Here is a 49940-nt window from a genome sequence, read left to right as displayed (position 1 = left end):
TTCCCGGTTCGACGAACAGCCGATCGTGTCAAATGTGGTCTAACAGAGCCTTTCTTTTAGCGCCGGTCCCTGCGCCGGCGTGCGGCCTATTTCTCCCCCATTTTGGCCATTTTGCCCTCCAAACGGCACTACCGCCGGCAACATCCAGCAGATACGCTGAATCTAGCCGTATAGGCCCTATGAGAACGGGAGCAACCATGGCAGCCTTGTTCACGACCCCCAAACGCAATGACACTACCGCCGGAACCCATGTTGCCGAACCCGACGTTCGCCGTCGCATAGGACTCGCGCACGGCAGCTGGCGCCGCGTGACGCGCCGCATCGTCGTAGGCGCCGTGTGCGCGCTCACGGTGAGCTCGCTGCTCATGCCGAGCGTCTCGCTCGCGGCGGAATGGGTCAAGGTCGGCGAAACCAAATACAACGCCGGCACTGCGGCGGGCGACGAGACCGGCACCTGGTCGTGGGACGGCGCCGACGACTTGAAGCTCAACAACTATAACGGCGGCGAGATCCAGGCCGCAGGCAAGCTCAACGTGAATTACTCGGGGACCAACATCGTCACTGCCGAATGGATCGAAGGCATCAACGTTTCTCATGGCACTAACGAGAACGCCGAGCTCAATATCCAAGGCGACGCGGGCAGCACGCTCAGCGTGACATCTACTGAGGACGCTATCCTCTCCACGGGTAATATCAACATCGACGGAGCCGGATCCGTCAACGCCACGAGCACTGGGTTTGACGCCATAAATGCCGGGGGTGATCTCGCTATCAAAGGTTCGGGCAACGTCAACGCCACGGGTGCATCGGATGGCATCAGGGCAAACGGTAATATCACGATTGACGACAGCGGAGCCGTCACCGCCAGGACTACCGAGGACAAGGGTATTGGAACCGACAAGAACCTCACCATCAAGGGTGGCGGGACGGTCGAGGCAAGCTCAGCTGATGGTGAGGCCCTTTGGAGCGGCGGCAATATCAACATCTCGGACGGCAGCCAGGTCAAGGCAAGCTCCGAGAAAGACGCTGCCGTCGAGGCCAAGGGCAGCCTCGCAGCCACAAACGCCTCCCTCAACGTAAACGGTGTTGAATATGGCGTCTATGCCCACAAGGGCATCACCCTCGATCATGCAAACGTGACAGTCCGCGCAAGTAAAGGCAGATACGGTAGCGCCATTGCCCTCTTCACCTACCCAGACGATATCGTCGTCAAGAACGGCTCCACCGTGGACGCGTTTGCGGAAGGCGAGGTTTCGGCTGCATTCTCCACCAGAAGCGATCGACCCAACGAGGAGGGTGGCCACATCTACATCAGCGACTCCGTTGTCAAGGCCATAGCCCGCTATGTCGAGAACGGCGACGGCCCCATCCCCTACAGCGAAAACCAAGATGGCGAGACGAGCCCCGAGCCCCAAGGCGAGAACATCGGCATCATCGCCCAGACCAGCGAGGGCGTCACACCCGCAGTCATCTCGATCATCCGCAGCAAGGTAACGGCCGAAGGAGATACAGCGGCAATCTTTGCCCGTGCCATGAGCGCTGACGGCAAGGCAATCGGCACCATCAAGATTGAGAACGCCGCCATCCAGACGCCCGAAGGCGGCAAGGTCATTGACTATCGCAAGCTCCGTGACGGCATCTACGAGGCAGGCCAAGCCATCGGCACGGGCGACGCTGTGATCGACTCCCCCTATAACGAAGCTGTCGCCAAGAGCATGGTCATCGCATCTCCCGAGGCAGCCAAGCCGGAAGACCCCAAGCCCGACGAGACCAAGCCCGCAGAAAGCAAGCCCGCGGAGTCCAAGCAGAACCCCAAGCCTGAGGGCTCAAAGCCGACCAAGGCCGTTGCGGCTTCAATCACGAAAGCCAAGACTACCGGCGTGCTCGCGGCAACCGGCGACACCTCGGGTGCGGCCATCGTGGCAACCGTCCTTGCGGGAACAGCCGCTATCGCCGCAGGCACCATGGCGAGCCGCAAGCGCTCTTAGACGCCTCTGCGCACATGGCAGCTCCCGCGAAGGCTCCGAGTCCCAGCACCGTTTAACAACGCCACCGCCGAGCTCCCCTCCGGCGGTGGCGTTTTCCATATGCGTCCGCAGGGTATGCACGAGATTGTCTTTGGTCTAGCCCAACCTGCATGAGCCGGCGTGCGACAATGGGGGCCGTCGATATCACAACGCCGAGAGAAGCCCGTCATGGAAGCGCATCAAAAGCAGATAACCGTTCATGCACAGCATGCCGAAAGCGCACCAGTCATCTATCTTCCCGTGGTCATGGGCGACGGCACGGAGGTTTATGAACGCTGCCGAGAGCTCGGCTGTCCACCGTTCACCCTTGTCGCCATTGGCGGGCTCGATTGGAATCGCGAGCTGAGTCCCTGGGAATGCGACGGGACCGTGCGCGATGCCGAGCCTTTCGGCGGCCAAGCTGCCGGTTTTCTTGATGAGTTACTGAACCGGATAATCCCAAAGGTCGAATTATCGCTCCCACAGCCACCTGCTTGGCGTGGCATTGCCGGTTATTCGCTGGCGGGTCTCTTTTCGCTTTGGGCCCTCTGGCAAACCGATGCCTTTGACCGCGCCGCAAGCGCATCGGGGTCCCTGTGGTTTCCTGGCTTTATCGACTATGCTCACGAGCACGCGATGGCAGTTACGCCCGACGCCGTCTACCTGTCGCTCGGCAAAAAGGAAACCAAGACGCCCAACCGCATGATGCGGCACGTACTTGACGACACGCGCGCAATGGAAACGTTGCTCGTTGAGCGCGGCATCCTCACAACACTGGAACTCAACCCCGGCAACCACTTTGCCCAAACCGACCTGCGCATGGCGCGTGGCATCCACTGGGTTCTTGCGCACTAAAAAGCCGGCCATGCGCATCGGACGCTTGGCCGGCTTTTTTAACTGAGTTGGACACAGCTGCTATTCGGCAGACCCTTCGAGTTCCGAGACATCAAACTCAAAGTCATTACCCGGCAGAATCGCATTGAGCACGATACCCACCAGCGAGCCCACTGCAAGGCCGGAAAGCGAAATCGTCACGCCGCCCAACTCCAGCGCGATGGCGCCGGCGGTGCTGTACGCGATGCCGAGCGAAAGCACGAGTACCAGTGCAGCCACCAGCACGTTGCGGTTGTTCTGGAAATCGACCTGGTTCTCGATGAGGTTGCGAACGCCCACGGCGCTGATCATGCCATAGAGCACGAGCGACACACCGCCGATTACACACGCCGGCATGGCCGCAATGACAGCCGCGAACTTGGGGCAGAACGAAAGCACGATGGCGCAGCACGCGGCAATGCGAATCACGCGCGGGTCAAACACACGCGTCAGGGCAAGCACGCCGGTGTTCTCACCATACGTGGTGTTGGCCGGAGCGCCAAAGAGCGAAGCCAGGATCGTGGCAAGGCCGTCGCCGAGCAGCGTGCGATGCAGGCCGGGATCGGCGATGTAGTTACGCTCGCAAGTGGAGCCGATAGCCGAGATATCACCGATATGCTCGATCATGGTCGCAAAGGCCAGCGGCATAATGGTGATGATGGCGGTCGTGGCAAGGCCGCTGTCGAACTGCGGCCCAAAGAGTGCAAACACGGTGTTGTCCCACACGATGGGAAGACCGACCCACGGCGCGGCGGCAACGCCCGAAAAATCGACCTCACCCAACGCGGCGGCAACGGTATAGCTCACCACGACGCCCAGCAGGATCGGCACGATCTTAACCATGCCGCGACCCCAAATGTTGCAGATCACGATAACGGCAACGGCAATAACAGCCACAAGCCAGTTGGTCTGGCAGTTGGCAATAGCGGAGCTCGCCAGAATCAAGCCGATGGAAATGACGATGGGGCCCGTCACTACCGGCGGAAAGAAGCGCATGACGCGCTTGGCGCCAAACGCGCGGAAGAGTGCCGCAAGTACCGGATAGAGTAGACCGGCGCAGGCAACGCCCAGGCAGGCGTAGGGCAAAAGCTCGGCCTCGCCGTTGGGCGCAATCGCGGCATAACCGGCAATAAAGGCAAACGATGAGCCCAAAAATGCCGGCACCTTACCACGCGACAGGAAGTGGAACAGCAGCGTGCCCAAGCCGGCAAACAAAAGCGTTGCCGACACCGAGAGGCCGGTGAGCACGGGCACCAGCACCGTGGCGCCAAACATGGCAAACAGATGCTGCAGGCCGAGCAAAAACATGCGCGGACGGCCGAGCGATGACGCATCGTAGATGGCATCGGCGACGGCGGGCGTCGAAGACTGGGACATGGATGTCCTTTCGAATGGAAGGGCGATCGGGCATATTGGATAACCTGCCCGAACGATACGATCCGAACCATTGTACGCGATACGCAGTGCCTCGCACGCGCCGCCACCTGCAAACGCTAGCGCTATTTCCAAACGCGTTCGACGATGCGCCTGACCAGCGCGATCTTCGCCCACTGCTCGTCCTCGGTCAGCTTGTTGCCAATCTCGCAGCTGGCAAAGCCACACTGCGGAGACAGATACAGGTTCTCGAGCGGAACATACTTTGCAGCCTCGTGAATACGCTCAACGATGGCATCCTCATCCTCAAGCTCAGCGGCTTTGGTGGTCACTAGGCCCAACACGACCTTCTTGCCGGGGGCAACGTACTTGAGCGGCTCAAAGCCACCGGCGCGCGGTGTATCGAACTCAAGGTAGAACGCATCGACGTTCTCGTGTGCGAACAGATACGGCGCGATGGGGTCGTAGCCGCCCTCGAAGGCATAGGTGGAGTGGTAATTACCACGGCACACATGCGTGTTGATGACCAGGTCGTCGGGCTTGCCCTCGATGGCGGCGTTGTTGAGCGCCACGCCCAGCTCGGACACCTTTTGCAGGTCGACCGGGCTCATACCAGTCTTTGCCACAAAGTCGGTATCGCAATAGATGCCCCAGGTGCAGTCATCAAATTGAATGTTGCGGCAGCCTGCGGCATACAGGTCGGCAATCACGGTGCGGTATGCCGCCGCGATGGCGTCGGCGAGCTCTTCGTCGGTCTTGTAGACGGCGCGCAGACTCTCCTGCTGGCCATCGCAACGGTCGAGCGTGACTTCGGAGAACGTCTGGATCGGTGCCGGAATGGTTTGCCGTGCGACCTGGCCCTCCCCCTCAAGCGCCTTGACGAACTTAAAATGCTCGACGAACGGATGATTCTTGCCGCCAATGGGACCGGTTACCACGGCGGTGTCGGCGGTAGTCTCCTCATCGTGGAACATATAGCCTGTACGCGAGGTGCGGCGCTCAATGCCGTTGAGGCCCCACATAAAATCGAGGTGCCAGTAGCTGCGGCGGAACTCGCCATCGGTGATAACTTGCAGGCCGGCGGCCTTCTGCTTTGCCACCAAATCGCGAATGGCCTCGTCCTCGACGGCCTTAAGCCCCTCGGCATCAAGCGTGCCTGCCGCATAGGCAGCGCGGGCATCCTTTACGGCCTGCGGACGAAGAAAGCTGCCGACGATATCAGCGCGAAACGGCGCGTTCGGTTGAATTGAAGTGCTCATAGATATCTCCCTTTGCATTGGTTGCTTTACTGGGACAGAGTATGAGCGCTCATATGGCCATCGTAAAATATACGTTTACAACAGTTTGATATAGATAGTTCCTATATCAGTCTGGACTGCCGTAAAGAAATTTGACCCGCGCGGAGCACAGCAGCCTAGATATGCTGACGGATCGCGTCGATATAGGCTTGGCCGTAGCGCGTGAGCGTCGTATTTTTGCGCGTGATGATGCCGATCTCCATGTACTCGTCTACATCGAGCGGAATCGAAATGATGCCGGGACCGTTAAGTTCGTGGCTGATCACGCCCGAACACACCGTGTAGCCGTTGAGTCCCATGGCCAGGTTGAACAGCGTCGCACGGTCGCGCACGCGGATATTCTTGCGGCGCTCAAAGGTCGAGGTCAGCTCCTCGGAATAGTAAAACGAGTTATAGCTGCCCTGCTCATAGGACAAGAATGGGTAGTCCTCGAGGTCTTCGAGCGTCACACTGGAGCGGTCAGCCAACGGGTGGTCGGCACACACAAAAACGTGCGGCGTGGCGCAGAAGAGCCCTTCGAACACGAGCTCGTTGGCCGCCAGCATGCGCTCGATAACCTCGCGGTTATGCTCCGACAGATACAGGATGCCCAGTTCGCTTTTCATATGCGCGACGTCCTCGATAATCTCGTGAGTCTGTTCCTCGCGCAGGGTAAAGTCATAGCGCGCGGCATCGAATTCACGGATCACGTCGACAAACGCATTAACGGCAAAGGAATAATGCTGGCAGCTCACACTAAAGTGCGGCACCTGCTCGGACGCGCCCTTGTACTTGCCCTCGAGCAGGTCGGCCTGGTCGAGCACCTGGCGCGCGTAGCCCAAGAAGGTCTCGCCTTCCTCGGACACAATGACGCCCTTGTTGGTGCGCTCAAAGATGTGCACACCCATCTCGTTTTCGAGATCGCGGATCGATGCGGTAATCGAAGGCTGCGACACAAAGAGCCGGCGCGAGGCCTCGGTGATGCTGCCGCATTCGGCAACTTTGACGACATATCTGAGCTGCTGGAGCTTCATGGCTGTCTCCTTAGCTGTTCGTGAGATTCGCGTCGGCAGTACCCGGCAGGCGCATAAACGACGGCATCTCCCCCGTCGCGGCGCAGGCGGCAATCTGATGCAGAGCCCCGGCAACCGCATCGTCTGCCGCAGCGCCGATATGCCAGCGCGCAGCAACCGTGACGGCCTCGTTGGCATTGGCGACCGCAACGGAGTTGGGGACGGCACCGATCATGGGCAGGTCGTTATCGGAATCGCCAAATACGGCCACCTCGTCGGACGTCAGGTCCAAAGCGCGCGCCAGCTCCAGCGCGGCGCAACCCTTGTCCCAACCTGCTGGAAGAATGTCGAACAGGCGCACACGATTGTTGGGAAACACGAGCGAGAGTTCCGGCACCTCGGCGGCAACGCACTCGCGTAGCTCCGCGAGCTCCTCACGCGAACGAGCACTCCAGATATTCGCCTTGAACACCGGTGCGTCATCGACGACAGGACGGCACGGGGCCTCTTCGCCCTTGAGCCATGCGTTGCCGCCCGACTCCATGGCGCGGCGCACGCGCTCGGGGTCGCTCGTCACACAATAGGCATCGTTGCCCCAAAAGTCATCACCCAGGCCGTAGACCTTCAGATACGTATCGTCGGTCTCTTGCTCCAAGTAGTCAGTCAAGCGCATAAGGGCGGCGTTGTCAGTCGCATGCGAGGCTACCACCTCGCCGTCCACAAACATGACCTGGCCGTTGCAGAACGCGCCGGTCGAGAAGCACTCGGCGCGATTGCGGAACATCCAGCCCATCGCGGACGGTTGACGGCCCGAAACCGGGCCAAAGTGCAGGCCCGCCGCCTGCATGGCATGAATGCCCTCGATGGCATAATCGCTGGCGCCGTCGCGCCCGGCCGGAATCAGCGTATCGTCCATATCGGTCAGCACAAGTTTAATCATAAGGCCCCCTCGGTCATTCTTAATCCCGTCTATTGTACCGACCTGCCAAAAAGAGACAGGTTTATATTGGCAGGTTTTATCTGGGAAAACGCAAAGCCCCAGTTGTTACCTGCCAAAATAAACCTGTCCCTTTTTGGCAGGTGCGCTAGTATAGGAAACAACAGATTCGATGCGGGAGTGCCGGCGGTGCAAACCACAAGGCTGAGAGGGCATGGGGCCCAATCCTTTGAACCTGTCAGTTAATGCTGGCGTAGGGAGCATGCCGCCTTTTTAGGGGCGCTGTCTATGCACAGCGCCCCTTTTCTATGCCAAGGAGGCATGTGCAGTGATCGATTCGAAACAGCTCAAGCAAAACGTGGTCAAGGCAGTGGAGAAGATTCGCGCCACCAATCCGATGGCGGGCTCCATCACCAACACGGTGACGATTGACTTTGTCGCCAACGCGCAGCTCGCCGTGGGCGGATCGGCCGCCATGGTCTATCTGCCCGACGAGGGCGAGGCGCTCGTTGCCGGCGGCGGCGCCATCTATCTGAACATGGGCACACTCTTCCCCATCTACGAGCAGACGATTCCCCGCGCGGCCAAGGCGGCACACGACGCCGGCAAGCCCTGGGTGCTCGATCCGGTGGGCCTGGGCATCGGCAGCCTGCGCACCCAACTGGTAGGCGAACTCAAGCAGTACAAACCCGCCATCGTGCGCGGCAATGCCTCCGAGATTATCGCGCTCGCCGGCCTGTGGGGCCTTGAGGGCGAAGCGGCCGATCTGAGTCGCGTGCGCGGTGTCGATACCACCGACACGGTAGACGCCGCCCGCGGCGCCGCCGTGGCGCTCGCCCGCTACACCGGCGGCGCCGTTGTGGTCTCGGGCGAAGTCGACCTGATTACCGACGGCACGACCGTGGCCAAGTCCCACGGCGGCAGCCCGCTCATGTCCAAAATCACCGGCTGCGGTTGCTCGCAGGGCGGCGTGCTGGCCGTGTATGCCTGCGCCGCCGACCCGTTTACGGCGGCCATCTGCGGCACGGGCGTCTACAACGTTGCCGGCACGCGTGCCGCCGCCGTCGCCGATGCCCCGGCAAGCTTTAAGGTCGCCTTTATCGACGAGCTCTACCGCGCGACCGCCCAGAACATTGCCGATAACCAACTCGAGCTCGAGGAGGCATAAGCCATGTCCGAGCCCGCAACCATTGCCGGCATGAACACACTCGTCGCCGTGGCCATCGCCCCGTGCGGCACCGGCGACGAGCTATCTGCCGAGGTCGCCGAGGTCGTGCGCGTCATTCGCGAGAGCGGCCTTCCCAACCGCACCACCTCGATGTTCACCGAGATCGAGGGCGACTGGGACGAGGTCATGCAGGTCGTACGCGACGCAACCTTTGTGTTGGCGAGCAAGGGCATCCGCACCGAAGTCGTGCTCAAAGCCGATATTCGACCCGGATTTACCGACACCATGACCGGCAAACTCGAACGCATGGAAGCGCAAATCAAAAAGCAGGAGGAAGCACGATGAGCATCCGCGACAACCTTGATATCTCTGCCTATCTGGTACTCGGCCCCGAAAACACCCTCGGGCGACCCGTGGGCGATGTGGTGGCTCAGGCGCTCGACGCCGGCTTTACCTGCATCCAGGTGCGCTCCAAGGTGGCAAGCGCCCGCGAGATCATCGCACTGACGGGCGATGCCGCGCAGGCCATCGCCCAGGCCGGCAAAACCGGGCAGGTCGCACTGCTGATCGACGACCGCCTTGACTGCGTACTTGCCGCACGCGAGCAGGGTATTGCCGTCGACGGCGTGCACGTGGGCCAGAGCGACATCCCCGTCGAGGTCTGCCGCAAACTTTTGGGCCCCGATGCCATCGTGGGTCTTTCGGCCCGCTGCGAGGAGATGCTCGAGTACGTCAAGACCGCCGACATGAGCCTGGTCGATTACCTGGGCGTAGGCCCGCTCCACGAGACCGAAACCAAGCGCGACTGCGGACGTGCGGCAGATGGCTCCATCATCACCAAGAGCTTTGAGGACCTGGCTGCCCTCCATGCAGCAAGCCCCGTGCCCATCGTGGTGGGCGGCGGCGTCAAGAAAGCCGACCTGCCGCAGCTCAAGGCAGCCGGCGTCGACGGCTTTTTCGTGGTGAGCGCCGTCTGCAGTGCCGACGACCCCCACGCCGCAGCTAAGGAGCTCGTCGACACCTGGCAGCAGGCATAAGCCTAGACCGAGCAGTTGCTCCGCAGTCCCATATCTTCAATAGCGGAAAGCGCATCCCAGTTTGGACGTCCATTCTGGGATGCGCTTTCCGCATAGAGGACCAGCGGGAAACTGCGTCCCAGTCTGAACGCTGATTACGGGATGCAGTTTCCGGCGTAGTCCCTACCCCGCCAGATACGCTTCCAGCGCGGGCAACGTCGCCTCCGCATCGCGACGGCCGATCTGGTAGATGCGCTCGAGTTCATCGGGCTCGCGGCACAGCGACGGCACCTTCACCGATTCGCTCGGCCGCACCACAAAGATCTCGCCAGCGGCTTCGCGACGCGCCAGGTCATCGAGCGTGGCATTGTAGACCTCGTGCCGACGCTCAAGCGCCGCAACAAACTCCGGATAGTGACGATACACGCGACGCAGCATAGGCATCACGCTATTGGGCTGCTTTACAAAGCCCGCCGGCTGCGTCAGCACCACCACGTTGCGGTCATAACCCTGCGCAAACAGCCAAGCGCTGGGAATGGAATCGGCAACACCGCCATCCAAGTACTTACGACCCTCGATGGCAACAGGACGCGTCGCCACGGGAATCGCCGACGACGCACGGATCCACTCGATATCGCGCTCGTCGCCATAGGGCAGGTCATGGTAGACGGCCTGCCCCGTCTTAAGATCGGTACATACGCACGTAAACCGCATGGGGCAGGCGCGATATGCCTCCAGATCGATGGGATCGCGCTCGATGGGTACCTCATGATAGGCAAACTCGGCATTGAACATATCGCCGGTTCGCAACCAACTCGTCACGCTCGCATAGCGCTTGTCGGCGCAATAGGCCTTGTTGTAGCGAATGGCGCGGCCAATCTGGCGCGATTTAAAGTTGTAGCCAAACGCCGCGCCCGCCGAGACACCCACCATATGGTCGCAGGTTAAGCCGTGCTCCATCCATACGTCGAGCACGCCCGCCGTATACATACCGCGGTAGCCGCCTCCCTCGAGCGCAAGCCCCACCGTGCGCGTCGTGTCTGGCTGTGCCATGCGACCATCTCCGTTCCCGTGTTTTAAAGCGGAACAAGTATACCCGCCAACATATATCGACTCAGTCGCATTTATATCGAGCATCGCATCGTCACGCTACCGATTGGCGAATAATAGCCGCCCGCGGCAGGGGCACCCATATACAATCCTCTATTGTTGTTTATACTACTCAATAGTTATCAGCAGCGAACACGGACCGACATATTAAACCAGCGACGCAGCAAGGCGGGGGCCTGGATACACGCAAAGCGTTGAGCAGCAACGCGTGTGTACAACGAGCTCGCCCGACGCAATACACCCCGACCTCAGGAAGCCGCTTACAGCATGGATATCGCCAGCAATTACACCGAGACGCTCGAAAAGACCATCCGTGACCTTCTCGAGCGTCAGGACGATCTGATCAGGACTGCCTTTACCGACGAGCTCACCGGTCTTGGCAACCGCGGCGGCTTTACCCGTTCCCTCGAGGAAATCTGGGAGCAGGAATTGCCCGTAACCATGGCGTTTATCGACATCGATAACCTTAAGCACTGCAACGACATCTTTGGACACGACGAGGGCAACCGCTATATCTTGCAGGTGAGCCTCTATCTCAAGCTGTATATGAAGGTGGACGAGGCGGCATTTCGCCTGGGAGGCGACGAGTTTGCCATCCTGTCCACAATCGCGACCGAGGATGACCTTGCCGAACGTCTGGAGCACTGTCGAGAGGTCCTGCTCAAAAATAACGATTCCGAGATGCCTCACTCGTTTAGCTACGGAGTGTCACACGCCGACCCCGCCCTGGGCGAAGCCTCCAATCGCATGACGCTCGATGCCGACCATCGCATGTACGACTACAAGCTGCGCCATGCCGTGCACCTTGATCGACGCAATATCACGCAAGTCCACGCCGACGATTTCGAAGTAAGCGATCGCATTTTCGACGCCCTTTCGATGCTCAACGAAGGCCGCTATTTCTTTATCGAGAACCTGGACAAACATCGCACCCTTTGGTCACAAGGCGCTATGCGCGACCTTGGCCTTCCTTCGGAGCATATAGACAACTGCCACGATTACTGGAAAACGCGCGTCCATCCCGATGACCTCGAGGCCTATAGCGACGATATCGACCAGATCTATAACGGCTCCAAGCACCGTCGCGTCATGCAATACCGCGTACGCAATGCCGCGGGCGACTACGTCCTTTGCCGCGCTCGCGGGTTTCGTATCGACGGCGACGGAAATACCCCCTCGCTCTATGTCGGCGAGCTCGTCAACCACTCGCTTGCCGAAACCGTCGACGCCGCTACGGGCCTCGGAACGCAGCGTATGCTGATCAACGCTATCGATGCCTGCCGTCGCGACCGTTGCGAGACGGGGCTTATAGCGGTCCGCGTTCGCGGCACGGCAAAGCTCAACGAGCTCTATGGGGCCGAGGCTGTCGACAACATGCTCGCCGAATACGCAGGCCGCATGTTGTCGATCACCCGCGGCAGGAGTCGCGTCTTCCGCTCACGAAACGCCCAGTTCGTCGTGCTTAGCAACGAGTTGGGCCACGAGGCATTCGAGCAACTGACCCATCATCTTAAAGAAGCCGTTTTCGCTCCTGTTCAAATCGCGGGCGATACCATTACCCCCGTCTGCCTCGTCGTTCCGGCCTTTTACGAGCGCTTAATCAATCAAGCGACCGCCGTTTTAGGCGAGCTCGACCGTCGTCTTCGTGCGGCCGGTGGGCTTGTTCCCAACGACAGCCTCCCCATACCTGAGATTGAGCGCAAAAGCGCCGTCGCCGAACGCATCGATACGCTCACGGGCCTCTATCGACCCAGCGAGTTTATGCGGCGTGCCAACGCATTTCTGAGGACAGGGCGCGACGGCGCTTGGTGTATCACTACCGTCGACATGGGACACATGCGGCTGTTCAACGAATGGCACGGACAGGCCGAGGGCGACCGCATGCTCGCCGATGTGGGCACGGTCCTCAAGGACATCGAGAATGCCGACATGGGCGTCGCAGGGTACTGGGGCCAAGATGACTTTTGCGTACTCATCCCCTTTGAGCACGACACCGTCCATAAAATCTATAACCGCGTTCGCGAGGCCGTGGCCAAGCATGATAACGGCGTAGGTTTCTGGCCGTCCATGGGTGTCTACCCCATCGACTCCAACGAGGAAATCACCATCGATGCACAGGCCAAGGCCATGTTTACCAATCGGCGCGCGAAAAACGACTTTAAGGATCGCATTGCCGTCTTTCGCCCCGAGGAATACAAGCGCGAGGTTGCGTTTCACCGCACCCTCACCGAGTTCCAGTATGCGCTCTCAAACGACCGCATCACCTACTACCTGCAGCCACTGGTTGATATGGAAACCGGCGAGATCATTGGCGCCGAGGCGCTCACACGCTGGATCGACAAAGATGGATCGTTAATTCCGCCCGCGTCCTTTATCCCGGCGCTCGAGGAAAGCGGCTTTGTGGTGACTCTCGACAAGTACATTTGGCAGGGTGTCGCCTCGTGGCTGCGCAAGCGCATCGATCGAGGACTTCGCGTGGTTCCGGTCTCGCTTAATGTGTCGCGCGTGGATATCCTTGCCTGCGACGTTGCCGAACATATGGGGGCGCTCGCCGCCCAATACAACCTACCGCCCGAGCTCATGCGTATCGAGATCACCGAGACGGCTTATACGGGGGAGTCCGAAGCCGTGGACAAACTGACAGCCGACCTGCACACCCGCGGCTTCTCGACCTATATGGACGATTTTGGCACCGGCCAGTCCACGCTCGCGATGCTCAAGAACGTCAACGTCGATGTTATCAAGCTCGACCGCACCTTTTTGCCTGATGGGAAAACCGACAACCGGAGCTCCCAGATCGTGTCGTCTATGCTCGAGATGGCGCAGTCGCTCCATCTGCCCGTCGTGGTCGAAGGCGTCGAGACAAATGAGCAGGCGAACATGCTACGACAGATGGGCGCCCGCTACGCTCAGGGCTTCCTCTACTACCGCCCCATGCCGGCGAAGGATTTTGAGGCATTGTTCGATGGTGGCAATAACAACTGATACGCTCGCGCGCAAAACACCACCGTCTAGGGGAGCATTTGTCCCCATTGGCTAACTCATATCCCCAATTCAAACCGAATTGGGGATATGATACGGAGCATCCTGTCACCCAAGGAGGTTATCCATCATGAACGAGTCGTATCGCATGGGCGAGCAGTCAATCATTGCCCATCTTCAGCGGCTTGCGAACGGGGCCTCAACCGCCGAGCTCGACGTTGACGCGCTGCCCACGGAGTTGCGCGCCGTCGGCGAGCAACTGCAGAAAACGCTCGCCGTCTTGCAACAAGAACGCCAGCTGCTCGAACGTAGCGCCTATATCGATTCGCTCACCAATCTTGGCAACCGCGGTGGACTCGACCGCCATGTCAATCAGCTCTGGCGCAAAGGCGCCCCCTTCACCTGCGCCTATATTGACATCGATCACCTCAAGCACTGCAACGATAAGTTTGGCCACGCCGAGGGCAACCGCTATATTCTGGGCATCTGTCGTGCGCTCACCGAGACCATGGAGCACGATGAAATGCTGTTCCGTATCGGTGGAGATGAATTTGTACTCGTGTCCCCCACGACAGGCGAAGCCGAGCTCGAGCAGCGCTTGGAGCGGACACGCACCGATCTTGTCGAGGCAACATCGGACGGCAAGGCGCCCATGATCGCCAGTTTTAGTTTTGGCTGCTCGCACGTCGACCCGCTTGCAGGCGATACGCGTCGCCAGATGACGATGGATGCCGATCGCAAAATGTATCGCTACAAGCTCATGCACCGCGTGCAGCAACCGAAAGAAGACAACGCGCCGATGCGGCCGATTGCCGATCAACTTCCTTGCAACGACCGCGTGTTCCAGGCGATCTCCATGAGCTCCGAGACACGCTATCCGTTTATCCTTAACCTCGATACCGGCGAATCGCAATGGTCGATTAATGCCGTGCGCGATTTCGACCTACCCTCCCAGCATCCCTACAACTCACTCGATATGTGGCTTGCCCGCGTTCACCCCGAAGACCGCGACAACGTGCGCAGCGAGCTCGATATGGTGGTAAACGGCGCGTGGCACTTCCATTACATGCAGTATCGCGTGATGGATGCTACCGGAGCGTACGCGCTTTGCGACTGCACGGGCTACCGCTTGGACGGCACCGATACCGAGCCTAACATGTACGTGGGCATTATCATCAACCGAAGCCTGGCAGATACGACCGATTCCGTGACCGGTCTGGGCGATATTCACGCCCTGGTCAACGCCATTGGCGAGATTCGTCGCGTGGCGCGCAAGGCGAGCATGGTCGCCATTAAAATCGACGATATCGCTCAGGTCAATGCCCGCTTTGGCTTTGATGCGGGCGATCGCGTTTTGGCGGAAAGCGCCGCCTGCCTCATGGATTGTTCGCGCGGCAAGGGTCGTCTGTTCCGTTCGACGGGACCGATGTTCGTGGCGCTTTTCGACGAATTCGATCCCGAAGAGATCGACGCGATCGCAGAGGAAATCGAGCGGTTCCTGGGCTCTCCCGTGCTCCTTGGCTCATTTGAATATCAGCCGCCCCTTCGCGTGGCGACGCTTCATCTGGACGCCGTCGACCGACAGCCCGTTTCCATTTTGAACGAACTCAATGCGCTGATTAAAGAGGCGCCGCAGGTACCGGGCACCAAGCTGGACTAGCGACGTAGGGCGCGATGTGAAACACAAGCCGTTTCGCATCGCGCCCCGCGCCATCTGCCCTCTCGTGCGATAATCCTCCGCAGAAGTCACCGACAGCAGAGGGAGTTTGTGATGAAGGTTCTTTTGGTCAATGGCAGCCCCAAGGCAAACGGCAACACCGCCCGCGCACTCGCCGAGGTCGCCGAGCAACTTAGGGCCGAGGGCATCGATACCGAGACGTTTCAACTGGACGCCAAGCCCATTCGCGATTGCATCGGTTGCGGCCAGTGCGGCAAGCTTGGCGGTCGCTGTACCTTTGACGACGACGTGGTCAACGAGCTGATCGCTGCCGCCGAACAGGCCGACGGCTTTGTCTTTGGCTCGCCCGTCTACTACGCACATCCCAGCGGACGCATCCTCTCGGCACTCGACCGCGCATTCTATGCAGGCAGCAAGGCCTTTGCGCACAAGCCGGGCGCCGCTGTCGCCGTTGCCCGTCGCGGTGGCACGTCGACCACCTTCGATGTGCTCAACAAGTACTTCACCATCAACCAGATGCCCGTGGTGGCATCCACCTACTGGAACAACGTCTTTGGCGCCATGCCGGGCGAGGCCGCCCAGGACGCCGAAGGCCTTGCCACCATGCGAAACATCGGCAAAAACATGGCCTGGCTGCTGCGTTGCATCGAGGCGGGAAAGTCCGCCGGCATCGAAGCGCCCCAGGCCGATCGCGCTAGGACCAACTTCATCAGGTAGAACGGCGGAACCAAACAATGAACGTGCAGATCTTCGGTACCAAAAAGTCCTTCGATACCAAGAAGGCGCAGCGCTATTTTAAGGAGCGCCGCATTAAGGTGCAGTTTATCGACCTTAAAGAAAAGGAGATGAGCAAGGGCGAGCTCACGAGCGTGATGCAGGCGGTCGGCGGTATCGACAAGTTGCTCAACCCCAAGGCTAAGGACGAGGAGACGCTCGCGCTCATCCAGCACCTCACCCCTAGCCAGCGCTTCGACAAGCTGCTCGAAAACCAGCAGGTCTTGGCCGAACCCATCGTGCGCAACGGCAAAAAGGCCACCGTCGGTTATTGCCCCGATGTATGGGGAGCCTGGGAGTAGCCTGTGTTATTTGCCGGCGCGTGGGTATAAGAGCAGGCGTTTGGCATATGATTCAACTGTAAGCCATGTCTAACAAAGGAGGGCACATGCCCAACAAACCCGTGAAGATCATCATGCTTACCGGATACCTCGGTGCCGGCAAGACCACGCTGCTCAACCACATCCTCGCCAACGACGGCGGCATCCGCGCCGCCGTGATCGTCAACGATATCGGCGAGATCAACGTCGACGCCAGCCTCATCGCCGACGGCGGCCTTTCCGAGACCGACGACCTTATCCCGCTCACCAACGGCTGCATCTGCTGCACGCTTTCGGACGACCTGGCCAACCAGCTGCAGGGCATCGCCGATTCGGGCAAGTTCGACTACATCATCATCGAGGCCTCGGGTATTTGCGAGCCTATCCCCATCGCCTACACCATCTCGAGCTTCTGCGACGAGGCCAAGGTGGGCGGCGAGCCCAAGCTCGCGCTCGACAACATCGTGGCCGTGGTCGACTGCGCCCGCATGTACGACGAGTTCAACGGCGGTCGCGACCTGCTGGCCGAGGACATTGACGAGGATGACATCGAGAGCCTGCTCATCCAGCAGATCGAATTTTGCTCCACGCTGATCCTCAACAAGACCGATACCGTCACGCCTGAGCAGATTGCCGAGCTCAAGGCCATTGTGCGCAGCCTACAGAAGGACGCCGTGATTGTCGAAGCCCAAAACGGCGAGGTCCCCATGGAGGAGCTGCTCGACACCGACCGCTTCGACTTTATGCGCGCCTACAACTCCGCCGCTTGGATCGAGGCCATGGAGCATCCCGAGGAGCACGACGACCCCGAGGTGCTCGAGTACGACATCGAGACCTTTGTGTACTCGCGCCGCAAGCCGTTTGACCTGCAGAAGTTCACCGATTTTGTTGAGCAGGAGTGGCCCGACGAGGTCATCCGCGTCAAGGGCCCGCTGTGGCAGACCGGCAATCCGGACATGTGCTACATGTTTGAGCAGGCCGGCCACCAGATGCGCCTGATGGAGAACGGTCTGTTTGTCGATTCTGCGCCCGAGGGCGAGAAGCAGAAGATTATCGACGAGAACCCCGAGATCATGCAGATTTGGGACGACGAGACGGGCGACCGCATGACGAGCCTGTGCATCATCGGCCGTCACATGGACAAGGATGCGCTCATCGCCTCCCTCGATGCCTGCCTGACCGACTGGCACCGCGCCTAGGTTATCGAAGCGGGCATTTTCCGCCCACGTAACCGCCAAACCACCACGAAGGTGCCTGTCCCCTTCGTGGTGGTTTTTCGTTCTATGCCAAGGAGATTCATGTTCAATATCGTGCTGTATGCACCCGAGATTCCGGCCAATACGGGTAATATCGGCCGCACCTGCGTGGTCACCGGTGCCCATTTGCACCTGGTAGAGCCGCTGGGCTTTTCGCTCGACGACAAGACGGTGCGTCGCGCCGGCCTGGGCTACTGGCAAAACTTGGACGTGACCACCTATGCCGGCTGGGAGGATTTCCTTGCGCGCAACGACCTCTCCCCCGCCGACGAGCGCCTGCACCTGCTGACCAAAAAGGCGCGCCGCACCTATGCGCAAAGCACCTACCGCGACGGTGACTATCTGGTCTTTGGCAGCGAGAGCTCGGGGATTCCCGAGCCGCTGCTTGCCGCGGCGCCCGCATGCTGCGAGCGCATTCCCATGCTGCGCGACTGTGATTCGCTCGATAACGCCGAAGTCTGGGAGGCCCACGAGGAGGCGCTCGGGCATACCAAGGACAGCCACGAAGCCATCCTTCGGCAGGATATCTGCGGCAACTTTATCGACCCGGCCGACTACCGCATTAGTGCACTCAACCTCTCCAACAGCGCCGCCATCGTCCTCTACGAAGCCCTGCGCCAGACAGGCTTTCCTGGCATGTGACAAAGGGACTGTCCCTTTGTCACATTGATGCACCAAATAACGAGCCGTCGCTTTTAACCAGAATTAACTAGAATAAAATGGAGTTAAACGGCGATGTGAAAGGAGAGCCTTGTGGAATATCTCGAGAACCCGTTTACCCCCAGTTTTGGTGAGGTTCCTGCCCATCTCGCCGGCAGACAACAGATTATTCGGGATTTGGACCGTGCCTTCTTGAGCCAGCGTAGACGCCCGGAATTGACCTCGATCTTCTCAGGTGCGCGTGGAACCGGTAAAACCGCTCTCATGTCGTCGCTCGCGACAAGGGCAGAATCCCACGGCTGGATAGCCGTAAAGACGACCGCGCTCTCGGGAATGCTTGAGGAAATCGAGTTCGGGGCGAAACGTGCTGCAGGCCATCTCATCGACCCGTCTAACAACTTCGAAGTCACCGGTCTCGGAATTGCACCATTCGGCAGTATCGAGGTCAATCGCGTTCACGATGCCTCGACTTGGCGTTATCGCATGAGCGACATCATCGACCAGCTCAACGAAACGGGCACCGGTCTGCTCGTCACGGTTGATGAGGTCGACCCGACGCTCGACGAGATGATCCAGCTCGCAGCCACGTATCAGCACTTTGTGACCGATGGGAAACGCGTCGCCCTACTCATGGCGGGACTTCCTAACAACGTCTCGACGTTGCTGAACCACAAGACGGTCTCGTTCCTTCGTCGCGCCCAGCAATATCATCTGGGGCGTATCGCCGACTACGATGTACGCGAGGCCTTGATCCGAACGATCCAGGAAAACGACCGTTTGGCGGATGCCGAGGGAATCGATAAGGCCGTTCGCTCGATTTCGGGCTTTCCCTTCCTTTTGCAGCTTGTGGGTTACCGCGCCTGGGATCTCACGAGCAACTCGAGAGAAATATCGTCTCGCGACTTTGACCAGGGAATCAAAATCGCACGCGACGAAATGGACGACCGGATCCTCGCGGCGACCTATCGGGAACTCACTGCAGAGGACAAGCGATTCCTCATCGCCATGCTCGATGACGAGGAAGAGTCCACCACCGCCGACCTTGTCGGGCGCCTTAAGCGTTCGCCGCAACAGGTCTCCCGCTACCGACGCCGCATGATAGACGCAGGCATTATTGGGGAACGCGGGCGCGGTATCGTCGCTTTTGAATTACCGTTCTTCCGCGACTATCTCGCCGCTCAATGCGTGAAATAGGCATCAATGTGACAAAGGGACAGTCCCTTTGTCACATTCGGTTAGAGGTAGCGGCCGGTGATGCTTGCGGAGCAGGCAGCGATGTCGCCCGGCGTGCCGACACAGACGATTTGTCCGCCTGCGTCGCCGCCGCCCGGGCCCATGTCGATCACGTAATCGGCGTTACGGATAAGGTCGAGGTCGTGCTCGATCACGATAACCGTGGCGCCCTTGGCAACAAGGCCATCAAACACACTCAGCAACACCTGAACATCGAGCGGATGCAGGCCAATCGTGGGCTCGTCGAATACGAATACGGCATCGTCCTGCACGCGGCCCATCTCGCTCGCAAGCTTAAGGCGCTGCGCCTCGCCGCCCGAAAGCGCCGGCGTGGGCTCACCAAGCGTGAGATAACCCAAGCCCAGGTCGTGCAAGGTCTGTAAACGCACCTGAACCTTCTTGAGTCCGACGGTCGCGTCGAGGGCCTCATCCACGCTCATATCCATGAGCTGCGGCAACGTAAGCAGGCTGCCGTCCTTGCCCTCGCGATGAATATGCGAGGCCGCGTCTGCATAACGCGAGCCGTGGCATGCAGGGCAGACGATCTCGACATCGGGCAAAAACTGCACGTCGAGCGATATCGAGCCCGTGCCATCGCACGTAGGGCAGCGCAAAGCGCCAGTGTTGTAGCTAAAGGCACCCGCTTTATATCCTGCCGCCTTGGCCTCGGGCGTACGGGCGAAGGCGCGGCGCAGCTCATCATGGATGTCGGCATAGGTCGCTACCGTCGAGCGTACGTTGGCGCCGATGGGCGTGGCGTCAATCAGGTTGGCGCGCGCGATGCCCTCGGCATCGACCCAACGCACGTGCCTTGGCAGGCGCTCACCGGCTGCCTGTGCCTTGAGCGCCGGGATGAGCGTCTCGAGCACCAACGTCGTCTTGCCCGAACCCGAAACGCCCGTCACCGCGACAAGGCGGCCGCGCGGGATATCGACTTCGAGCGGTTTGACGGTATGGATGGCATCGGTCGCCATGTGGATATGGCCTAGGTCGAACATTTCGTCGTCAGCCACCTGCGGGCGCAGACGCTTGGGGTCCGAGCGCAAGAACGGCGCGATGCGGCTGCCCTGCGATTGCTCGACCTCACATACCGTACCGGCGGCGATTACATGGCCGCCGCCTGCTCCCGCAACGGGGCCCATCTCGACCAGATAGTCGGCTTCTGCCAGCACGCGCGTGTCGTGGTCGACAACAACCACGGTATTGCCGTCGACCACCAGATCGCGCATCACGCCCACCAAGCCGTCGACATTGGCAGGATGCAAGCCGATCGAAGGCTCGTCCAGCACATACAGCACGCCCGTCGATCGGTTACGCACCACGCGGGCGAGCTGCACGCGCTGACGCTCGCCCGTGGAGAGCGTGGCACCGGCGCGGTCGAGTGAAAGGTAATCGAGGCCCAGATCGACCAGTCGACGGGCCGTGCTCAAAAACGAATCGCAGATATCCGTCGCCATGGGCTGCATCTCGGCCGGCAAGGATGCGGGCACCCCGCGCACCCACTCAATCGCCTCACCCAGCGTCATAGCCGCGGCCTGCGCCAGATTGATACCGCGCACCTGGGGATGGCGTGCGGCCTCGGAGAGACGCGTGCCGCCACAGTCACGGCATGGCCCCTCGCGCAAAAAGCGCGCCACGCGCTTGAGGCCCTTGTCGTCCTTAACCTTGGCGAGCGCATTCTCGACGGTATAGACAGCGTTGTAATAGGTAAAATCGAGCGGCGTGGCGCCCTCGCCGTTTTTGGGAACGTAGAGAATGTGCTTTTTAACCGCCGGACCGTGGAACACGATGTCGCGCTCTTGAGGCGTGAGCTGGTTAAACGGCACGTCGGTGCGCACGCCCATCTCGCCGGCTACCTGCTTCATCAGATCCCACATGAGCGTACCCCAGGGAAGCACCGCGCCTTCGTTGATGGTCTTTGACTCGTCGGGCACCAGGCTCGCTTCGTCCACCTCGCGCATGACACCAGTGCCGCCGCAGGTAGGGCACGCACCGCCGCTGTTAAAGGCAAGGTCCTCGGCACTCGGCGCGTAGAACTCGCGGCCGCATGCGGGGCACGTGAGCGACAGGCCCGCAGCCACGTTAAGGCTCGGCTCCACACGCGCCCCGCAATGTGGGCACACGTGATGGGCACAGCGGCTAAAGAGCAAACGCAGACTGTTGTTGAGCTCGGTCATGGTACCAAAGGTCGAGCGCACGCCTGGCACACTGGGACGCTGATGCAACGCGAGTGCCGCCGGTACGTGCAATACCTCGTCCACCTGGGCGTGCTCGGCCTGCGTCAGGCGACGTCGAGTATAGGTGCTGAGCGCCTCCAGGTAACGGCGCGAGCCCTCGGCATAAAGAACTCCCAGCGCCAGCGAGCTCTTGCCCGAGCCCGACACGCCGGCAATGCCCACGAGCCTCCCCAGCGGAATATCGATATCGATGTCCTTGAGATTGTGGACACGTGCACCGCGCACCTCGATAGCCTGCGGGCTCATCTTCTGTTCCGTCACCTTTATCACCCTACTCATGCCATAAAACGCGGTCGCGGATATACTCGCCCAGCATGGGCACGGTAAACCGCACAAGGCCGTATCCGGCGGCCTCGATGACGCGCTCGCGAATCAGGCTTGCGCGATATTTACTCGCCCAGCTCTGGGTACGGTCGCAGCGCTCAATGATATCCGCCGTGCGCGTCGGCTTGTCCTCGTCAACCGCCATAGCCTCGATAAAGAGGCGCTGAGGGCTGCGCAGACCGTAATACAGAGGTGCGTCAACCGCTTCGTAGAACTCGGAGACGGCATCCGCATGGCCATTCTCGACATCGCGCCTTTCGATGACTTGCGAGCCACGCCGGACAGCAGACCGCCACATGTAATAGCCCACCAGCTGAACCATATAGGGATGCCCCATGCTCTTGCGCGCCGCAAGGTCCGCCGTCTCCGCGTCAACGTAAAGACCAGCGTCTTTGACCGTCTGGATATACGAATCGCGCACTTTGGGCAAAGATATTGCCCCCAACGTACGCTGCTGGGCACGCCGCAAAAACGTCACGCTCGGCTCTTCGAGCAGATCGTCAACCATACTGGGCAAGCCGGCGAACGCCAGCGCAAGACCGCGCTGGTCGCTATCGGGCAAGCCCGTGGCATCCTGGTCTCCGAGCACCTGCTGATAGAGGACGGCAAGAGCCGCCAGTTCCTCGATAGACACCGATTGTGCCTCGTCAATCGCAAACAAGACGCCCTTGCCCGGACCGAGCTTCTTGAGACGCTCGTTGACCAGCCCTCGCAATGTCTCGCCTTTTGCCCGCGCCGCCTCGACCGACATCCGGCCAAACGACGGCCCAAACTCCATTGACGTCACAACGGGTTTATTCGAGCGAAGCGCGTCGGCCAAGCGGTCGCACAAACCAAGCGAAGCGGAATCGGAGACAACCGCCCATCCGCGCTCGCTGGCTAGACGTTGCAGCTCCCGCAGGAGAACCGTTTTGCCACAGCCGCGGTTTCCCGTAATGAGCATGAGCCTGCCCGGCGCTCCGGCGCCGTTGTCGAGCCCTTCCTCAAAATCTTCGATGACCGACTCGCGACCGATGAGTATCGGAGGCCGCTTACCAGCTGTGGGCTTAAAGGGGTTTGGATTCATATCGGCCTCCTCGGATTGGCAAACCCTGGTAACAGTTATACCAACTTATACTGAGTTATACCAATAGCATGTGACAAAGGGGCTGTCCCTTTGTCACATGTGGCCGAAAAACTCGGCGTCTGCTGCTCGCCAGGGACGGAAGGTGGCGGGATCGATCTTTACGTGCGCTGCGGCGGGCACGTCATACCATTTGACCGTGTAGCCGGCGCCATGAGAGCAAAAGACCGAGTCGGGCGTGTTGGGCAGATCGGCCTCGGGCTCATAGGCGGCCGTCTCGATTACGCGCTCGGCATCATGGCAAGCCGCATAACCGGCGAACTCCAGGTACAGATGACCGCGCCCGCTCGTGTAGGCAGCCACCTCCAGCGCGTAATCCTGCACCTCGGATGCCGGCACGCGACCCACAAGCTTCGCTCGGTCTCCCGCCATCGTCGGCGGCTCGTACTCGGCACCCATGCGTGTGACATCTGACAACGCCCGGCCCACGCACTCCCCCGGCACCTCGAGCTCAAAGTGGTACCACGGCTCCAGCAACACGTCTGCGCCGACCTCGCGCGCCTGCATCAAACCCTGGCGAATCGCGCGATACGTGGCCTGGCGAAAATCGCCGCCCTCGGTGTGTTTGGCATGCGCGCGGCCGCCCGTGAGCGTAATGCGCACATCGGTGATGGGCGAGCCCGTCAGCACGCCCAGGTGGTCGCGCTCCATAGCGTTGGTGAGTGCCAAACGCTGCCAGTTAGGATCGAGCTCGTCGGTCGAGGTCACGGTGCCAAACTGCACACCCGAACCCGCCGGCAACGGCTCCAGGCGCAGATGCACCTCGGCATAGTGGCGCAGCGGCTCAAAGTGGCCCACGCCCTCGACCGGCCGCGAAATAGTCTCCTTATAGAGAATGCCGCCGGGCTCAAACTCGACCGCAAGGCCAAAACGATCGGCCAACACCCGCTGCACGACCTCGAGTTGCACGGCGCCCATCAGCTGCAAATGAATCTGCTCTAGATGCGTATTCCAGCTTACGCCGAGCATGGGATCTTCATCCGCCAACTCACTCAGCGCTTTGAACACCGCATGGACGTCGTGTTCGCCCGGAAGCACCGTATAGGTAAGGACCGGCGCAATGACGGGCGCATCGCCCGCGGGCTCCGCGCCCAGGGCGTCCCCTGGGCGAACGTGCGCAAGACCCGTCACGGCACAAATACCGCCAGCAGCAACTTCTTGCGCAAGCTCATACTTCTCGCCGTTATAGATGCGTACTTGATCGACCTTCTGCTCCCATGCCCCGGCACCGGAACGTCCGTCAATCATCTGCTTGGCGCGCAGCGTGCCACCGGTCACTTTAACCCAAGCCAAACGCTCGCCGCGATCTCCGCGGCTGACACGATAGACGCGCGCGGCAAACTCCGGGAGCCACGCCTGTTCACGCATCAGCGCGCACATGCCATCCAACAGCTCGTCCACGCCTTGGTCCTTGAGCGCCGAGCCGGCAAAGCAGGGAAAGAGCTTGCGCTCGGCAACCATGCGCGACAGCGTTACGACAGAAAGCTCACCCGCTTCAAAAAACTCCTCGAGCGCCGCCTCGTCCAACGCAGCAGCGTCCTCCTGAACGGCACCGCCCGCCAACAGTTCGTTGGCATCCAGACGGCCTTCGGAAAGACGCTGCCCAAGTTGTGCCAGCAAAACATCGCGGCCGGGATTCTCCAAATCGATCTTGTTGATGAAGATGAACGTCGGGATGTCATAGCGTGCAAGCAGGCACCACAGGGTTTCGGTGTGCCCCTGCACGCCATCGTTGGCGCCCACCACCAGAATCGCGTAGTCCAGGGCACGCAGTGTGCGCTCCGCCTCGGCAGAAAAATCGACATGGCCGGGAGCATCCACGAGCATGACGTGGGTATCGCCGTGGTCGAGCACGGCCTGCGACGAGAAAATCGTGATGCCGCGCTCGCGCTCGATCGTGTTAGTGTCCAGATGCGAATCGCCATCGTCCACGCGGCCACGCTTGCGAATGCGGCCCGCGTTGAACAGCATGGCCTCGGCCAACGTGGTCTTGCCGGCATCGACATGCGCCAAGATTCCAACGACCGCTTGCTTCGACATGGCTCTCCTCTTATTGCAAGCCCATCGCACGCGGCAACGGGCGTTCACGCTCCACACTGGATGATACAATTTACGGGCCGGTGGGCGAAGCGGGCCCTATCCCCCGACCGAGCTCATCGCCCCGCGTTGCCGCGCGGCGATTTTCGTAGGTTCGCGCCTTGCGAAAGCCGGCACCTCCCCTTTTTGTCTGCCCGGGTTCATCTGGGGCGGTAACAATGCGAGTCCCACAACGACGCGTTTTACCAAAAATGGCCCCACTCGGGGCCATTTTTTATTTGAGCTGGGTGATGATACGTGCCTTGGCTCCTACGCCTCGCGCAGCCAATCAAACGCGACACGCGCCGTGCCGTCGGACACATAGACGATACCGACACGCTCGAACCCCGCCTTGGCGATGGCGCCCTGCATGGGCAAGTTGTCCTCGTGCGTGTCAATACGCAGATGGTCGGCGCATTCCTTGGCAAAGGCAAACATCGCCGCCGCGATACCGTGCACGGTGCCGTCGGATGCCACGCGATGCAGCACGGCATACGGAGTGTCGCTGCGCCATTGACCGTCCTCAATCACGTCATAGCACTCGTCCGGACCCGGTAAAAAGGCAAACGTCGCCACCACGCGGCCGTCGACTTCGCACACGTAACTGCCACCAGCGGCGATATCGGCAGCCAGCTGCTCGGCCGAAGGCGTGCCCTCGGGCCACTGCGTGGCGTTGCCATGCGCGCGCATAAAGGCGCGGGCCGCGTCATAGATAGCCATGACGGCGGGAATGTCGGTATCGAGGGTTTTTCTGATCATCACGCGGCGACCTCACGTTTATTGGTATCACTTTGATTGAGCAATGATACCAACGTTTGGAGAGGAGCGCGAAGCAGATGGGGAGCAAAAAGCGAGCCGCCTGGTCAAAAGCCAAAAGCGAGTTTTTGGGCGCTGCCACCGGCGGCGATATGAGCGACCTGTTTGCACGCGAGGACGAGCGCCGCGACGCCCTGGACGCCGAGCGCGACGAGGCTTGGCGCTATAAGTCGTGCGAGCGCAAAAACCGTTACGACACACGCGCCGAAGCCGAGGCCGTTATGGCCGACTGCGAAAACCGCGGACGGCGTGGTTTGGCCTGCTACAAATGCGAATACTGCGGCGGCTGGCACCTGACGTCGCACCCTTGGAAATAGACCCCCGCATCGGCACGGCGCTGGCGAAGCGCCAGCCATCGTGCACAAGCTACGGGCGCGGCGGCACCAAAACATCGTAACGAACGGCCTTGCCCGCAAGCTGATAGCTCGGCTTGACGCCGGCAAGCAGCGGCCCCTTCACCGGTCGCTTGATAACGACCTTGCGCGGGTGCACCGCAAGCGCAGCTTCGACCAGCGTCTCCTCGTCGGCGCACGGCTGCTCCAGATGGTGCAAGAGCTGAAACTTCTTTTTCACCGCCGCGCTCTTGGTGCGCTCGGGAAACATGGGGTCCAGATACACCACGTCGGGAGCGGTGAGCTCGCCCTGCCCGATCAGCTCGGCCGTATGGCGAAGGCCGGCAATGCTGTCCTCGCCCGCATGTAAGCGCATGCGCGCCACAGCAGCCGCAAGCGCCGGATCATCTGCCGCGCGATCCAGGGCATCCTGGAGCAGCGCCGCGATCACGCAATCCTGCTCATACAGATCGACGGTAAAGCCCGCTGCCGCCAGCAGCAGCGAATCCTCGCCAACGCCTGCCGTGGCGTCAATCGCCCATGGTTGTTCGATGCCTTTTGTGCGCGCAGCCTTTACCAACAGCTCTTGCTGCAGGCGGCCCTGCTTGAGTCGTGGCAGCATGCGGCCAAAATCGGCGCGCAGTTCCATCGTGCCGTCGGTGAGCGTGAGGCCCTCGGACTTCCCGGTCAGCTCAAGCCCCGCGGCCCGAGCAACAGAAAAGGGATCGACGACGCCCATGGACACTCCTTAGCAAACAAAACGAATACATGGGCGCCATTCATGTCGGCACCCAACCGTCCGTTATTGTCCCACATGCGACATGGTCCACAGCATCCCAATGCAAAGCACCGCCATCAATCCCGTGCACACGGCAGCGATCACAGAATCACCCATGCGCCTTCCCAACGACCGCGGTTCACGCACTTGCTCTGGTCCGTACATCATGGCTCCTCCTTAGACTCACTTCTTATCACGGCCTCATCATCGCAGCGCCGCACATGAGCTGCCATCGATTTGACTTACAGCTGGCTTTCCTTTTTGAAAGATTGCCCTGCACAGGCGAGAAGCGCTTTCTAACACACACGCCGTCACGTTGAACTACAATGTGCTTCACGATATGTGCAGCATATGGGACGCGCCAGACTGGCAGCGCCCGAATCGAAAGGACTACCTATGAGCGCCGCGCGCAAGACACTCAAAATCCTTGCCCTCATCTATTTTGTTTTGGGCATCGCCAGCCTCGTCATCGGTATCACCGGCATCGCAACCGGCAAATTTGAATCCGTCTACGGATCGAACGCCATGCTCGCCGCGGTCGTGCTTGTCGCCAAGGGCGTTATCGACCTTGGCGCAGGTGTTGCGGGCATCAAGGGCGCCAACAAGCCTTCGCAGGTGGATGGCGCGTTTAAGCTCGGCATCGTTGCCGCAATCGCCACGATTGCGCAGGCTGTGCTCACCCTTCCCGCGCTCGGCGGCAGCGCCGTCAATATTGGAGCCTTTGTCATCGTGGTCTACGACCTGTTCTTTGTTCAGCAGGCACACGCCGTCAAGGCCGAGAACAAGGACCGCCTGTAAGCGCTCACTTCTCATAGCCTCTGCAGCCAAGTAACTAAAAGGGCCGATCGCGCATATCCGCGGTCGGCCCTTTACGTTTGCCCAGATAACACCTGCCAAAATAAACCTGTCCCTTTTTGGCAGGTTGTTAGCTGTGACGGTACTCGGCGATGATGAAGTCGATGTCGGTTTGAAGGGTGTCCAGGTTTGCCAGGCGCTCTTTATCGGCAGGGCGCGTGCGGTAGTAGTACGGCGTCATTTGGAACACCGCCTCGATGTCAGCCTGGGTCTGGAGCGTAATGTTCGCAAACACCCGCTGCGTTCCGACCAACTCGAGTTCGGTGGTCTTCGGCAGCTTCTCGTCATTGAGATATGGCGTGTCGTAGAGCACCTCTTTGAGGCCAAACAGATGCCGAGCACCCGGCACCACGGTATAGAGCGAGCCCTCTGGCGCCAGCACGCGGGCAAATTCGCGCTCGTTAAAGGGGGCAAAGAGCTCGGTCACCATATCGAAGGCGCCATCGGCCACGGGGATAGCCTTCATGTTGGCCACGAAGTAGGTCGCATCGCCGCGCTTGGCGGCCAGGCGCACCATCTCTTTGCCCAGGTCGAAACCGTAAGCATCTACGCCCGGCACCGCACCCATGGCGCTGGTGTAGTAGCCCTCGCCACAGCAAATATCGAGCAACGTCATGGGGCAGTTCGTTGACGCGGCACGACCAGACACCCGCTCGCGCACCAGCTCGACCATCGCATCGCGCAACGGCGCATAGTAACCGCGGTTCAGAAAGTCGCGACGGCTGCGTGCCTGCGACTTGGGATCGCCCATGGAGTCACCGCTCTTGGACGAGCGCAGCAGATAGAGATAGCCCTCGCGCGCACGGTCAAATCGGTGTCCGCCCGCGCATGCAGCACCGCGCTCGTCGTCCACCAACGGTTCATGGCAAACGGGACACAACAACATGGCAACTCCTTAGCGCGAACAACACAACGCCCACCATTGTCGCACGCCTTCCCCACCTAGTCATAGAAGAGACAAGGAGTGTCCCCAGCTGCCGGCAGAAAAGGAACGTCCCTAAGTGCCGACTAGTCGATTAGGAGTATCATCGTCTGCGCAAATAAGCACGAATGAGCATGTTAGAGATTGAGAGCGTATGGCAGACACCGCATCTAAGCACATTGACATGACCACCGGCTCGCTGTGGCGCAATATTCCCCTGTTCGCCTTTCCCGTCGCCGCCACGAGCATCTTGGAGCAGCTGTCGAACCTCATCGCCACGGTCATCATCGGTAACTTCTCGGGCGACCAGGGAACCCTCGCCATGGCGGCGGTCGGCTCCAATGTTCCGCTTACCAGTCTTATGATCAACCTGTTTATTGGGCTGTCGCTTGGCTCCAACGTGGTCATCGCCAACGCCATCGGCCGCAACGATCAGAACATGGTCAAGCGCGCCGTCCATACCTCGATTCTGATGGCACTCGTGGGCTTTGTCGTCATCGCGCTGGGCGAGGTCTTTGCCGAGCCCATGCTCGCCGCGCTCAACGTCCCTGACGAAACCATGCCGCTCGCATCGCTCTACCTGCGCGTCTTTTTGCTCAGCATGCCCTCGATCTTGCTCTACAACTTTGAGGCCGCAATCTTCCGCTCTGTCGGCATCACCCGCATGCCGCTGCAGGCGCTTGCCGTGTCCACCATCCTCAACATTGGTCTGGACCTCATCTTTGTCCCCGTGCTCCACTGGGGCGTCGCGGGTGTCGCCATCGCCACCGCCATCGCCTACACCGTCAGCGCCGCCACACTCTTTGTCCACCTGCTCAAGACCGACTCCGTCGTCCGCGTCACCCCACGCGACTTAGGCTTAGACCCCGTCGCCCTCAAGCGCATCGTTAAGATCGGCCTGCCCGCCGGCATCCAAAGCGCCGTCTTTGCCGTCGCTAACATCATCATCCAGTCCGCCATCAACAGCCTGGGCACCGAGGTCATGGCGGCATCCAGCGCTGCCATGAGCCTGGAGTACGTGTGCTACAACCTGCTCAACAGCTTTAGCCAGGCCTGCACCACCTTTGTGGGACAAAACCACGGTGCCCGCCAGATCGACCGCTGCACCAAGACGCTCAAGGTCTGCCTGATCGAAGGCGGTATCGTTGCACTCACCACGATCATCGTTATTGTCGGCCTAGGGCGCGAGATCTTGTCGCTCTTTAACAGCGATCCCAACATCGTCTCGATCGGCTATATCCGCGTGTGCTCGATCTTCCCGGCATACGCCTTTAGCATGTTCTACGAAAACATGTCCGGTTACCTGCGCGGCTTTGGCATCTCGCTCATGCCTGCCCTCATCACCATGATCTGTGTCTGCGGCATCCGCTTCTATTGGGTATTCTGCGTGTTCCCGCACTTCCGCACCTTTCCGAACATCATGATGGTCTACCCCATCAGCCTGGGCACCACGGCGTTCTTTATGGTCGTGGCGGTATTGCTCTGTCACCCGGCACGCACCTACCGTCTGGCGCAAGCCAAGACCGGGACGCGCTAGGCATGCGCGGCAAGGCGGCATACGGCAACTAGCTGACGATATGCGAGCTCATATAATCGATAAAGCGCCTCGTGGCGATAGGCATGGTGTCCCAGCTGCGCCAAGCCGCCACCACATCGCGCGAGGGAGCGTGCACGATGGGACGCACGCGGATACCGGCCTTCATGCCCTCGACCGTACGACGGTAGAGCATGCTCACGCCTAGGCCCTCCTCCACCATCGCCATGATGGTGTAGTCGTCGGTCACCTCGCTCGTCACGTGCGGCGACAGCCCATGCGCCGCGAATGCATCGAGCACCAGGCTCTGTTCGCCCTCATCCAGCAGCACAAACGGCTCGGACGCCAGGTCGGCGAGCGTCACCTTTTCCTTTGCCGTCAGCGGATGCGCGGTCGGCAGCAGCGCCACCAACTCGTCGTGATAGACCACGCGCTTCTCGAGCCCAGCGGTAAATCCGCGCGCCGTAAAGCAAAAGTCAACCACGCCATCGTGCACCCACTGGGCGTTGCGCGTGTAATCGCCCTGCTTGAGGGTAAAGTGCACGCCCGGGTGCAGGGCCCCAAAGTCGCGAATCACGCGCGGCAACACGGTACGGCTCACGTTGGTAAACGTCGCAATGCGAATATCGGTCGAGGAGAGTCCCAGCAACTCCTGGCGTTTGCCCTCGAGCTCGGCCTCGGCAGTTACAATCTGGCGCAGATACGGCAGATACTGTTTGCCGTCGCGCGTAAGCGATACGCCCTGCTTACCGCGCTCGATAATCGTGGTGCCCAGCTCGCGCTCGAGCGCCTTGACGGCCTGGCTCACCGCGCTTTGCGTATAGCCCAGCTCGTCGGCCGCGCCCTTCAGACTGCCGCAATCGACCACCATACATACAATCTGATATCGCGATGCCATCGTGCCTCCACATCGATGTAGCCGTAAAACGTTTTGCCAGCGCTTTTTCTAGCAACATTAGTATTTCTTAATCATACTGAAGATACATTCGCTTTACTACATCCACATCTGGGAGCAGAATCCTTTTTGCGAAACCGTTCTGTAACAAAAGGAGTCCCATGGATCGCAAAAAAGCAATCGCGCTCTCATTTTCCGTTCCCGTCGCATGGGGCTTTTCGTACCCCCTCATGAAGATCGGCATGGACAGCATGAACGCCACGAGCATCGTTGCGCTGCGCTGCATCATCGCCTTTGTGGCCTGCCTGCTGCTCTTCCACAAGCACGCGCTGCGCATTAACCGCGACCTGATGGTTCGCGCCGCCATCATCGGCGCCATCATGGCAACCGAGCTCACCTGCATGTGCTTGGGCTCCAGCCTTACCTCCGCCTCCACCGCCGGCTTTTTGCAGAGCCTGACGGTCGTGATCGTGCCGTTTGCCAACGCCGCCCTGCTGCGTCGCGCCCCCGAGCGCAAGGTACTCATCGGCACCGCCATCGTCACCTGCGGTATGCTGCTGCTCTCGGGTGCCGACTTTACCAGCCTGAATCCCGGCGCGATCATCATGCTGCTCTCCGCTTTTGTCTATGCCGGCCATATCATTGTGGCGAAGCGCTTTGTCGAAGATGTCGACCCGCTGGCTCTGGGCGTTTGGCAGCTGGGCTTTGGCGGCCTGTTCTCGGGCATCGCCGCATTTGCCTTTGGCGGCTTTACGCTTCCCAGCACGCCGAGCGAGGTCGCGGTCGTCGTCGCACTCGCGCTCATCTGCTCTGCCTATGGCTTTATCACCCAAACGCTCGTGCAGCCCCACGTGCCCGCCGAGACCACCGGCTTCGCCTTCTCGCTCGAGCCGGTCTGCTCCGCTGTCTTCTCGTTCTTCCTGGTCGGCGAGGTCCTGAGCCCCATCGCCTTCTTTGGCGCCGCCCTCATCCTCACCGGCGTGATGGTGGCAACCGTCGAGCTCCCGTGCCTTCGCTCGCAAGGACACGCTCACATGGCAGGAGCGACCGAGCGCGTCTCGTAGACCCCACTCTTCATACAGCCGCGGCATAAAGGCAATCGGTGCGCCTTTACAATAGATACCAACAGAGTATCTGCCATAAAGGAGCCCCATGGACACCGCAACTCGCGACCGCAACATAGCAACCTGGTTGGGCGATGCGCCGCAGCCGGTACGTGACACTACGAACCAGCTGCTCGAGCGCATCGCCCTTTTGCGTGCCGAGCAGACCATCTACCCGGCACAAGACGACATCCTCAATGCCCTCGTCTACACGCCGGCAGACCAAGCCAAAGTTGTCATCTTGGGTCAAGACCCCTATCACGGACCCAACCAGGCCATGGGGCTTTCGTTCTCGGTCCCCGCGACGCAAACCAAGCTGCCGCCGAGCCTGCGCAACATCTATAAGGAACTCAACGCCGATCTGGGTTGCCCCATTCCCGCCACGGGAGACCTAACCCCATGGGCACAACAGGGCGTCCTGCTCCTCAACACCACACTCACCGTGCGCGAGCATGCCGCCAATTCGCACGCCAAGCTGGGCTGGAGCACCCTGACCGACTACGTCATCGAGCGCTGCTGCCAGCTGCCCCAGCCGGTAGTCTTTTTGGCATGGGGTCGCTTTGCCCAGCAGATGGTCGAGGGCAAGCTTGCCGCGACCGGCGCGGGAAAGGCAACCGGCAAGTTCTGTCTGGCCTCTACGCACCCCTCGCCGCTTTCGGCCAACCGTGCCACGGCAGAACTCCCCGCTTTTATGGGGTCGCGCCCCTTCTCGGCAGCCGATCGGCTACTCGAACAGCACGGCTCGACCCCCGTCAACTGGACTTGCCTCGGATAAAAACCGGTACATCAAAAACGCGCCCGACGGCTTTCCATCGGGCGCGTTTCCTATTCGGGCCAAATAAATTGTGTGCGGCCGGCCTCGCCGCCATCGATCAGCAGGCTCTGCCCGGTCATAAAACGGTTGGTCACGCCCACAAAGTAGATCCACTCAGCGATCTCCTGGGCGGTAGCCCAGCGCTTAAGCGGCGTGAGCTCCATAATCTGGTTCCACAGGCGCTCGTCTTCCATCACGCAACGGTTGAGCGGCGTGATAACGCCGCCCGGGTCCACACTGTTGGCGATGGCCTGCGGTGCTAGGCGGTTTGCAAGGTTCTTGGTGTAGGCGATAACGCCGCCCTTGCTGGCGGCATAGGCGGGAAACTCCGATCCCGTATGTCCGCTCGCCGACCCCACATTGACCACGGATTTGATAGCCGCTGTCGGCTTGGCGGCAAGCCCCTCCCCCACAAAGGCGTAGCGTTCGGTCACGTTGATGGTGCCACGCAGGTTGGCGGCAATGTCATCGGCCGAATCCTGTACACCGGCAACGTTCACGATTACCTGAGGCTCAAGGTCGCCTGGAAACGAGTTAGGCTCGCGTACATCAACGATCAGATGGCGGTAGCGCTCGTGCTCGACCGCCGCCGGCAGCAGGTCAAAGCCCACGACCTCGTGGCCCTCGTCCAAAAAGCGCTGCACGCACGCGGCTCCGATACCGCCCGAAGCGCCCGTGATCAAAACCCGCATACTTGCTCCTTAGGCGGTTGCGTGGCGCTCGAGGTACTCGGAGCCCACATTCTCGCGCTCCCAGCCGCGCACGACCTTATAGCCCACGGGGCTCAGAAAGACCTCGCACAGCAGCTCGGCAACAGCGCCGGTCAGCGAGCACATAAGGACCTGCACCCAGGTCCAACCAAAGAACGTGTGGCTCACCACAATGGCAAAGACCAGGTTATCGACAAACTGACCGATGCCCGTAGACACATAGGAGCGGAAGGCAAAGCTCGCAAAGTTATTCTTTTTGAGCATGCGGCCGAGCGACTGGTTGAGCGTGGAGTTAACCACGGCAGAAACGAGCATTGCCAGCGAAGAGCCCAGCACCACGTACCAGGTGCCGCCGATGGTGGCGTTAAGGGCGGTGTTGACCTCGATCATACCCGTGTCGTAGTAGGCGCCCCACATGCCGGGCGTGAGCGAGCATGCCCAAAAGCACAGGCTCACGGCCAGGTTGACCAGCAGCGCGAGGATAGAGATTTTGATGGATGCCTTGGCGCCAAAGCGCTTACAGATCATGTCCTGGCACAAAAACGAAACCCAGCTCACCACAAAGCCGCAATCGAGTGCCAGATACGGCAGGCTGATGAGCTCTTTGTTGGCCAGCAGGTTCATCATGATGACGCTCACGAAAAACAGCGAAACCGTTGCCGCGGGAATGCTCCGCAACAGGACCTTGTAGTCCTCCATGACCTTCTTGATCATTATGTACTCCTTTGGTTTTAGGTTTAACGAGCAGGATATCGGACCCGAACTGCTCGGACGTCACGGTCTTGAGACGACGGTGGGTATAATAGCCGCTCACGCGGCATCAGGCAAGCAAACGACGCGGCAGCCCCACAGGGCCACCGCGCCGGTGCGCTAAAACGTTACGTTGCCAAACTCCGACAGGATAAGATCGGGGTTGTGATCGGTTGCCCAGTCCACGTTCCACGGGCTCGTGAACAGCAGCAGCTTGCCGCCGCGCATGTCCTCGACGCGCAGCGTGTCGCGCGTGAGCGAAAGGCCCGGGATATCAATGGTATCGGGGTCGTTCTGAATCCAGCGGATGTCCGTATAGGGCAGCGGCTGGCGACGGACCTCAACACGATACTCGGCCTTGAGGCGGCGCTCGAGTACCTCAAACTGCAGCACACCGACCACGCCCACGATGACGCTCTCCATGCCGGCACCCAGCTCGCGGAAGATCTGGATGGCACCCTCCTGGGCAAGCTCCTCCATACCCTTGACGAACTGCTTGCGCTTGAGCGTGTCGACCTGCGTAATGCGAGCGAACATCTCGGGGGCAAACGTCGGGATCTGCGGATACTGCACGTGGCGCTTGCCGGAGCACACGGTGTCGCCGATGCTAAAGATACCCGGGTCGAACAGGCCCACGATATCGCCCGCGTACGCCTCGTCCACGATGGCGCGGTCATCGGCCATCATCGACGTGCCCGTGGCAAGCTTGAGCTTGCGGTTGCCCTGCACGTGGAAGGCGTCCATGCCACGCTCGAACTTGCCCGAGCAAATGCGCACAAAGGCGATGCGGTCGCGGTGGTTCTTGTCCATATTGGCCTGGATCTTAAACACAAAGCCGCTAAAGTCATCGCGGCAGGGATCGACCGGTTCGCTGGTGAGCGTATCGGTATAGGCGCGCGGCGTCGGGGCCAGACGCAGGAACTCCTTGAGGAAGGGCTCCACGCCAAAGTTGGTGAGCGCCGAGCCAAAGAACGCCGGGCTCAGCTTGCCGCAGGCCACGGCATCCAAGTCGAGCTCGTCGCCGGCGCCATCGAGCAGCTCGATGTCGTCCATCAGGTTCTTATGGTTCTCTTCGCCAATAAGCTCGTCCATGGAAGGATCGCCCAGCTCGGCCTCGACCTCGGCGACCTTCTTGGTGGCGTTGGCGTGGCCGTCGCCCTCAAAGGCAATGACGCGACGGGTCTGACGGTCGAACACGCCGCGGAAGTTGCGGCCGCTGCCGATCGGCCAGTTCATGGGATACGTATTGATACCCAGGACGTTCTCGATCTCTTCCATGAGCTCAAACGGATCGCGAGCCTCGTGGTCGAGCTTATTCACAAAGGTGAAGATGGGAATATGGCGCAGCGTACAGACCTTAAAGAGCTTTTTGGTCTGGGCCTCGACGCCCTTGGCGCCGTCGATGACCATGACTGCGGCGTCGGCGGCCATAAGGGTACGGTAGGTATCCTCCGAGAAGTCCTGGTGGCCGGGGGTATCGAGGATGTTGACGCAGGCGCCGTTATAGGTGAACTGCAGTACCGAGGAGGTAACGGAAATACCGCGCTCCTTCTCGATGTCCATCCAGTCCGAGACGGCATGCTTGGCCGAGCTCTTGCCCTTGACCGAGCCGGCAGTCTGGATGCTGCCGGTATAGAGCAGCAGCTTCTCGGTAAGCGTGGTCTTACCGGCGTCCGGGTGGCTGATAATCGCGAACGTGCGGCGCGACGAGATTTCATCCGACAGGCTTGCCATGCGGATCCTTTCTTGCATTGAGTGCATTACGTCGTTGTAACCGCACCATTGTAGCCGCGAAATCCCGCCATAGGGCACCTATCAGGACAAATTCATTAGCCAAGCTCGTTGTGCACCTGGCAGTCGCCTCAAGGACTGTCTCGATCTGTAACAGTAAGACGGGTTTTGAGCCTCTACCTGTTACAGATCAAGACAAACCGGCAGGCCCGCCGGCACAATCTCGATTTGTAACATCTGACCGCCCAAATTGGGTCTAGCTGTTACAAATCGAGATAAACGGGAAGGCGAGCCGCCAATGTCTCGTTCTGTAACATCTAGCCGCGCAAATCGACTCTTACTGTTACAGACTGAGACAAATAGGCAAGCGGGCAAATAAGATCTCGATCTGTAACAGCAGGCGACCCAAAACGGACCCAGGTGTTACAGATTGAGATTGTTTTGGAGCAAGCGCGGCGCCGATGGGCTATTCCACATTTAGCTCTTGCATAACTGTGCATAGTGTATATATACTGTGCTTACCGGTTATATACACGTGTAACCCAACAGCTAAGGAGCCGCTGTGGACATCATCCTATCCAATTCGAGCGATAAGCCTATCTACGAACAGATATCCTCACAGGTCAAAGCTCAGATCCTTTCGGGCACACTCACTGCGGGAGCCAAACTCCCCAGCATCCGCGCGCTCGCGAGCGATCTTGGCGTGAGCGTCATCACCACCAAGCGCGCCTACGCCGACCTGGAGCAGCTCGGGTTTATCTGCACCGTGCAGGGCAAGGGCTGTTTTGTCGCCGAGGGCAACCAGGAGCTCTTGCGCGAAAACCAGCTCTGCCATATCGAAGAACTGCTTGCGAAAGCGGCGAGCCAAGCCGAAGCCCTGGGCGTTACGCGCGACAAGCTGCACGAGATGCTCGACCTGATAGCCCCCGAAACCATGCAGTAGCCATCTGCAAGAAAGGCTATACCATGCAAAACCTTCTAGAACTCAAAGGCATCTCACGCCGTGTGAGCGACCGTTTTTCACTGCGAGACGTCACACTTGCCGTGGAGCCCGGCCAGATCGTTGGCTTTGTGGGCGCAAATGGCGCCGGCAAGACGACGACCATTCGCGCCGCGCTCGGGCTTATAAAGCTCGATGCCGGCGAGGCGCATCTGCTTGGACAGCGCTGCGACGCCAACGCGCCCGACGAGGCACAGCGCCACCTGCGCTCCCGCGTCGGCCTTGTCCTGGACACATGCCCCTTCCCCTCCACGCTCAAGGTGGGCCAGGTCGAGAGGCTCGTAGGCCCGGCGTACCCCACGTGGAGCTGCGAAACGTTCGCCGGATTCATCGACCGATTTGGCCTCGATCCCAAGACGAAGGTCAGGGACCTCTCCCGCGGCATGGGCATGAAGTTGCAGCTTGCCTGCGCACTCAGTCACAATGCCAAGCTGCTCGTTTTGGACGAAGCCACCGCAGGCCTTGATCCCATGGCGCGCGAGGAACTGCTCGACGAGCTGCTTGCCTTTGTCGCCGACGGCCAGCGCAGCGTGCTGCTCTCGAGCCACATTACGTCCGACCTCGATCACACCGCCGACCGCGTCATCTGCATCGATAACGGCTCGATTGTGTTTGACCTGCCGCGCGAGGACATTACCGACCGAGCCGGCATCGCTCACTGCACTCAGGCACAGGCCGCCGAGCTTATGGCTTGCGTCGAAGACGCCCGCGCCGCCCACCACGCCTACAGCGTGGACGTGCTCGTGCCCGACCGTCGCGAAACGCTCGAGGCCTTTCCAGAGATTCCCTGCGATCGGGCAACCATTGATGACTATCTTCGCCTCATGCTGAAAGGGGCTTCGAAATGAAACGCGCCTTTATGTCCGAGCTCGCCATCGTTCGCACGCTCGCCCCGAGCATCGCGGGCGTCGGCCTGTTCATCTTCGTCGTACTGACCCTCGCCAACGCATCGGATGGCGATTCCGGTATGAGCGCCGGCGCCTGCGCGGTCAGTGCCATGTCGCCCATCATGGTCATGAGTTCGCTGGCCGGCTTCGACAATCAAAACGGATGGGAGCGTTATCGGGCGACGCTGCCCATCTCGCGCAAAGACATCATCTGTGCACGCTACCTGAGCATCATTGCCTTCTCGGCCGTTATGACCTGCGCCGCCGCGCTTTTGAGCATCATCACCTTTCCGTTCTTCGATCACATGGGCATGCCCTCGACGGGACAGATCGTCTTTGAGACCACGATAGCCTCCGCCGCATCGATGCTCATCTCCCTCATGATGGTGTTTTTGGCACAGCCGCTGTTCTTCCGATTTGGACACATGGAGGCGCTGCGCTTTTCCGTCGGCCTGTTTGCCCTGCTCGGATGCCTTGCCATGGCCACGCTGAGCTCCTCCAACCCCATCAGCAACTGGCTCATGTCGATTACTGGGGCAAACCCCGATCCCGCCGTCCTCGGCTGCCTGTGCGCAGGAATTGCCGTACTGGCCCTCGTGCTCTTTGCACTGAGTTGCGCCATCAGTACCAAGGTCTATCGAGCACGCGACCTGTAGGCAAGCGCGGTATCATCGGGCATGCGCCGCAGATCTGGCGCGGTCTTTTATGAGGAGGCGCTCAACCCGTGTCGTGGGTTACAGCAGCATTTGCATCAGCTTTCTTTGCCGGCATCACATCCATTTTGGCCAAATGCGGCATCAGACACACCGACTCCGACGTTGCAACCGCCATCCGTACTTGCGTGGTGCTCGTATTTGCCTGGGCAATGGCGGGCATTTCTGGATCCATCGGAGCAATCGGCACCATTCCCGCCAAAGCCTGGCTATTCCTCACCCTCTCGGGACTCGCCACCGGCGCCTCGTGGATCTGTTACTTTAAGGCGCTCAGCATCGGAGACGTCAACAAGGTTGTACCCGTCGACAAGATGAGCACCGTGCTCGCCGTGCTGATCGCCATAGTGCTTTTTGGTGAGACAGGCAACCTGGCGGTCAAGCTCGTGGGAACCGCAGTTATCACGCTCGGCACGTTTTTGATGATCGAGAAAAAGCAGTCCGTCGGCGCAGGGCAAAAGCAAGACCGAGCCTGGCTCGCTTACGCCCTCGGCGCCGCCGTGTTCGCGGCACTCACCTCCGTCCTCGCCAAGATCGGCATCGAAGGTGTCGAGTCAAACCTGGCCACGGCAATCCGCACCTGTGTGGTACTTGTTATGGCATGGGCAATCGTGGCTGTCAAGGGAAAGCTGGAGCAGGTCGCGCGCATTGACCCGCGCGAACTCGCATTTCTTGCGGCATCGGGCATTGCGACCGGCGCGTCGTGGCTGCTGTACTACTACGCCATCGCTGCAGGCCAGGTGAGCGTCGTCGTGCAAATCGACAAACTATCGATTGTCGTATCGGTGCTGTTCGCACGACTGGCCTTCAACGAAAAGCTGTCGCATCGAAGCGCCATCGGCCTTTTCCTCATCGTGCTGGGCACCGCCCCGCTCGCGATTTGGAAGTAGCGTCGGTGCCAGGCGAGATTCAGTCCACCCGCAAATCCGTGACACAGCGCCCACACCGGGCTTGAGATGTTTGTATTGCCCGCGCGCTACCGTGCTACTTGCGCAGCGGCTTGGGCAGCGGAATGCCCACCGCGATGACGGCGGCGATGATCATGCAGACGATGCCCTTGAGTGGGAAGCACATGAGCAGCAAGCCCACAACCATGACCGGCTGACGCATAACGGCGCCCATCGTCGAGGCCGTGCAGACGGCGACGCAAAAGACCGGATCGGCGCCGGTGAGGATGGCAAGGCCATAGCCCAGGCTCACACCCGAGAAGATAACCGGGAAGAAGTGGCCGCCACGCCAACCAAGGTTGATGAGGGCGGGCGTCAGCATGGCCTTAACAAGACCGGTCGCGATAAGCACGCCGGCGGGAATGGTCAGATAGGTCTCCATGAGCACGTCGGCTTGGGTCTCGCCGGCAAACATGGTGTAGGGCAGGACCGTGCCACAGATGGCGAGCGCCAGACCGGCCAGCATGGCCTTGACGACAGGGCGCTCCCCTATGGCGTGGGCCAACGCCTCGCTCGCGTGCTCCGAGACAAAGTACAGCCGGCCGCAGGCCGTACCGATGAGTGCCAGGGGAATAAGCCAGGCAAGCTCAAGGTTGCCCACCCGGGCAGCCTCGAACCTCGGCATACCCATACCGCCGCCCATGAGTTGGCCGAGCAGTAGATAGGTGCCCAGGCCGCCGGCAATCGCGATGCCGTAGACCACGGTCTTTTGCGCCTTGGGCAGTTTGATGGTGATCTCGTCGGATTCGGAGTCTCCATCGTCGTCGGCGCCCTGGCCGTCAGCGCTACCGGCGAGCGGCGCCACAAAGCCAAAGACGGGCGCGGTGAAGAGCGCCGTCAGGGCGGCCTGGGTGCCCAGCAGCGTGAGCTGCCTAAACTCGACGCCAAAGCGACGCATGCGGTCGCCGACCCAGCTGCACAGGCCCGTGATAACGCCGGTCAGGCCGGCCTCCGGTCCAATGCTTCCGCCAAACAGCAGCGGCAGCAATGCCGCAAGCGAAAGCTTGCCCAGGTTGTCGTACGGGTAGCAACCGTCCTGTTTAACCTTGGCCATCACCTGGTTAAGGTCGTCGGTCTTGGTGCCCGTCATCTTTTCGTACAGACCGATCAGCAGGCCGCCCAGCAGGCAGACGAAAAACGGATACGGCAAAAACCCGAACGGGCCGCTCGCGAGCTCGGGCGAAGCGACGCCCAGCATGTGCGGGATCTCGGTCCATAGATAGTCGATACCGTGCTCCATCGCAAAGAAGAACAGCCAGACCGCAGCGCCTGCAAACGCACCGGTCACGGCCACGCTCACTAAGAACAGCGCACGGTTTTTGGGTTTTGCAAGGTTATCCATCGGGACCTCCCGTGGTCAGAATCGGCAAAGATACGTTTTATTGTAGGACGGGCACAGCGCGGACGGGCCAACCATCTACGCCGCGAACAGCGCCGTTGGGTGCCGCACACGCGACGGGCCCAAGGCTTAGCTGCCGATAATCGATGCGATTTGGTGCAGGTCGTCGGCAAAGTAGATGCCGGCCTGGCGCTGCGGGCTCGATAGGCCCTTGTCGATCATGTGCCCGAGCAGCGACCTAAGGTCGTTGTAGTAACCGTCCAAGTTGTACAGGATGCACGGCGCGCTCAGATGGCCCAGCGACACGGCCGACATGACCTCGGCAATCTCCTCGAGCGTGCCCGTACCGCCCGGAAAGGCGATGAACGCATCGCCGAGCTCGATCATCTTGGCCTTACGCTCGGCCATATCACTCGTCACGATCAGGTCGTCGATACCATCGTGCTGAAACTCGGCCTCGATAAAAAAGCTCGGCTCCACACCGGTCACGTGTCCGCCGGCATCGAGCACGCTATCGGCGAGCGCGCCCATCAGCCCCGACTTGGACCCGCCGTATACCAGCGCGTGGCCGTTGGAGCCAATCCATGTGCCGAGCTGCTGCACCGCAGGCAGAAACGCCGGGTCGTTACCGACGCTGGCGCCCAGGTATACCGTGATATTCATATTCAGCCCCCTTGTTGTGACGCGCGGCGCCCGCCCTAGCGTTGGCGTCGGCGATATTCGCGCACGCGGCGCGACAGGTCGGCGAGCTCATCGCGATCGAGCTCTTCCAGATGCTCAAGATCGTCCATAAAGCGCGCCATGGTGTCCTTTTGGCGCATCTTGATGAGCGTATTGTAGTAGTTCACCGCCACGCCCGTGAGCATGGCGATGTAGAAGATGCTGATGACGCTCAAAACGACGGTGATAGCGCGGGCAACCGGCGTTTCGGCCGGGATATCGCCAAAGCCGATCGTCGATACGGTCTCAAAGCTAAACCAGAGGCCATCGCCAAACGTAAGGGTCGCAGGGTCGGACAGCCAGACGGCCGTCGAGCACAGCAGGTAGAAGATAAGGAACAGGCCGGTGATGCGCGCAAAGCCAGCCTGGCGCAACACGTCGGCAAGCGTCCTCAACTTGTTCATCGCGACCCCTTTTCCCAAGCGTCCAATCATGTTCGTTCGGTATTGTCCCACACTCGGCACTCGAGGACGCTCCTTTTGTGCTGGCAGAAAGGGACTGTCCCCAACTGCCGGCACATAAGGAACGTCCCTAAGTGCCAACTCCGGCAAAGAGTGTCCCCGGCGACTAGTCGTTTAAGAACGTCCCCAATGACTACTACAACTGCCGGACAGATTGGGAACGTCCCTAAGTGCCGGATGTTAGGCAAGCTGAGCTGGTATCCTTATGCGGTATTATCTCGACTCGATAGGATTGCCTGTGAAACCTTCCGCCGTCCTTCGCTTAGCTCTATATCGCACCCTAGCCGTCGCGCTTGCTGCGCTCACACTACTGAGCGCCGTCATGCCCACCCCAGCCTTTGCCGCCGACTCCGACCAGCAGGTCAAGACGGTCCGCGTTGGCTGGCTCGTCAACAACAAAGGCTTCCAGGAAGGCACGCCGGGCGAGCGCCTCTCGGGATGGGGCTACGAGTACCTCCAGACCCTCTCGTATTACACAAAGGGCTGGCAATACGAATACGTTAGCGGCACCTTCTCCGAGCTTATGGACATGCTCGAGGCAGGCGAAATCGACCTCATGCCCAACATCTCGTATTCGGCAGAACGCGAGCAGAAGCTGCTCTTTTCCTCGAACCCCGAGGGCACCGAGCGCTACTACATCTACGCCAGGCCCGACCGCGACGACCTGGCCAAGGGTGACCCCCAGGCGCTCCAAGGCCTCACCATCGGCTGCAACTCTGGCGTTATGCAAACTATCGTCGGCCAGCAGTGGCTCGCCGACGAAGGCGTTACCTGCACCTATAAAGAAATCGACACCGGCAGTGCCCTCTTTGAGGCGCTTGCAGACGGCGAGGTCGACGCCGTCATCATGAACGACACCATTTCGTCGCCCGATGCGTCACCCATGTTCTACGTAGGCTCGAGCGACTACTATTTTGCCGTTCCCAAAAGCCGCCCTGATCTGATGAACGACATCAACGCCGCCATGACGACCATCGCCCGCGATAACCCGCGCTATAACGAGGAAGTCAAATCGAGTTACTCGACCCAAAACAGTGGCTCGTCATCGCTCACCGGCCCCGAGACCACCTGGCTCAAAGAAAACGGCAATACCATCACGATCGGCTATCTTAAAAACCAACTTCCCTACTGTACGCAAAATGACGACGGCGAGATGGAAGGGTCGCTCGCCTCGCTTGCAACGACGTTGCACGACAAGTTTGGCATTACGGTCAAAACAATCGCACTCTCGAGCAACAAACAAATGATCAAAGCCCTTTCCAACGGGACCATCGATGTCGCCCTGCCGTTGTTTCGCGACTACTGGCTCGCCGAGCAGACAGGGGTCATCCAGTCAAACTCGATGGGAACGGTTTCGCTGACCGCCATTCACAGTGGCAAAAACCTGAACAGCGACCTTAAGAACATCGCTTGTACAAAGAGCACAATCGTTAACCGTTTTGAGCTCGAAAGTCTCTTTCCGAACGCAACGGTAACCGAGTATTCGAATGACGGCGAGGTGCTCAAAGCCCTCGATGAGGGGAAGGCACGTTGCATCATTGTCCCCAGCACGCGCCTGGAAACTCTCCGCGACATCTACGACATCGAGGATTTCGAAACACAGGAACTCACCAACACGGCACAACTATCGTGTTTAATTTCGCGCGGCAAGCCCGAGCTGCTGGGAATCATAAATAAGGGCATCGTCAATGCAGGTGAATCGCTCTCTGCAAACAGCTATTTCCCCACATCGTACTCGGCGCAAGAATCGGATGCGTTCCGACTTCTCTACCGCAACCGCATCGTCATTGCGGCAGTCGTCATTTGCATTTTGCTCACCGGCATCGTCATCCTTGTCTGGTCGCTTTACCGCGCACAGGAGGAACGGCAGAAAGCCGATGCCGCCAACGCCGCCAAAACCGCTTTCCTCACGCGCATGAGCCACGACATCCGCACGCCGCTCAACGGCATCCTGGGCCTTATCGAAATTGAGGAATTGAGAGAAGGCGACATGCAGGTCGCCCGCGAAAGCCGCGCCAAGGCGCGCGTTGCCGCCAATCACCTGCTGTCACTGATTAACGACATCCTCGAGATGGGCAGGATCGAGGAGCGCAAAGTGACGCTCGAGCACGAATCATTCAACCTTAAAGAGCTGTGCGACAATGCGCTCGTACTGTGCAAGCTCCGCGCATCGGACCGCGGCATAACCATGCTCGACACCAGCGAGCCCTACGCTGTCGACCAATATATGATCGGCAGCCCCACCCATATTCGGCAGATCCTTGTCAACCTGCTCGACAACAGCATCAAGTACAACAAGCACGGAGGCACCGTCACGTTCTCATCGACCATCAAACCGGTCGACGACGAGCACGCCGTGTTTTGCTTTAGCGTCTCGGATACCGGCATTGGTATGACATCCGAGTTTTTGGCACACATTTACGAGCCGTTTGCCCAGGAAGGCGACGATGCGCGCAGCAAGTTCCAAGGAACCGGCATTGGCATGTCTATCGTCAAATCGCTCATCGATATGATGGGCGGCACGATTGAGATTTCGAGTGAGGTTGGCGTGGGGAGTACGTTTGACGTCCGGATTCCGCTCGATATCGACAAGAACCCTCAGATAAAAGAATGTGCAGACACGCAGGTAAGCAGCTGCTCACTCGCCGGCATGAACGTCCTTTTGGCAGAAGATAACGAACTCAATGCCGAGATTGCCCAAGCTCTGCTCGAAAGCGAAGGCATCGTCGTGACTCGCGCCGCCGACGGCAACGAAACGGTCGATCTATATGTTGGTCGTCCCGCCGGCAGCTTCGATGCAATCCTGATGGACATCATGATGCCGGGCATGGACGGCTACGAGGCAACCCGGGCGATCCGCCTGAGCGAAAAGGCCGATGCGGCCGACATCCCCATCATCGCGCTCACCGCCAACGCCTTTGCCGAAGACGCCAAGGCGGCACACGACGCCGGCATGAACGCCCATCTGCCCAAACCGCTCGACTTTAGCAAGCTCAAAAACATACTCGCCTGTATCAAGAAAAATGGGGCTGTTTCGCTATAGTTTGTGCTCAACCACCATGCGCAGTAGAAAGGAAGCCAACGATGTTTAGGCCCTTACGTCGAAAGAAACGCGCCATCACCGACGAGAAAGCGCGCGAACTGCTCGCTACCTGCAAGCGCGGCGTCTTTGCCGTCAACGGCGATGATGGCTACCCCTATGCCATTCCCGTCAACTACTTCTTTGACGCCGAGCACGACAAGATTTATTTCCATGGCGCCAAGGCTGGCCACAAGGTCGATTCACTCAGGCATGATGATAAAGTCTGCTTTACCGTTTACGGCAACGTGTGGTACAAGGACGGCGACTGGGCTCCCTACGTTATGAGTACCGTTGTCTTTGGTCGTTGTCGCCTGGTAGATGAAGCGCCCGCGTTTATCGAGGACAAAGTCCGTCAGCTCGCGCTTAAGTACTACCCTTCTGCCGAAGAAGTCGAGGAGGAGATCGCCAAAGACATAAAGGGCGTCCAGCTCTACGAGATTTCGATTGAACATCTTTGCGGCAAGCAGATTCATGAAAAGTAGCGAATGCGGAAAACGCGCTCGCTACCCTCTGCGCCCCATGTGCCCACACATTTTGACGGCGTGGGCACATGGGGCAGCACTCGAATCGAGCGCCCCCTATACCCCAAAAACGTAGCGGTCCAGGCGGGCGCACGCCTCCCTTACGCGCGAAAGCGGCAGCGCCAGATTCACGCGAATGTGGCAGGGCCCGTGGAACGGGCGGCCGTCCTGATACCCCACGCCCACGCGCGCCCCCTCGTCGAGCAGCCACTGAATATCGCGGCCATGCTCGCGGCACCATTCGGTGCAGTCCAGAAACACCATGTACGTGCCTTGCGGACGCGAATAGGACACGCCCGCAAAATGCTCGTCAACGTAATCGCAGAAGCACTCGATATTACCGGCAAGCACCTGGTTGAGCTCGTCCACCCACTCATAGCCCTGAGGCTGATAGGCACCGATAAGCGCATGCATGGAGAGGACGTTCATCTCGTTGTAGTGAGTCTTGTCGGACACGGCGCACACGCGGTCGCGCAGCGTCTCGTTATAGACGATGTGGTAGCTGCCGACCAGGCCCGCCAGGTTAAACGTCTTGCTGGGCGCATAAAGGGCAACCGTGCGCATGCGGGCATCCTCGCTCACCGACTGCGTCGGGATATGCTTGTGACCCGGCAGGATGATATCGGACCAAATCTCATCCGAGATCACCACGCAATCATGCTGGCGATAGATGTCCATGGCGCGCTCGATCTCGTCGCGCTCCCATACGCGCCCGCAGGGATTGTGCGGCGAGCAGAACACCGCGGCATGGATGTGGTTTTGGGCGAGCTTGCGCTCCATGTCCTCATAGTCCATACGCCACACGCCTTGGTCGTCGAGCTTAAGCGGGCTGTGGACAATGCGATAGCCCGCGGCTTCGATAGACTTGGTAAAGCCGATGTAGGTGGGGCTGTGGACCAGCACCGCATCGCCCGGCTGGACATACGCGCGCAGCGTCGACACAACACCGCCCAGCACGCCGTTTTCGTAACCGATATGTTCAGGGCGCAGACCCTCGACGCCATTGCGGCGGCTCTGCCATTCGATGATGCGGTCAGAGTACTCGGCACGCGGATCAAAGTAGCCAAACATGGGGTGCTGGGCACGCTGAATGATGTGTTCCTGGACCGTGGGCACCGTGGCGAAGTTCATGTCCGCCACCCACATGGGAATGCGATCGAAGCCCTCGTCGGGTGCGTTTGGAGCCATGCCGGGGATCTCACCCCAAGAATCAACGGCGATGGAGTCCATGCCGTGGCGGTCGATAAGCGAAGTAAAGTCGTATTTCATCCTGGGCTCCCATGCAAAGCGGATTGTTTTGGTAGGCGTTATTGTCCACCAGCATGGGCGGTTTTGGCATGGGGTTTGGCTCTTAATTTGACGGGTGCGGACGAATGGCTGATTAGTCTTGCGCGTCGTTGACGGCGACTACGGTTAGCCGGGTTTCATCGACCGTAAAAGATATGTCGAGCCCGGCGAAGGCCAAGTGATAAACACGGTTTGGCTCGTGCTTGCTGCCCGCGCGGCGCGGATCCTGGCGAAGAACCTCAACCAAGCCAGGAAGCTTTGTAGGCGGGACCATATCCTGCAGCGCTTGCGGAAACTCGACGTCGAGCTCTTGCCACGGCGCATCCTCAATCCAGCCGCCGGTCGCATCCGGGTGGCAATCCGCAAACGGAATGTAGGGCTTAATGTCGTAGATGGGCGTGCCGTCGCGCAGGTCGGCCCCCAACACATGGATGATGGGACCATCGTCGGTGAGCTCGACACGATCAAGCTTGACGCAGGTGAGACCGATGGGATTAGGGCGAAACGGACTGCGCGTGGCAAAGACGCCCACACGCTCGGCTCCGCCCAGACGCGGCGGACGCACGGTTTTCGACCACTTGGCATTAGTTCCGGACCTGTCCTGCTTTTTGGCATCGGCGGCTATGTCCTTAGCCGTGCCGCCGGGCGTGCCGTTTTCGAAGCGCCAGAGCAACCATAGGTGAGAGAAGGAATCCAGACCCTCAACTGCTGCGTTGGAGGCAAATTCCGGTTCAAAGACGATGCGTCCCTGCAAATGGGGCGCCAAAAAGCTGTTGCGCGGAATGCCGAACTTCTGCGGCAGATCGGTATGTATGTGTGCAATAGGTTCCATGCCGGTCATTGTACGGCATGGAGGCGTGGGACGTTGTACGCAATTCTTCGCCGCAGCCCCCGTCGCGCAACCAACGGTTGCTTGGAAGGGCACCTGCCGCCGCGTATGCTTAAAGCCAACAACCAGCAGAAAGGAGCCGTTATGGCCTTCGCAGAAAAGCTCATTGCTGTCCGTCGCGCCCATCATCTTACCCAAGAGCAACTCGCCGCCAAGCTCTTCGTCACACGTCAAGCCGTCAGCCGTTGGGAACGCGGCGAAGTCACACCGGGCATCGACATGATGAAGCTCATTGCCGCCATAACCGGAGAACCGCTGTCCCACCTGCTCGAAATGCCCGAGCACTATTGTCAGAGCTGCGGCATGATACTCACGCCCAACGACTGCGGCACCGACGCCACGGGCGCCACGACCGACCATTACTGCAAGTGGTGCTACGAGCACGGCAAGTACACCTACGACACCACGATGGAGGCAATGATCGAGGATTGTGCCCCGCGCCTGGCACAAAACACCGGCATGTCGCTCGACGAGGCCGTCTCACTCATGGGTGCCGTCTTGCCGCAGCTGGAGCGCTGGCGCGCCGTGCAGGAAAACGAGGAGCGCTTCGGCGCCGAGGCGCGGGCGCGCTATGGCGACGAGGCTGTCGATGCAGCAAACGAGGCACTGCTGGGCATGGACCCCGAGACATGGAACGACATGAAGGAACTTGAACGCGCTGTTCTGGGCCAGCTCTCGATTGCCATGGGCGATGGCGAACCGGAAGGCAGCGAGGCCCGCAAGCTTGTAGCAATGCACCGTCGATGGATTGGCCTTAACTGGGGACACGAGCCCCAAGACGAAGCATACCTGGGCCTCGCCCACGGCTATCTTGCCGATCAGCGCTTTATCGACTACTACGACAAGCCCTGCGGCACCGGAGCCACGGCGTTTCTGGTCCATGCCATCGAGTCATCAATGGATCGCGCATAGACTGCGGCGGCTTTGGGTATCTCAACCGAAACCTCAACCGATTGGAGACACCATGGCTACTGATCACGAACTCGTGCTCTACGTTATGACCGGCTGCCCGTATTGCATAAAGGTCAAGCGCTTTTTGGCCGATAACGGCGTGACCATCCCCGAGCGCAATATCTCGACCGACCCCGATGCCGAGCAGACACTCATCGCCGTCGGCGGAAAGCGCCAGGTTCCCTGCCTGTTCATCGACGGTAAACCGCTCTACGAGTCGAGCGACATCATCGCGTGGGTGCAGAAGAACCTGCTCTAGCACGCGCACTGCGGCCAGTTCGCGCCAACCGAGCCGAACCCATACGAACCAAACATGTACGCCAGCATCCAAAGTCGACATTTTCCGACATCTTTGGATGCTGACGTACAGCTTTTCAATCTAGTCATTGGGGACGTTCTTGAATGACTAGTCGTTAAAGAACGTCCATTACAGTCGAAATTGTCAGCCCGGGCCCGTCTCGAGCTACGA

General features: G+C 60.0%; 45 protein-coding genes and 1 riboswitch. Of the genes, 25 read left to right on the top strand and 20 right to left on the bottom strand.

The window, feature by feature from the left end:
• Positions 1–197: 197 nt before the first annotated feature.
• Positions 198–1988 (top strand): carbohydrate-binding domain-containing protein, encoded by a 1791-nt coding sequence (locus tag DWV43_RS05580; RefSeq protein WP_158569832.1) that lies wholly within the window; start codon positions 198–200, stop codon positions 1986–1988.
• 207 nt (positions 1989–2195) lie between these two features.
• Positions 2196–2861 carry an alpha/beta hydrolase gene (locus DWV43_RS05575; RefSeq protein WP_117817279.1) on the top strand — a complete coding sequence of 222 codons (666 nt, stop codon included), beginning with the start codon at positions 2196–2198 and terminating at the stop codon, positions 2859–2861.
• Between the two features lie 60 nt (positions 2862–2921).
• On the opposite strand, the gene DWV43_RS05570 is transcribed toward DWV43_RS05575, so the two are convergent.
• The 4 genes from DWV43_RS05570 to DWV43_RS05555 all read right to left on the bottom strand — a co-directional run bounded on the left by DWV43_RS05570 (position 2922) and on the right by DWV43_RS05555 (position 7483).
• Positions 2922–4256, bottom strand: coding sequence for a uracil-xanthine permease family protein (locus tag DWV43_RS05570; RefSeq protein WP_117817278.1), 1335 nt, complete (start codon positions 4254–4256; stop codon positions 2922–2924).
• Between the two features lie 122 nt (positions 4257–4378).
• The gene (locus tag DWV43_RS05565; protein WP_233539208.1) at positions 4379–5512 is read right to left on the bottom strand and encodes a 5-methyltetrahydropteroyltriglutamate--homocysteine S-methyltransferase; all 1134 of its coding nucleotides are present in this window, start codon (positions 5510–5512) and stop codon (positions 4379–4381) included.
• Positions 5513–5667: 155 nt separating this feature from the next.
• Positions 5668–6564: a LysR family transcriptional regulator gene (locus tag DWV43_RS05560; protein ID WP_117817276.1), complete on the bottom strand. Its 897-nt coding sequence runs from the start codon at positions 6562–6564 to the stop codon at positions 5668–5670.
• A 10-nt stretch (positions 6565–6574) separates the two neighbouring features.
• The gene (locus tag DWV43_RS05555) at positions 6575–7483 is read right to left on the bottom strand and encodes an HAD-IIB family hydrolase (RefSeq protein WP_117817275.1); all 909 of its coding nucleotides are present in this window, start codon (positions 7481–7483) and stop codon (positions 6575–6577) included.
• Between the two features lie 163 nt (positions 7484–7646).
• A riboswitch (TPP riboswitch) is annotated at positions 7647–7757 on the top strand.
• A 51-nt stretch (positions 7758–7808) separates the two neighbouring features.
• On the opposite strand from DWV43_RS05555, the gene thiM reads away from it, so the two are divergent.
• The 3 genes from thiM to DWV43_RS05540 are packed head-to-tail and all read left to right on the top strand — an operon-like array spanning position 7809 to position 9685.
• Positions 7809–8648 (top strand): hydroxyethylthiazole kinase, encoded by an 840-nt coding sequence (gene thiM / locus DWV43_RS05550; protein ID WP_117778924.1) that lies wholly within the window; start codon positions 7809–7811, stop codon positions 8646–8648.
• Between the two features lie 3 nt (positions 8649–8651).
• The gene (locus tag DWV43_RS05545) at positions 8652–8993 is read left to right on the top strand and encodes a thiamine-binding protein (protein WP_233539207.1); all 342 of its coding nucleotides are present in this window, start codon (positions 8652–8654) and stop codon (positions 8991–8993) included.
• On the top strand, positions 8990–9685 hold the full coding sequence (locus DWV43_RS05540; protein ID WP_117817274.1) for a thiamine phosphate synthase: 696 nt from the start codon (positions 8990–8992) through the stop codon (positions 9683–9685). Before DWV43_RS05545 ends, DWV43_RS05540 begins: the two co-directional genes overlap by 4 nt.
• Positions 9686–9847: 162 nt before the next feature.
• On the opposite strand, the gene DWV43_RS05535 is transcribed toward DWV43_RS05540, so the two are convergent.
• Positions 9848–10717, bottom strand: coding sequence for a patatin family protein (locus DWV43_RS05535; RefSeq protein ID WP_117817273.1), 870 nt, complete (start codon positions 10715–10717; stop codon positions 9848–9850).
• A 324-nt stretch (positions 10718–11041) separates the two neighbouring features.
• Between DWV43_RS05535 and DWV43_RS05530 the strand changes: the two genes are divergently transcribed.
• The 7 genes from DWV43_RS05530 to DWV43_RS05500 all read left to right on the top strand — a co-directional run bounded on the left by DWV43_RS05530 (position 11042) and on the right by DWV43_RS05500 (position 19638).
• On the top strand, positions 11042–13759 hold the full coding sequence (locus DWV43_RS05530) for an EAL domain-containing protein (protein WP_117817272.1): 2718 nt from the start codon (positions 11042–11044) through the stop codon (positions 13757–13759).
• Positions 13760–13886: 127 nt separating this feature from the next.
• Positions 13887–15416, top strand: a complete 1530-nt coding sequence (locus DWV43_RS05525; RefSeq protein WP_117817271.1) for a diguanylate cyclase domain-containing protein — start codon at positions 13887–13889, stop codon at positions 15414–15416.
• A gap of 111 nt (positions 15417–15527) precedes the next feature.
• Positions 15528–16151, top strand: a complete 624-nt coding sequence (locus DWV43_RS05520; protein WP_117655634.1) for a flavodoxin family protein — start codon at positions 15528–15530, stop codon at positions 16149–16151.
• A gap of 17 nt (positions 16152–16168) precedes the next feature.
• Positions 16169–16510: an arsenate reductase family protein gene (locus tag DWV43_RS05515; RefSeq protein ID WP_055252194.1), complete on the top strand. Its 342-nt coding sequence runs from the start codon at positions 16169–16171 to the stop codon at positions 16508–16510.
• A gap of 86 nt (positions 16511–16596) precedes the next feature.
• Positions 16597–17727 (top strand): GTP-binding protein, encoded by a 1131-nt coding sequence (locus tag DWV43_RS05510; protein ID WP_117655633.1) that lies wholly within the window; start codon positions 16597–16599, stop codon positions 17725–17727.
• Between the two features lie 99 nt (positions 17728–17826).
• Positions 17827–18426: a tRNA (cytidine(34)-2'-O)-methyltransferase gene (locus DWV43_RS05505; protein ID WP_117655632.1), complete on the top strand. Its 600-nt coding sequence runs from the start codon at positions 17827–17829 to the stop codon at positions 18424–18426.
• 111 nt (positions 18427–18537) lie between these two features.
• On the top strand, positions 18538–19638 hold the full coding sequence (locus DWV43_RS05500; RefSeq protein WP_117655631.1) for an ATP-binding protein: 1101 nt from the start codon (positions 18538–18540) through the stop codon (positions 19636–19638).
• Positions 19639–19679: 41 nt separating this feature from the next.
• Here the strand turns inward: DWV43_RS05500 and DWV43_RS05495 are convergent, their stop codons facing one another.
• The 4 genes from DWV43_RS05495 to DWV43_RS05480 all read right to left on the bottom strand — a co-directional run bounded on the left by DWV43_RS05495 (position 19680) and on the right by DWV43_RS05480 (position 26196).
• The gene (locus DWV43_RS05495; RefSeq protein WP_233502660.1) at positions 19680–22175 is read right to left on the bottom strand and encodes an excinuclease ABC subunit UvrA; all 2496 of its coding nucleotides are present in this window, start codon (positions 22173–22175) and stop codon (positions 19680–19682) included.
• Positions 22176–22185: 10 nt separating this feature from the next.
• A complete protein-coding gene (locus tag DWV43_RS05490) occupies positions 22186–23304 on the bottom strand; it encodes an AAA family ATPase (RefSeq protein WP_089572898.1) in 1119 nt (372 codons plus the stop codon).
• A 93-nt stretch (positions 23305–23397) separates the two neighbouring features.
• Positions 23398–25401 carry a translation factor GTPase family protein gene (locus tag DWV43_RS05485; RefSeq protein WP_117817270.1) on the bottom strand — a complete coding sequence of 668 codons (2004 nt, stop codon included), beginning with the start codon at positions 25399–25401 and terminating at the stop codon, positions 23398–23400.
• Positions 25402–25707: 306 nt separating this feature from the next.
• The gene (locus DWV43_RS05480; protein WP_117582849.1) at positions 25708–26196 is read right to left on the bottom strand and encodes a GNAT family N-acetyltransferase; all 489 of its coding nucleotides are present in this window, start codon (positions 26194–26196) and stop codon (positions 25708–25710) included.
• A gap of 77 nt (positions 26197–26273) precedes the next feature.
• Here DWV43_RS05480 and DWV43_RS05475 point away from each other — a divergent pair, with 77 nt between their 5' ends.
• Positions 26274–26570: a hypothetical protein gene (locus tag DWV43_RS05475; RefSeq protein ID WP_055310006.1), complete on the top strand. Its 297-nt coding sequence runs from the start codon at positions 26274–26276 to the stop codon at positions 26568–26570.
• 49 nt (positions 26571–26619) lie between these two features.
• On the opposite strand, the gene DWV43_RS05470 is transcribed toward DWV43_RS05475, so the two are convergent.
• Positions 26620–27324 carry a class I SAM-dependent methyltransferase gene (locus DWV43_RS05470; protein ID WP_117817269.1) on the bottom strand — a complete coding sequence of 235 codons (705 nt, stop codon included), beginning with the start codon at positions 27322–27324 and terminating at the stop codon, positions 26620–26622.
• A gap of 435 nt (positions 27325–27759) precedes the next feature.
• Between DWV43_RS05470 and DWV43_RS05465 the strand changes: the two genes are divergently transcribed.
• Entirely contained in the window at positions 27760–28161 is a 402-nt protein-coding gene (locus DWV43_RS05465; RefSeq protein ID WP_117790776.1) for a hypothetical protein, read from the top strand.
• Positions 28162–28288: 127 nt separating this feature from the next.
• Here DWV43_RS05465 and DWV43_RS05460 read toward each other — a convergent pair whose 3' ends face one another.
• Complete coding sequence (locus tag DWV43_RS05460; RefSeq protein WP_117790777.1) at positions 28289–29104, bottom strand: putative RNA methyltransferase; 816 nt, start codon at positions 29102–29104, stop codon at positions 28289–28291.
• Between the two features lie 190 nt (positions 29105–29294).
• On the opposite strand from DWV43_RS05460, the gene DWV43_RS05455 reads away from it, so the two are divergent.
• The gene (locus DWV43_RS05455) at positions 29295–30677 is read left to right on the top strand and encodes an MATE family efflux transporter (protein WP_117817268.1); all 1383 of its coding nucleotides are present in this window, start codon (positions 29295–29297) and stop codon (positions 30675–30677) included.
• 28 nt (positions 30678–30705) lie between these two features.
• Here the strand turns inward: DWV43_RS05455 and DWV43_RS05450 are convergent, their stop codons facing one another.
• Positions 30706–31572, bottom strand: a complete 867-nt coding sequence (locus tag DWV43_RS05450) for a LysR family transcriptional regulator (RefSeq protein WP_117817267.1) — start codon at positions 31570–31572, stop codon at positions 30706–30708.
• Between the two features lie 158 nt (positions 31573–31730).
• Here DWV43_RS05450 and DWV43_RS05445 point away from each other — a divergent pair, with 158 nt between their 5' ends.
• Positions 31731–32633 (top strand): DMT family transporter, encoded by a 903-nt coding sequence (locus DWV43_RS05445; protein WP_117817266.1) that lies wholly within the window; start codon positions 31731–31733, stop codon positions 32631–32633.
• 88 nt (positions 32634–32721) lie between these two features.
• Positions 32722–33447, top strand: coding sequence for a uracil-DNA glycosylase (locus DWV43_RS05440; protein ID WP_117817265.1), 726 nt, complete (start codon positions 32722–32724; stop codon positions 33445–33447).
• A gap of 50 nt (positions 33448–33497) precedes the next feature.
• Here DWV43_RS05440 and DWV43_RS05435 read toward each other — a convergent pair whose 3' ends face one another.
• The 3 genes from DWV43_RS05435 to DWV43_RS05425 form a co-directional block, all read right to left on the bottom strand.
• Positions 33498–34178, bottom strand: coding sequence for an SDR family NAD(P)-dependent oxidoreductase (locus DWV43_RS05435; protein ID WP_117817264.1), 681 nt, complete (start codon positions 34176–34178; stop codon positions 33498–33500).
• 9 nt (positions 34179–34187) lie between these two features.
• Positions 34188–34910, bottom strand: coding sequence for a VUT family protein (locus tag DWV43_RS05430; RefSeq protein WP_233539206.1), 723 nt, complete (start codon positions 34908–34910; stop codon positions 34188–34190).
• A gap of 156 nt (positions 34911–35066) precedes the next feature.
• Positions 35067–36680 carry a peptide chain release factor 3 gene (locus DWV43_RS05425; protein WP_117817263.1) on the bottom strand — a complete coding sequence of 538 codons (1614 nt, stop codon included), beginning with the start codon at positions 36678–36680 and terminating at the stop codon, positions 35067–35069.
• A 559-nt stretch (positions 36681–37239) separates the two neighbouring features.
• Here DWV43_RS05425 and DWV43_RS05420 point away from each other — a divergent pair.
• From DWV43_RS05420 to DWV43_RS05405, 4 genes are all read left to right on the top strand, one after another.
• Entirely contained in the window at positions 37240–37620 is a 381-nt protein-coding gene (locus DWV43_RS05420) for a GntR family transcriptional regulator (RefSeq protein WP_117817262.1), read from the top strand.
• Positions 37621–37643: 23 nt separating this feature from the next.
• Positions 37644–38525: an ABC transporter ATP-binding protein gene (locus tag DWV43_RS05415; protein ID WP_117817261.1), complete on the top strand. Its 882-nt coding sequence runs from the start codon at positions 37644–37646 to the stop codon at positions 38523–38525.
• Complete coding sequence (locus DWV43_RS05410) at positions 38522–39220, top strand: ABC-2 transporter permease (protein WP_117817260.1); 699 nt, start codon at positions 38522–38524, stop codon at positions 39218–39220. The genes DWV43_RS05415 and DWV43_RS05410 overlap by 4 nt, the downstream gene beginning before the upstream one ends.
• A 68-nt stretch (positions 39221–39288) precedes the next feature.
• Entirely contained in the window at positions 39289–40164 is an 876-nt protein-coding gene (locus DWV43_RS05405) for an EamA family transporter (protein ID WP_117817259.1), read from the top strand.
• 94 nt (positions 40165–40258) lie between these two features.
• Here DWV43_RS05405 and DWV43_RS05400 read toward each other — a convergent pair whose 3' ends face one another.
• The 3 genes from DWV43_RS05400 to DWV43_RS05390 all read right to left on the bottom strand — a co-directional run bounded on the left by DWV43_RS05400 (position 40259) and on the right by DWV43_RS05390 (position 42684).
• The gene (locus DWV43_RS05400) at positions 40259–41563 is read right to left on the bottom strand and encodes a chloride channel protein (protein WP_117817258.1); all 1305 of its coding nucleotides are present in this window, start codon (positions 41561–41563) and stop codon (positions 40259–40261) included.
• 126 nt (positions 41564–41689) lie between these two features.
• Positions 41690–42223 (bottom strand): TIGR00730 family Rossman fold protein, encoded by a 534-nt coding sequence (locus DWV43_RS05395; protein ID WP_117778952.1) that lies wholly within the window; start codon positions 42221–42223, stop codon positions 41690–41692.
• 35 nt (positions 42224–42258) lie between these two features.
• The gene (locus DWV43_RS05390; RefSeq protein ID WP_158569831.1) at positions 42259–42684 is read right to left on the bottom strand and encodes a potassium channel family protein; all 426 of its coding nucleotides are present in this window, start codon (positions 42682–42684) and stop codon (positions 42259–42261) included.
• Between the two features lie 295 nt (positions 42685–42979).
• On the opposite strand from DWV43_RS05390, the gene DWV43_RS05385 reads away from it, so the two are divergent.
• Together DWV43_RS05385 and DWV43_RS05380 are read left to right on the top strand one after the other, a co-directional pair.
• Positions 42980–45784, top strand: coding sequence for a transporter substrate-binding domain-containing protein (locus DWV43_RS05385; protein WP_158569830.1), 2805 nt, complete (start codon positions 42980–42982; stop codon positions 45782–45784).
• A gap of 41 nt (positions 45785–45825) precedes the next feature.
• Entirely contained in the window at positions 45826–46305 is a 480-nt protein-coding gene (locus DWV43_RS05380) for a pyridoxamine 5'-phosphate oxidase family protein (protein WP_117817255.1), read from the top strand.
• 96 nt (positions 46306–46401) lie between these two features.
• Here the strand turns inward: DWV43_RS05380 and DWV43_RS05375 are convergent, their stop codons facing one another.
• Both DWV43_RS05375 and tsaA read right to left on the bottom strand, forming a co-directional pair.
• Positions 46402–47613: a MalY/PatB family protein gene (locus DWV43_RS05375; protein ID WP_117817254.1), complete on the bottom strand. Its 1212-nt coding sequence runs from the start codon at positions 47611–47613 to the stop codon at positions 46402–46404.
• Between the two features lie 112 nt (positions 47614–47725).
• Positions 47726–48463 carry a tRNA (N6-threonylcarbamoyladenosine(37)-N6)-methyltransferase TrmO gene (gene tsaA / locus DWV43_RS05370; RefSeq protein ID WP_231501598.1) on the bottom strand — a complete coding sequence of 246 codons (738 nt, stop codon included), beginning with the start codon at positions 48461–48463 and terminating at the stop codon, positions 47726–47728.
• 141 nt (positions 48464–48604) lie between these two features.
• Between tsaA and DWV43_RS05365 the strand changes: the two genes are divergently transcribed.
• Both DWV43_RS05365 and DWV43_RS05360 read left to right on the top strand, forming a co-directional pair.
• Entirely contained in the window at positions 48605–49432 is an 828-nt protein-coding gene (locus DWV43_RS05365; protein ID WP_117773963.1) for a TipAS antibiotic-recognition domain-containing protein, read from the top strand.
• Between the two features lie 52 nt (positions 49433–49484).
• Positions 49485–49730, top strand: coding sequence for a glutaredoxin (locus tag DWV43_RS05360; RefSeq protein ID WP_117773962.1), 246 nt, complete (start codon positions 49485–49487; stop codon positions 49728–49730).
• Positions 49731–49940 lie beyond the last annotated feature (210 nt).

The organism is Collinsella sp. AF05-9, from assembly GCF_003465595.1.
Classification (GTDB): domain Bacteria; phylum Actinomycetota; class Coriobacteriia; order Coriobacteriales; family Coriobacteriaceae; genus Collinsella.
Note: the sequence above shows the minus strand (reverse complement) of the source record. Positions and strands in the feature narration are given on the sequence as shown.

Excerpts from the sequence above, each read along its gene's own strand:
- DWV43_RS05580 (WP_158569832.1), top strand. The coding sequence starts at position 198 with ATGGCAGCCTTGTTCACGACCCCCAAACGCAATGACACTACCGCCGGA.
- DWV43_RS05575 (WP_117817279.1), top strand. The coding sequence starts at position 2,196 with ATGGAAGCGCATCAAAAGCAGATAACCGTTCATGCACAGCATGCCGAA.
- DWV43_RS05570 (WP_117817278.1), bottom strand. The coding sequence starts at position 4,256 with ATGTCCCAGTCTTCGACGCCCGCCGTCGCCGATGCCATCTACGATGCG.
- DWV43_RS05565 (WP_233539208.1), bottom strand. The coding sequence starts at position 5,512 with ATGAGCACTTCAATTCAACCGAACGCGCCGTTTCGCGCTGATATCGTC.
- DWV43_RS05560 (WP_117817276.1), bottom strand. The coding sequence starts at position 6,564 with ATGAAGCTCCAGCAGCTCAGATATGTCGTCAAAGTTGCCGAATGCGGC.
- DWV43_RS05555 (WP_117817275.1), bottom strand. The coding sequence starts at position 7,483 with ATGATTAAACTTGTGCTGACCGATATGGACGATACGCTGATTCCGGCC.
- DWV43_RS05545 (WP_233539207.1), top strand. The coding sequence starts at position 8,652 with ATGTCCGAGCCCGCAACCATTGCCGGCATGAACACACTCGTCGCCGTG.
- DWV43_RS05540 (WP_117817274.1), top strand. The coding sequence starts at position 8,990 with ATGAGCATCCGCGACAACCTTGATATCTCTGCCTATCTGGTACTCGGC.
- DWV43_RS05535 (WP_117817273.1), bottom strand. The coding sequence starts at position 10,717 with ATGGCACAGCCAGACACGACGCGCACGGTGGGGCTTGCGCTCGAGGGA.
- DWV43_RS05530 (WP_117817272.1), top strand. The coding sequence starts at position 11,042 with ATGGATATCGCCAGCAATTACACCGAGACGCTCGAAAAGACCATCCGT.
- DWV43_RS05525 (WP_117817271.1), top strand. The coding sequence starts at position 13,887 with ATGAACGAGTCGTATCGCATGGGCGAGCAGTCAATCATTGCCCATCTT.
- DWV43_RS05520 (WP_117655634.1), top strand. The coding sequence starts at position 15,528 with ATGAAGGTTCTTTTGGTCAATGGCAGCCCCAAGGCAAACGGCAACACC.
- DWV43_RS05515 (WP_055252194.1), top strand. The coding sequence starts at position 16,169 with ATGAACGTGCAGATCTTCGGTACCAAAAAGTCCTTCGATACCAAGAAG.
- DWV43_RS05510 (WP_117655633.1), top strand. The coding sequence starts at position 16,597 with ATGCCCAACAAACCCGTGAAGATCATCATGCTTACCGGATACCTCGGT.
- DWV43_RS05505 (WP_117655632.1), top strand. The coding sequence starts at position 17,827 with ATGTTCAATATCGTGCTGTATGCACCCGAGATTCCGGCCAATACGGGT.
- DWV43_RS05490 (WP_089572898.1), bottom strand. The coding sequence starts at position 23,304 with ATGAATCCAAACCCCTTTAAGCCCACAGCTGGTAAGCGGCCTCCGATA.
- DWV43_RS05485 (WP_117817270.1), bottom strand. The coding sequence starts at position 25,401 with ATGTCGAAGCAAGCGGTCGTTGGAATCTTGGCGCATGTCGATGCCGGC.
- DWV43_RS05480 (WP_117582849.1), bottom strand. The coding sequence starts at position 26,196 with ATGATCAGAAAAACCCTCGATACCGACATTCCCGCCGTCATGGCTATC.
- DWV43_RS05475 (WP_055310006.1), top strand. The coding sequence starts at position 26,274 with ATGGGGAGCAAAAAGCGAGCCGCCTGGTCAAAAGCCAAAAGCGAGTTT.
- DWV43_RS05470 (WP_117817269.1), bottom strand. The coding sequence starts at position 27,324 with ATGGGCGTCGTCGATCCCTTTTCTGTTGCTCGGGCCGCGGGGCTTGAG.
- DWV43_RS05465 (WP_117790776.1), top strand. The coding sequence starts at position 27,760 with ATGAGCGCCGCGCGCAAGACACTCAAAATCCTTGCCCTCATCTATTTT.
- DWV43_RS05460 (WP_117790777.1), bottom strand. The coding sequence starts at position 29,104 with ATGTTGTTGTGTCCCGTTTGCCATGAACCGTTGGTGGACGACGAGCGC.
- DWV43_RS05455 (WP_117817268.1), top strand. The coding sequence starts at position 29,295 with ATGGCAGACACCGCATCTAAGCACATTGACATGACCACCGGCTCGCTG.
- DWV43_RS05450 (WP_117817267.1), bottom strand. The coding sequence starts at position 31,572 with ATGGCATCGCGATATCAGATTGTATGTATGGTGGTCGATTGCGGCAGT.
- DWV43_RS05445 (WP_117817266.1), top strand. The coding sequence starts at position 31,731 with ATGGATCGCAAAAAAGCAATCGCGCTCTCATTTTCCGTTCCCGTCGCA.
- DWV43_RS05440 (WP_117817265.1), top strand. The coding sequence starts at position 32,722 with ATGGACACCGCAACTCGCGACCGCAACATAGCAACCTGGTTGGGCGAT.
- DWV43_RS05435 (WP_117817264.1), bottom strand. The coding sequence starts at position 34,178 with ATGCGGGTTTTGATCACGGGCGCTTCGGGCGGTATCGGAGCCGCGTGC.
- DWV43_RS05430 (WP_233539206.1), bottom strand. The coding sequence starts at position 34,910 with ATGATCAAGAAGGTCATGGAGGACTACAAGGTCCTGTTGCGGAGCATT.
- DWV43_RS05425 (WP_117817263.1), bottom strand. The coding sequence starts at position 36,680 with ATGGCAAGCCTGTCGGATGAAATCTCGTCGCGCCGCACGTTCGCGATT.
- DWV43_RS05415 (WP_117817261.1), top strand. The coding sequence starts at position 37,644 with ATGCAAAACCTTCTAGAACTCAAAGGCATCTCACGCCGTGTGAGCGAC.
- DWV43_RS05410 (WP_117817260.1), top strand. The coding sequence starts at position 38,522 with ATGAAACGCGCCTTTATGTCCGAGCTCGCCATCGTTCGCACGCTCGCC.
- DWV43_RS05400 (WP_117817258.1), bottom strand. The coding sequence starts at position 41,563 with ATGGATAACCTTGCAAAACCCAAAAACCGTGCGCTGTTCTTAGTGAGC.
- DWV43_RS05395 (WP_117778952.1), bottom strand. The coding sequence starts at position 42,223 with ATGAATATCACGGTATACCTGGGCGCCAGCGTCGGTAACGACCCGGCG.
- DWV43_RS05390 (WP_158569831.1), bottom strand. The coding sequence starts at position 42,684 with ATGAACAAGTTGAGGACGCTTGCCGACGTGTTGCGCCAGGCTGGCTTT.
- DWV43_RS05380 (WP_117817255.1), top strand. The coding sequence starts at position 45,826 with ATGTTTAGGCCCTTACGTCGAAAGAAACGCGCCATCACCGACGAGAAA.
- DWV43_RS05375 (WP_117817254.1), bottom strand. The coding sequence starts at position 47,613 with ATGAAATACGACTTTACTTCGCTTATCGACCGCCACGGCATGGACTCC.
- tsaA (WP_231501598.1), bottom strand. The coding sequence starts at position 48,463 with ATGGAACCTATTGCACACATACATACCGATCTGCCGCAGAAGTTCGGC.
- DWV43_RS05365 (WP_117773963.1), top strand. The coding sequence starts at position 48,605 with ATGGCCTTCGCAGAAAAGCTCATTGCTGTCCGTCGCGCCCATCATCTT.
- DWV43_RS05360 (WP_117773962.1), top strand. The coding sequence starts at position 49,485 with ATGGCTACTGATCACGAACTCGTGCTCTACGTTATGACCGGCTGCCCG.